General features: G+C 58.0%; 54 protein-coding genes (2 of these 54 cut by a window edge). 33 read left to right on the forward strand and 21 right to left on the reverse strand.

The annotated features are described in order from the left end of the window. Both NIZ92_RS06000 and NIZ92_RS06005 read left to right on the forward strand, forming a co-directional pair. A protein-coding gene (locus tag NIZ92_RS06000; RefSeq protein ID WP_254002849.1) for a cation-translocating P-type ATPase crosses the window boundary here: on the forward strand, positions 1–1,264 show its 3' portion. It extends 1,058 nt beyond the left edge of the window; only the last 1,264 of its 2,322 coding nucleotides appear in the window; the start codon falls outside the window, past its left edge; it ends in the stop codon at positions 1,262–1,264. Between the two features lie 355 nt (positions 1,265–1,619). Then, positions 1,620–3,320, forward strand: coding sequence for a SulP family inorganic anion transporter (locus tag NIZ92_RS06005; protein ID WP_203144962.1), 1,701 nt, complete (start codon positions 1,620–1,622; stop codon positions 3,318–3,320). A gap of 117 nt (positions 3,321–3,437) precedes the next feature. Here NIZ92_RS06005 and NIZ92_RS06010 read toward each other — a convergent pair whose 3' ends face one another. The 4 genes from NIZ92_RS06010 to glpK form a co-directional block, all read right to left on the reverse strand. Next, the gene (locus NIZ92_RS06010) at positions 3,438–4,547 is read right to left on the reverse strand and encodes a formylglycine-generating enzyme family protein (protein ID WP_254002850.1); all 1,110 of its coding nucleotides are present in this window, start codon (positions 4,545–4,547) and stop codon (positions 3,438–3,440) included. Continuing rightward, positions 4,534–6,255, reverse strand: a complete 1,722-nt coding sequence (locus NIZ92_RS06015; protein WP_254002851.1) for an arylsulfatase — start codon at positions 6,253–6,255, stop codon at positions 4,534–4,536. The genes NIZ92_RS06010 and NIZ92_RS06015 overlap by 14 nt, the downstream gene beginning before the upstream one ends. 393 nt (positions 6,256–6,648) lie before the next feature. Continuing rightward, entirely contained in the window at positions 6,649–7,101 is a 453-nt protein-coding gene (locus NIZ92_RS06020; protein WP_035269009.1) for a TM2 domain-containing protein, read from the reverse strand. A gap of 27 nt (positions 7,102–7,128) precedes the next feature. Beyond that, entirely contained in the window at positions 7,129–8,622 is a 1,494-nt protein-coding gene (glpK, locus tag NIZ92_RS06025; RefSeq protein WP_254002852.1) for a glycerol kinase GlpK, read from the reverse strand. 200 nt (positions 8,623–8,822) lie between these two features. Here glpK and NIZ92_RS06030 point away from each other — a divergent pair, with 200 nt between their 5' ends. Continuing rightward, positions 8,823–10,421: a glycerol-3-phosphate dehydrogenase/oxidase gene (locus NIZ92_RS06030; RefSeq protein ID WP_203144958.1), complete on the forward strand. Its 1,599-nt coding sequence runs from the start codon at positions 8,823–8,825 to the stop codon at positions 10,419–10,421. A gap of 124 nt (positions 10,422–10,545) precedes the next feature. On the opposite strand, the gene NIZ92_RS06035 is transcribed toward NIZ92_RS06030, so the two are convergent. After that, positions 10,546–11,043, reverse strand: a complete 498-nt coding sequence (locus NIZ92_RS06035) for a C40 family peptidase (protein ID WP_009455189.1) — start codon at positions 11,041–11,043, stop codon at positions 10,546–10,548. Between the two features lie 437 nt (positions 11,044–11,480). On the opposite strand from NIZ92_RS06035, the gene flhD reads away from it, so the two are divergent. The 14 genes from flhD to flhF all read left to right on the forward strand — a co-directional run bounded on the left by flhD (position 11,481) and on the right by flhF (position 27,959). After that, the gene (gene flhD, locus NIZ92_RS06040; protein ID WP_009455187.1) at positions 11,481–11,807 is read left to right on the forward strand and encodes a flagellar transcriptional regulator FlhD; all 327 of its coding nucleotides are present in this window, start codon (positions 11,481–11,483) and stop codon (positions 11,805–11,807) included. Positions 11,808–11,837: 30 nt separating this feature from the next. After that, complete coding sequence (gene flhC / locus NIZ92_RS06045) at positions 11,838–12,488, forward strand: flagellar transcriptional regulator FlhC (protein WP_254002853.1); 651 nt, start codon at positions 11,838–11,840, stop codon at positions 12,486–12,488. 191 nt (positions 12,489–12,679) lie between these two features. Next, positions 12,680–13,555, forward strand: coding sequence for a flagellar motor stator protein MotA (gene motA, locus NIZ92_RS06050; protein ID WP_026484570.1), 876 nt, complete (start codon positions 12,680–12,682; stop codon positions 13,553–13,555). A gap of 12 nt (positions 13,556–13,567) precedes the next feature. Then, positions 13,568–14,506, forward strand: coding sequence for a flagellar motor protein MotB (gene motB / locus NIZ92_RS06055; RefSeq protein ID WP_009455181.1), 939 nt, complete (start codon positions 13,568–13,570; stop codon positions 14,504–14,506). 86 nt (positions 14,507–14,592) lie between these two features. Further along, complete coding sequence (gene cheA, locus NIZ92_RS06060) at positions 14,593–16,692, forward strand: chemotaxis protein CheA (RefSeq protein WP_254002854.1); 2,100 nt, start codon at positions 14,593–14,595, stop codon at positions 16,690–16,692. A 16-nt stretch (positions 16,693–16,708) separates the two neighbouring features. Next, positions 16,709–17,209, forward strand: a complete 501-nt coding sequence (locus NIZ92_RS06065; protein WP_009455177.1) for a chemotaxis protein CheW — start codon at positions 16,709–16,711, stop codon at positions 17,207–17,209. 127 nt (positions 17,210–17,336) lie between these two features. Next, the gene (locus NIZ92_RS06070; RefSeq protein ID WP_254002855.1) at positions 17,337–19,073 is read left to right on the forward strand and encodes a methyl-accepting chemotaxis protein; all 1,737 of its coding nucleotides are present in this window, start codon (positions 17,337–17,339) and stop codon (positions 19,071–19,073) included. 4 nt (positions 19,074–19,077) lie between these two features. Then, positions 19,078–19,920, forward strand: a complete 843-nt coding sequence (locus tag NIZ92_RS06075) for a CheR family methyltransferase (protein WP_026484567.1) — start codon at positions 19,078–19,080, stop codon at positions 19,918–19,920. Between the two features lie 62 nt (positions 19,921–19,982). Continuing rightward, complete coding sequence (locus NIZ92_RS06080) at positions 19,983–21,041, forward strand: chemotaxis response regulator protein-glutamate methylesterase (RefSeq protein ID WP_021446831.1); 1,059 nt, start codon at positions 19,983–19,985, stop codon at positions 21,039–21,041. A gap of 44 nt (positions 21,042–21,085) precedes the next feature. Next, the gene (cheY, locus tag NIZ92_RS06085) at positions 21,086–21,475 is read left to right on the forward strand and encodes a chemotaxis response regulator CheY (protein ID WP_009458133.1); all 390 of its coding nucleotides are present in this window, start codon (positions 21,086–21,088) and stop codon (positions 21,473–21,475) included. A gap of 13 nt (positions 21,476–21,488) precedes the next feature. Further along, a complete protein-coding gene (gene cheZ, locus NIZ92_RS06090; RefSeq protein ID WP_021446830.1) occupies positions 21,489–22,130 on the forward strand; it encodes a protein phosphatase CheZ in 642 nt (213 codons plus the stop codon). A 215-nt stretch (positions 22,131–22,345) separates the two neighbouring features. Next, positions 22,346–23,497: a flagellar biosynthesis protein FlhB gene (gene flhB / locus NIZ92_RS06095; protein WP_021446829.1), complete on the forward strand. Its 1,152-nt coding sequence runs from the start codon at positions 22,346–22,348 to the stop codon at positions 23,495–23,497. 5 nt (positions 23,498–23,502) lie between these two features. Next, positions 23,503–25,614 (forward strand): flagellar biosynthesis protein FlhA, encoded by a 2,112-nt coding sequence (gene flhA, locus NIZ92_RS06100; protein WP_254002856.1) that lies wholly within the window; start codon positions 23,503–23,505, stop codon positions 25,612–25,614. Then, on the forward strand, positions 25,611–27,959 hold the full coding sequence (gene flhF, locus NIZ92_RS06105; protein WP_254002857.1) for a flagellar biosynthesis protein FlhF: 2,349 nt from the start codon (positions 25,611–25,613) through the stop codon (positions 27,957–27,959). Before flhA ends, flhF begins: the two co-directional genes overlap by 4 nt. Before the next feature lie 74 nt (positions 27,960–28,033). Here flhF and flgN read toward each other — a convergent pair whose 3' ends face one another. From flgN to flgA, 3 genes are all read right to left on the reverse strand, one after another. Further along, complete coding sequence (gene flgN / locus NIZ92_RS06110) at positions 28,034–28,483, reverse strand: flagellar export chaperone FlgN (RefSeq protein WP_254002858.1); 450 nt, start codon at positions 28,481–28,483, stop codon at positions 28,034–28,036. Positions 28,484–28,499: 16 nt separating this feature from the next. Further along, complete coding sequence (flgM, locus tag NIZ92_RS06115; protein WP_254002859.1) at positions 28,500–28,793, reverse strand: flagellar biosynthesis anti-sigma factor FlgM; 294 nt, start codon at positions 28,791–28,793, stop codon at positions 28,500–28,502. Positions 28,794–28,877: 84 nt separating this feature from the next. After that, positions 28,878–29,582 (reverse strand): flagellar basal body P-ring formation chaperone FlgA, encoded by a 705-nt coding sequence (gene flgA / locus NIZ92_RS06120; RefSeq protein ID WP_247965763.1) that lies wholly within the window; start codon positions 29,580–29,582, stop codon positions 28,878–28,880. Positions 29,583–29,757: 175 nt separating this feature from the next. On the opposite strand from flgA, the gene flgB reads away from it, so the two are divergent. From flgB to NIZ92_RS06200, 16 genes are all read left to right on the forward strand, one after another. Next, positions 29,758–30,174: a flagellar basal body rod protein FlgB gene (flgB, locus tag NIZ92_RS06125; protein ID WP_115634908.1), complete on the forward strand. Its 417-nt coding sequence runs from the start codon at positions 29,758–29,760 to the stop codon at positions 30,172–30,174. 12 nt (positions 30,175–30,186) lie between these two features. Next, complete coding sequence (gene flgC, locus NIZ92_RS06130; protein WP_009458120.1) at positions 30,187–30,591, forward strand: flagellar basal body rod protein FlgC; 405 nt, start codon at positions 30,187–30,189, stop codon at positions 30,589–30,591. 22 nt (positions 30,592–30,613) lie between these two features. Further along, entirely contained in the window at positions 30,614–31,306 is a 693-nt protein-coding gene (locus tag NIZ92_RS06135; RefSeq protein WP_035269042.1) for a flagellar hook capping FlgD N-terminal domain-containing protein, read from the forward strand. 54 nt (positions 31,307–31,360) lie between these two features. Then, a complete protein-coding gene (locus NIZ92_RS06140; protein WP_009458116.1) occupies positions 31,361–32,749 on the forward strand; it encodes a flagellar hook protein FlgE in 1,389 nt (462 codons plus the stop codon). Between the two features lie 8 nt (positions 32,750–32,757). Beyond that, on the forward strand, positions 32,758–33,507 hold the full coding sequence (flgF, locus tag NIZ92_RS06145; protein WP_035269047.1) for a flagellar basal-body rod protein FlgF: 750 nt from the start codon (positions 32,758–32,760) through the stop codon (positions 33,505–33,507). A gap of 44 nt (positions 33,508–33,551) precedes the next feature. Next, complete coding sequence (gene flgG, locus NIZ92_RS06150; protein WP_035269048.1) at positions 33,552–34,337, forward strand: flagellar basal-body rod protein FlgG; 786 nt, start codon at positions 33,552–33,554, stop codon at positions 34,335–34,337. A 19-nt stretch (positions 34,338–34,356) separates the two neighbouring features. Then, positions 34,357–35,043: a flagellar basal body L-ring protein FlgH gene (locus NIZ92_RS06155; protein ID WP_254002860.1), complete on the forward strand. Its 687-nt coding sequence runs from the start codon at positions 34,357–34,359 to the stop codon at positions 35,041–35,043. Between the two features lie 74 nt (positions 35,044–35,117). Beyond that, positions 35,118–36,200 carry a flagellar basal body P-ring protein FlgI gene (locus NIZ92_RS06160; RefSeq protein ID WP_161808935.1) on the forward strand — a complete coding sequence of 361 codons (1,083 nt, stop codon included), beginning with the start codon at positions 35,118–35,120 and terminating at the stop codon, positions 36,198–36,200. Further along, positions 36,200–37,165: a flagellar assembly peptidoglycan hydrolase FlgJ gene (gene flgJ / locus NIZ92_RS06165; protein ID WP_254002861.1), complete on the forward strand. Its 966-nt coding sequence runs from the start codon at positions 36,200–36,202 to the stop codon at positions 37,163–37,165. Before NIZ92_RS06160 ends, flgJ begins: the two co-directional genes overlap by 1 nt. A 105-nt stretch (positions 37,166–37,270) precedes the next feature. Further along, a complete protein-coding gene (gene flgK / locus NIZ92_RS06170; protein WP_009458104.1) occupies positions 37,271–38,986 on the forward strand; it encodes a flagellar hook-associated protein FlgK in 1,716 nt (571 codons plus the stop codon). Between the two features lie 35 nt (positions 38,987–39,021). Further along, positions 39,022–40,239 carry a flagellar hook-associated protein FlgL gene (gene flgL, locus NIZ92_RS06175; protein ID WP_083053885.1) on the forward strand — a complete coding sequence of 406 codons (1,218 nt, stop codon included), beginning with the start codon at positions 39,022–39,024 and terminating at the stop codon, positions 40,237–40,239. Between the two features lie 68 nt (positions 40,240–40,307). Next, complete coding sequence (locus NIZ92_RS06180) at positions 40,308–41,732, forward strand: methyl-accepting chemotaxis protein (protein WP_274382993.1); 1,425 nt, start codon at positions 40,308–40,310, stop codon at positions 41,730–41,732. Further along, positions 41,732–42,169 carry a hypothetical protein gene (locus NIZ92_RS06185; protein ID WP_035269056.1) on the forward strand — a complete coding sequence of 146 codons (438 nt, stop codon included), beginning with the start codon at positions 41,732–41,734 and terminating at the stop codon, positions 42,167–42,169. Before NIZ92_RS06180 ends, NIZ92_RS06185 begins: the two co-directional genes overlap by 1 nt. Before the next feature lie 21 nt (positions 42,170–42,190). Continuing rightward, positions 42,191–43,897, forward strand: a complete 1,707-nt coding sequence (locus tag NIZ92_RS06190; RefSeq protein WP_083053884.1) for a methyl-accepting chemotaxis protein — start codon at positions 42,191–42,193, stop codon at positions 43,895–43,897. A gap of 119 nt (positions 43,898–44,016) precedes the next feature. Beyond that, on the forward strand, positions 44,017–45,927 hold the full coding sequence (locus NIZ92_RS06195) for a DUF294 nucleotidyltransferase-like domain-containing protein (RefSeq protein WP_254002862.1): 1,911 nt from the start codon (positions 44,017–44,019) through the stop codon (positions 45,925–45,927). Then, on the forward strand, positions 45,924–46,613 hold the full coding sequence (locus tag NIZ92_RS06200; RefSeq protein ID WP_115634924.1) for a PolC-type DNA polymerase III: 690 nt from the start codon (positions 45,924–45,926) through the stop codon (positions 46,611–46,613). Before NIZ92_RS06195 ends, NIZ92_RS06200 begins: the two co-directional genes overlap by 4 nt. On the opposite strand, the gene fliR is transcribed toward NIZ92_RS06200, so the two are convergent. The 13 genes from fliR to fliF form a co-directional block, all read right to left on the reverse strand. Next, positions 46,610–47,395 carry a flagellar biosynthetic protein FliR gene (gene fliR / locus NIZ92_RS06205; protein ID WP_254002863.1) on the reverse strand — a complete coding sequence of 262 codons (786 nt, stop codon included), beginning with the start codon at positions 47,393–47,395 and terminating at the stop codon, positions 46,610–46,612. The two genes, NIZ92_RS06200 and fliR, sit on opposite strands and share 4 nt — an antisense overlap. Positions 47,396–47,490: 95 nt before the next feature. Continuing rightward, positions 47,491–47,760: a flagellar biosynthesis protein FliQ gene (gene fliQ, locus NIZ92_RS06210; protein WP_003804652.1), complete on the reverse strand. Its 270-nt coding sequence runs from the start codon at positions 47,758–47,760 to the stop codon at positions 47,491–47,493. A 9-nt stretch (positions 47,761–47,769) separates the two neighbouring features. Continuing rightward, entirely contained in the window at positions 47,770–48,498 is a 729-nt protein-coding gene (fliP, locus tag NIZ92_RS06215; RefSeq protein ID WP_226349341.1) for a flagellar type III secretion system pore protein FliP, read from the reverse strand. 46 nt (positions 48,499–48,544) lie between these two features. Then, positions 48,545–48,847: a flagellar biosynthetic protein FliO gene (gene fliO, locus NIZ92_RS06220; RefSeq protein ID WP_226349335.1), complete on the reverse strand. Its 303-nt coding sequence runs from the start codon at positions 48,845–48,847 to the stop codon at positions 48,545–48,547. A gap of 3 nt (positions 48,848–48,850) precedes the next feature. Next, positions 48,851–49,354 (reverse strand): flagellar motor switch protein FliN, encoded by a 504-nt coding sequence (fliN, locus tag NIZ92_RS06225; protein ID WP_009458083.1) that lies wholly within the window; start codon positions 49,352–49,354, stop codon positions 48,851–48,853. After that, the gene (gene fliM, locus NIZ92_RS06230) at positions 49,351–50,358 is read right to left on the reverse strand and encodes a flagellar motor switch protein FliM (RefSeq protein WP_009458081.1); all 1,008 of its coding nucleotides are present in this window, start codon (positions 50,356–50,358) and stop codon (positions 49,351–49,353) included. The genes fliN and fliM overlap by 4 nt, the downstream gene beginning before the upstream one ends. After that, positions 50,359–50,844, reverse strand: coding sequence for a flagellar basal body-associated FliL family protein (locus tag NIZ92_RS06235; protein ID WP_226349333.1), 486 nt, complete (start codon positions 50,842–50,844; stop codon positions 50,359–50,361). Between the two features lie 212 nt (positions 50,845–51,056). Next, on the reverse strand, positions 51,057–52,403 hold the full coding sequence (locus tag NIZ92_RS06240) for a flagellar hook-length control protein FliK (protein WP_254002864.1): 1,347 nt from the start codon (positions 52,401–52,403) through the stop codon (positions 51,057–51,059). A 12-nt stretch (positions 52,404–52,415) separates the two neighbouring features. Continuing rightward, positions 52,416–52,865, reverse strand: coding sequence for a flagellar export protein FliJ (fliJ, locus tag NIZ92_RS06245; protein ID WP_254002865.1), 450 nt, complete (start codon positions 52,863–52,865; stop codon positions 52,416–52,418). 2 nt (positions 52,866–52,867) lie between these two features. Then, a complete protein-coding gene (gene fliI, locus NIZ92_RS06250) occupies positions 52,868–54,262 on the reverse strand; it encodes a flagellar protein export ATPase FliI (protein ID WP_254003204.1) in 1,395 nt (464 codons plus the stop codon). A 47-nt stretch (positions 54,263–54,309) separates the two neighbouring features. Further along, positions 54,310–55,050 (reverse strand): flagellar assembly protein FliH, encoded by a 741-nt coding sequence (gene fliH, locus NIZ92_RS06255; RefSeq protein ID WP_021446819.1) that lies wholly within the window; start codon positions 55,048–55,050, stop codon positions 54,310–54,312. 85 nt (positions 55,051–55,135) lie between these two features. Further along, a complete protein-coding gene (fliG, locus tag NIZ92_RS06260; RefSeq protein ID WP_026484542.1) occupies positions 55,136–56,146 on the reverse strand; it encodes a flagellar motor switch protein FliG in 1,011 nt (336 codons plus the stop codon). Next, positions 56,133–57,316, reverse strand: the 3' portion of a protein-coding gene (fliF, locus tag NIZ92_RS06265) for a flagellar basal-body MS-ring/collar protein FliF (RefSeq protein WP_254002866.1). It continues 550 nt past the right edge of the window; 1,184 of the gene's 1,734 nt are visible here — the last part of the coding sequence; its start codon lies beyond the right edge, outside the window — the gene reads right to left on this strand; the stop codon is at positions 56,133–56,135. The genes fliG and fliF overlap by 14 nt, the downstream gene beginning before the upstream one ends.

The following is a 57,316-nucleotide window of genomic DNA, read 5'->3' on the forward strand; positions in this document are numbered from 1 at the left end:
GGCCGCGCATGATGAAACCTTGCTGGCCCGTATCACACGTTCGGTTCAGGAGGCCCAAGCCAACAAGGCTCCGATTCAGCGCTTTGTCGACCAGTTCTCCCGCATCTACACCCCGCTGGTTGTGGTGGCAGCGGCCTTGATGGCTGTGGCCTTGCCCTTGATCTGGGGGGTGAGCTGGTCGGAGTCCGTGTACCGTGCTCTGGTTCTGCTGGTGATTGCTTGCCCTTGCGCCCTGGTGATTTCCACGCCTGTGGCCGTAGTCAGTGCCCTGGCCAGTGCCGCACGTGCCGGTATTTTGATTAAAGGTGGCGTGTATCTGGAGCGGGCTCGTCAGTTGCGGTACTTGGCCGTGGACAAGACCGGCACCCTGACCTTGGGCGAGCCTTCCTTGAGCGAATATGGCAGCCTGCGCCCAAGCCTGTCGGATAGCGAAGTGCTGGACATGGCCGTTGCTCTGGCCGAGCGTTCGGATCATCCTGCCTCGCAAGCGATTGCCCGTGGCCGTGTGGCATCGGGTCTGGTGCGCCTGGATCAATTCGAAGCTTTGGCGGGTAATGGTGTGCAAGCACAAGGCACGACTGGTCAATTGCGTCTGGGCAAGCGTAGCTGGGTGCTGGGGCAGAACAAGGCTGAGTCCAGCCAGGCCGAGCAGCAAGCGGTAGAGAGCGCTGCCACCATGGTGTATCTGGGTGACGAGCACGGTCTGCTGGCCTGGTTCGCCATGATGGATACGCTGCGTCCCACCACCAGCCAGGCGATTCGCGATCTGCAAGCGCAGGGTGTTCAGGTGGAAGTGCTTTCGGGCGACCACGAGCAAGCCGTGCGTCATGTCGCCCAGCAAGCCGGAATCAAGGATTTCCGAGGTGGTTTGCTGCCACAGGACAAGCTGGACCGTATCGAGGAAAAACTGGGTAACGGTTTGGTGGCGATGGTGGGTGATGGCATCAATGATGCACCCGCCCTGGCTCGTGCCGATGTGGGTATCGCGATGGGAGCTTTGGGTTCGGACATTGCGATCGAGACCGCTGACGTGGCCTTGATGGACGATGATCTGGGCAAGATTGCCTTGCTGATGCGTCAGTCTCGAGCCTTGCATGCCGTGTTGTGGCAGAACATCAGCCTGGCTTTGGGTATCAAGGCCGTGTTCCTAGTGATGGCCCTGACTGGCCAGGCCACCATGTGGATGGCCGTGTTTGCCGACGTGGGTGCAAGCTTGCTGGTGGTGCTGAACAGTTTGCGTTTGCTGCGCGCCCGCAACCCTTGAACTCCGTGTTCGTTGTCACTGAGCCCCACCTCTTTGAGGTGGGGCTTTTTTTATCGCTGGGCCGTCCCAAGGCTCGGCGCCCCCGGTAAAAAGCGCCCCCTCGGGGATGAGCCTGGACACACAGTAGTCCATTGCGGCCTGCTGTGTGCCAGGCGAATCCGAGCGGCATGCAGGCCGCGAGGTGGAGCGCAAGCCGCAGGCGCAGCGTGGGGGCCTTTTTATGCCGCGTCAAATAAGCCCATCACTAACGTGAAGTTTTTTTGACACGCAGTAGTATCATTAAGGCTTCATTTGGGTTGAGGCCCTGCTTGTTTCTCATCTGTGTCGAGCAGGCTGGGCATGACAAGGACGCGCGATGATTGCACTGCTGGAAGCGGGTCGAGCCGGACTCCTGGGGCGAAAACACTGGCTAAATAACCTGTTGGCTGGTTTGGTGGTGGGGGTGGTGGCCTTGCCGTTGGCCATGGCCTTCGCCATTGCCTCCGGGGTCAAGCCCGAGCAGGGTTTGTATACCGCCATTATTGCTGGTTTGGCGGTGTCTTTATTTGGCGGCAGCCGGGTGCAGATTGCCGGGCCGACGGGGGCCTTCATTGTCATCCTGTCCGGGGTGGTGGCCCAACATGGGGTGGCGGGCCTGCAAATTGCCACGCTGATGGCCGGGGTGATCTTGCTGCTGCTGGGCCTGCTGCGCCTGGGAGCCGTGATCCGCTTTATTCCCGATCCGGTCATCGTGGGTTTTACCGCCGGTATCGGGGTGATCATCTGGGTGGGCCAATGGCGGGACTTTTTTGGCCTTCCCGTCGTCGAGGGCCAGCACTTTCACGAGAAACTCTGGTTCTTGCTGCAGAACCTGCCGTCCCTGGATTGGGCAACCACACTGCTGGGGCTTTTGTCTCTGGCGATTCTGATTGTCGTGCCCAAGATCCCAAGTCTGGCGCGTTTGCCCGGACCGCTGGTGGCCCTGGTGGTCATTACGCTTATCCAGGCGATTTTCCGTTTTGAGTCGGTGGCCACTATCGGCTCCAGCTTCGGTGCCTTGCCCAGTGGTTTGCCGTCGTTTCAATGGCCGGAAATTACGCTGACTCGCGTGGTGGAGCTGATCGGGCCTGCGTTTGCAATTGCCATGTTGGGTGCGATTGAGTCCTTGCTGTCCGCTGTCGTGGCCGACTCCATGACAGGGACCCGCCACGACTCCAATCAGGAATTGGTGGGCCAAGGGATTGCCAACGTGCTCTCGCCCTTGTTTGGCGGAATTGCGGCTACCGGGGCCATTGCCCGTACCGCTACCAATATCCGTAATGGCGGTGACAGCCCCATTGCCGGCGTGGTGCATGTCATTTTCCTGGTACTGGTTCTGCTGTTGCTGGCCCCGCTGGCGGCTTATATCCCGCTGACGGTGTTGGCGGCCATTCTGTTCATGGTGGCCTGGAATATGAGTCAGGCCAAGCTGGTCCTTCGCCTGCAGCGCCGTATGCCTACCGCTGACTTGTTCATTCTGTGGGTGACGTTCGCCCTGACGGTATTTGCGGATCTGGTGGTAGCCGTCAATATTGGGGTGATTCTGGCCATGTTGTATGTGCTCAAACGCACCTCGGATGGGGTGCAAGTGCGGGCCTTGGAAGGCCGCCGTTTACAGCGGGCACTGGATTTGTCCTTCAGCCAGGAGTTGCGCCAGGATATTTCGGTGCTGACTCTGGAAGGACCGTACTTCTTTGCCAGTGTGGAAGCGGTGAATCGTTCCTTGCTGACGGTGCCGGAGCAGGTTCGGGCCGTGGTCTTGCGCCTGAATTACGTGCCTTTTGTGGATGCGACGGCCATGCAGGCTTTGGAGACTGCCTTGGCGGAGCTGGAACAGCGCAATGTCATGGTGGCGCTGTGCGAGGCGAATGAAAAAGTGGGTCGCAAGCTGATTCGCATGGGTCTGTTCAAGCAGATTCACGCGCATCGCGTTTTTGATAGCTTGCAGAATGCGTGGGAAAGCGTCAGCGAGACCCTGGACCATCAGGCCGTCAAGCAAAAAGAAACGGCCACGCCGGAAACGGGAGCGGCAACGTAGGCCTTGATGCCTTGCTTGTCTGCCCTGAAAGAACTTGATAGTGAACAATCCCCTCGTGAAAAGCGGGGGATTGTTGTTTGGTGCCGGGCTTGGCAAGGGTGAGCCCGGCTTTTGAGCTTAGTTTTTTATTTCATTAAGCACCGTACGAAAGCCCACATGCTGGGTAGACATGGTGGTTTCCTGGGGTTGCCGTGAAGCTGGGCGATAGCGTACGCAGAAGTTCGCCGCACACAGAAACGAGCCGCCCTTGATGACGCCTGTTGCCGGATTTCCTTTGGCATCCTTTATTGCCGCGAGAAGGGGTTTGGGCACCAGGGGGCGATGCTGGGGCTGCCATGCACTGCGTGTCCATTCCCAGACATTGCCGACCGAATCCCACAGGCCATAGTTATTGGCCGGGAAGCAGCCTACGGGGGCGGTGCCTTCGTAGCCATCGCGCAGCAGGTTCTGGGCGGGGAAATTACCTTGCCAGGTGTTGGCCATCAAGCGGCCGCGCACTTCAGGCGTATTGCCCCAAGGGTAGGTAGCGCCTTCCAGTCCGCCGCGCGCTGCAAACTCCCATTGCTCTTCGGTGGGCAGATCGCGTCCCAACCAGCGGGCGTAAGCCAGCGCATCCTCGTAGGCGATATGGACGACGGGATGATTGTCACGGCCGTTCAGATTGGTATCGGGACCACCGGGATGCCGCCAGTTGGCACCCGGCACCCATACCCACCAGTTGTAATTGCTGGGAGGGGCATGTTGATCGTGCCCATCGTGGTGATCGTGATCATGCGTTGCTGCCGGTGGCGTGAAGACGGCGGATCCGGGCTGACGATACTGCTCGGGAACCTGAACATGCGGCGGAAATTCCGGCACCCGTTCCGCCTGGGTGACATAGCCTGTGGCCGCCACAAATTGTGCGAATTGGGCATTGGTGACTTCGTGCTGGTCTATCTGAAAAGCCTGGACCTCCACGGGATGTACCGGCTTTTCTTCCGGATAGCCTTCGTCGGACCCCATCAGAAAGCGCCCCCCCGGAATGGTGACCAAACCAGCCTGATTGGCGGCTCCTTGCCTGGCCGGGCCGAAGCCTGTTGGTATGCCGTTATAGGCTTGGCAATCGTGGGCCGGAACCGGAGGAGGGAGGGTATCGGAGCCGTCTGCCGTTGCAGGCAGCGGGGCTGCTGTCAGCAGCCCGCATACCGTCAGCAGTGCCTTGGCTCGGGAGAGCTTAAAGGACTTCATCCAGATCCTTGTAGTAGTTCAGGCTGTTGCTGTAGCCAGGGCGCGAAGCCAGACCTTCAAAATCCTCCACCCCGTTGCGCTTGGCATATTGCTCGTACTCGGCAATCAGTTCTTTCAGCTTTTCAGGATGTTTTTCGGACAGGTCATTCAGCTCGGAGCGGTCTTCGACCACATTGAACAGTTCCCAGCGGTCTTTGCCCCACGGTGCATTGGCGTACACGATTTTCCAGTCACCCACGCGCATGGCGCGGCGGCCATTCAGCTCCCAGCCTTGGCGGAAGGTTTCATGGACCTGATCGCTGCGACCGATCAGCACATCCACCATGGAGTTGCCTTGCATGGGGATGACCTGGCGGCCACGGTACTCGCCCTTGGGCTGTTCGATCTGGGCCAAGGCCAGAATGGTGGGGGCGATGTCGGTTACGTGGGCCGGAGCGCGCACAAATTCGCCCTGACGCTTGCCACCGGGTACGCGCATGATGCTGGGCACCGAGATACCGCCTTCATACATGAAGGCTTTGTACAGATTGAAGGGCGTTGAGCCAACTTGCGCCCAGCCTGGGCCGTATTCCACAAAGGAGCCGGGACGGCCCGTGTTTTCATAGCTGTTATCACGATGTTTGTGGGCCCAGGCGCGGGTTTCACCTTCATCGAGCACGGTATTGCCGTCGGCACCGTTATCGGACATGAAGATGACGACGGTGTTGTCGTACTGGCCGGTTTGTTTCAGGTGCTCGATGACACGGCCAATCTGTGCATCCATGGCTTCCACCATCGCGGCGTAGACCGCCATACGTTTGCTTTCAACACGTTGCTGTTCAGGGCTTAACTCTTTCCAGCGTGGCCAGGCCGGATTGCCCACATAGCCTTGCATATCCTGGGGCACCAGACCCAGCTTCTTCATGCGTTCCAGACGTTCCTCACGCAGCACGTCATAGCCTGCGTCATAGCGGCCTTCATATTTACGTATGTATTCCTCGGGCGCGTGCAAGGGCCAATGGGGAGCCGTAAAGGCCAGGTAGGCGAAGAAAGGCTGGTCCTTGCGCTTGTCCGCATCGATATAAGACATCAGGCGCGAGGCAAAAAACTCGCTGGAGTAGAAGTCTTTGGGCAGTTGCACTTCCTTGCCGTTCTCGCGGTACAGGGCAACCGGTGCTTTATTGGCATCAAAGGTGATGATGCCGCTTTGGTCAAAGTGGCTGGCGCCGCCGTGCATCAAGGCGTAGGACTGGTCAAAGCCGCGATTGGGTGGGGCGACTTCCTCTTTCACGCCCAGATGCCACTTGCCCGCCATATAGGTGCGGTAGCCATTGTCTTGCAGGACCAGGGGGAAGGGCAGGGCCTGGTCGCTTAGAAAGCCTTCGTAGCCGGGCAGGGCGCGCTGCTGGGGCGTCATCAGTTCGGCCATGCCACCAAAGCCAACCTGGTGGTTGTCCGCGCCGGACATCAGCATGGCGCGGGTCGGGGAACAGAAAGGGGAAGCGTAAAAGTCAGTCAGGGCTACGCCGTCTTTGACCAGGGCATCCAGGTTAGGGGTGGAAATTTCCCCGCCAAACGCGCCAATGTCTGAGTATCCCAGATCATCGGCCACGATCAGCAAAATATTGGGGCGTTGTGCCTCTGTGGCTGCGTGACTGCTTAGCGTACAGGCGGCCAAAGCCAGGCCCAGCAAGTTGCGCAGTAAATAGCTAGTTTTAGTGCGTCGCATTTTCTTGTGTCTCAATCTAGTTATGTTTATAGGTAGAACGGATGTGTAGACAGAGCCAGCAACAATGGCCTCACACTTTTGATCTGAGCCGCCGCTGCCAGTCTTTTAGAGGCTGGCGTGTCTCCCCCAATTCGATTGAACACGAAGCCGCTTGGGGATTTCCAAGACTAAAAAGGTTTGCTTGCATACCTGGAAGGTATGGTGGCTAATATAAGCATTGGAAATCAAGGAACTAGGCTTGCAAGCGGCATGGGCTGTGGTTTTCCCTGATAAGTCCACAAAACGCCCTGAGTGGAGCCTGTTTATTTGACGTAGCCAGGCTTCTGGCATGCGTGAAGGGGGCAGCCATAAAAAAAGCCCCAGCAAGTGGGGCTTGGGTGAGCAGTCGGGAAATCAACGGGCCAGCTTGAACTCGTCGTCGCCCATGAAGGCGTAACGCAAGGCGTCGATCAAGGCCAGGAAATAGGCCAGCGGTGACCAGATGGCAAACAGCACCAGGAATAACAAGCCCATGCCGATCTGGCCCAGGTAAAAGCGGTGCACGCCCAGCCAGCCCAGGAATATCGCCAGCACAATCGCGATCTTGCGGTGGCTGTTGGGCTTGGACATTTCGTCTTTCTTGTTCTTGGAAATCCAGATCACCAGCGGGATGGTAATGATCAAGGCGATCAGTGCCTTGCCCCAATGCACGGTCAGGTAGCGCTGAACTTGCTGCATCAATTCGATGAAGTCATGGAACAGGAATCCCAGGTACGAGGAAATGTAGTGGAAAATGGCCTCGCCAAAGGTCAGGCCCAACATCACGATCAGGAAGATGGCAATGCCCAGAATGATTTTTTGCAGCATGGTGTTTCCGTCAAAAAAACAGCAAGTTCAATAAGTGCGTGCCTGACGCACGGCTTGTTCCCAACTGAGCATCAGGTTTTGGGCTTCATCGCGCGACATGATGGGCTCGAAAACCCGGTCGCATTGCCATAGCGCCGCAATCTCAGGCAGACCTGAATACAGACCGCTGCCCAAGCCCGCCAGATAGGCGGCGCCCAGCGCGGTCGTCTCAATAGTAACGGGACGCACGACAGGCAGGCCCAACAAGTCTGCTTGAAATTGCATCAGAAGATTATTGGCGCAGGCCCCACCGTCCACACGCAGCTCGTGCAAGGCCGGGCCGCCGTTGGCCTGTACATCCCGATTCATGGCTTGCAGCACGGCGGCGCTTTGGTAGGCAATGCTGTCCAGAGCAGCGCGGGCGATGTGGGCCATGGTGGAGGCGCGTGTCAGGCCAGTAATGGTGCCGCGGGCTTGGGCATCCCAATAGGGGGCGCCCAGGCCGGTGAAGGCAGGGACCAGTCGTACGCCTTGTGCATCCGGCACGCTGCGAGCCAGCTCTTCGACTTGCGCGCTATGCTCCAGTGCGCCCAGACCATCGCGCAACCATTGGACCACCGCCCCCCCAATAAAGACGCTGCCTTCCAGCGCATAGGCGGGAGCATCGCCGTGATGGGCGGCGCTGGTTGCGATCAGGCCGTTATGGGATTGGGGGACTTGCGAGCCACAGTGCATCAACAGGAAGCAGCCTGTGCCATAGGTATTCTTGGCCATGCCGGGTGTTGTGCAAGCCTGGCCGAACAGGGCGCTTTGTTGGTCGCCCGCCACACCACAAATGGGAATGGGGCTACCCAGAATTTCGGGGTTGCAATGGCCAAACTCGGAGGCGGAGCTCTGTACCTGGGGCAAGACGCTGGCCGGGATGTTGAACAGGGCCAGCAATTCATCGTCCCATTGCTGGCTATGAATGTTGTAGAGCAGGGTGCGTGAGGCATTGCTGACATCGGTGGCGTGAACTTTGCCGCCACTTAAATGCCAGATCAGCCAGCTATCAATGGTGCCGAAAGCCAGTTCACCACGCGCTGCACGTTCACGGGCGCCGGGTACGGAGTCCAGCAGCCAACGCAGCTTGGAGGCCGAAAAATAGGCATCAATAGGCAGGCCGGTCTTGCCGGTAATGGTGGCTTCGTGCCCTTGTTCGCGCAACTGGGCGCAGAAGTCCTCGGCGCGTCTGTCTTGCCAGACGATGGCCTTGTGCAGAGCCTGCCCGGTTTGCCGATCCCATAGCACTGTGGTTTCACGCTGATTGGTAATGCCAATGGCGTGTATGTCCTGAGGGCGTAGCCCTGCCTGCTCAATCGCTTGCCGGGCGGTCCGGAACTGGGTGTCCAGGATTTCCTGGGGATCATGCTCCACCCAGTCTGTACGCGGGTAGTATTGCTGAGTTTCCTGCTGCGCCTTGGCCAGAATGCGGCCGTCTGCCGCTACCACAAGGCTGCGCGAGCTGGAGGTTCCCTGATCAAGAGCAAGTATGAATGTCATGCGAATGAGGCAGTAAAAGCGGAGCAGACCACAGTGTACTGGCTCTGTGTGGTCTGTGTCCGGTCGCAGAAGGGGACTTGATACGCGAGCAAACAAGTTTCACTGGACGGTAAAAGTTCAGGGGCTAAAATCAGGGTAAATCCCGAGCCAGTCAGTGTTTTTTTCGGGTGTCTGCTAATTTCAGGTCCAAAGCTCATCTTATGACTACATTAAGTTCCCCCTTATTGACCGACAGAGCCCAGATGCTGGGCGCCTTGGCGCGCACCACGCAGGTGGATATGGTCGTGGTGGGTGGTGGCGCTACCGGCTTGGGCGTGGCTCTGGACGCGGCCTTGCGGGGCTTGAGTGTGGTTGTGCTGGAAGCCTGGGACTTTGCCAAAGGCACGTCCTCGCGGGCGACCAAGCTGGTACACGGCGGGGTGCGATACCTGGCCCAGGGTAATGTCAGTCTGGTGCGTGAAGCCTTGCGCGAGCGTATGCATTTGCTCAGCAATGCGCCCCATCTGGCGCAGCGCCTGCCTTTTGTCATGCCCAGCTACAAGTGCTGGGAGACTCCGTTTTACGGGGTGGGCCTGATGGCCTATGACGGTTTGGCGGGGCGCGAGGGGTTGGGTCATACCCAATTTTTGAGTGCTTCCAAGATCCGGCAGCTTCTGCCCGGTGCGCGGCAAAGTGGCCTGAAAGGTGGTGTGAAATATTGGGACGGCCAGTTTGATGATGCCCGCCTGGCCTTGGCCCTGGCCCGTACGGCGGCTCTGAATGGGGCCTTGCTCATCAATTACTGTCCGGTTGTGGATGTGATGCACAGCGAGGGCAAGGTCTGCGGCGTGCGCTGCCAGGACAAGGAAAGCGGTCAGACCTACGAGATCCAGAGCACATGCGTGGTCAATGCCACGGGCGTGTGGGTGGATCAGGTGCGACAACTGGATGCGCAGGAAGCCGGGCGTGAGCTGCGCCCTATGGTTTCGCCCAGCCAGGGTGTGCACTTGGTGGTTGATCAGGAATTCCTGCCCGGTGAACACGCTTTGCTTGTGCCACGGACCAAGGATGGCCGGGTCTTGTTTGCCGTGCCTTGGTTGGGCAAGCTGATTTTGGGCACGACGGATACTCCCCGAGACGATATTCCGCTGGAGCCGCGCCCCTTGGCCCAGGAAGTAGATTTCATTCTGAAAGAGTCCGCGAATTATCTGCAAAAAGCGCCCACGGTGCAGGATGTGCGCAGTATCTGGGTGGGGCTGCGACCGTTGGTGCGCCCTGCAGCCGAGTCTGCCGCGGGGCAGACACAATCCATCAGCCGGGAACATAGCATTACGGTTAGTGCGAATGGTTTGCTGACAGTTACTGGCGGCAAATGGACGACGTATCGTGCCATGGCCGAAGATGTGCTGGAACGCTGCCAGCAGTCCGGCTTGCTGGGGCCTTTGCCAGCCTGTCGGACTCAGGAGCAACGTTTGGTCGGTGCTTCTTATGTAGGTGACCGGCGTTCTCTGGGGCGTACAGCTGGCCTGGATGCGTATGGCAGCGAGGCCGACTGGGTGCAGACCTTGCCGGGAGCGGATCAGGAATTGGCGCCGGGCTTGAGTGTGGCCATGGTGCGCTTTGCTTGCCGCTTTGAATATGCCCGTACCGTTGAAGACATGCTGGCCCGTCGTTCGCGCCTTTTGTTCCTTGATGCGCGTCTGGCGCAATCGCTTGCCCCAGCGGTGGCGGCAATTATGGAAGAAGAAACCGGGCGCTCGCCCGAGCTGGAGGCCTTTCTGGAACTGGCCGAGCAATACGCCACCGTGCCTACGCGTTAAACGTATGGCAATAAGAAAGGGCCCGTTCATTACGGGCCCTTTTGCTTTCTGCGCCCAATGAAATTGGGCCTGGTGAAAGATCAGGCCTGCTTTCTTTCAATGCCCGCGCTGGCTTGCCGATGAGTCAATCAAAGAAAGTGCGAGCTGTTTCAAAGCGTTTGGCGAAATAGGGATTGTCCAGTGAATCAATCCGCACGCGTCCACCACTGGAGGGAGCGTTGATGAATTGTTGCTTGCCTATATAGATGCCTACATGCGAGTTCGGGGTACCCAGCGTATTGAAAAACACCAGATCACCCGGGCGCAGCTGTGAACGACTGACACGCCGGGCCGCGCTGGCCTGGTCGCCGGTGCGGCGTGGAATGGGGGAACTGGATTCCTGGCTGAATACATAGTGCACCAGGCCGCTGCAATCAAAGCCGGTAGACGGTTCGCGTCCGCCGTAGCGGTAAGGCGTATCCAGCAAGGTCAGGGCAGACAGGACTACGGCTGAACGGCGTTGTTCATCCACACCAATGGGTTTGCCGGCGGGTAGGCGGGACGAGGGCGTGTGCGCACAAGCCGCCAGGATCAGTGTCAGGCACAAGGCAAACAGACGTTGCGTAAAAGCAGCAGGAACCATGGGCTGTTACAAAACGGATGTGGGGGCGGCGGGGAAAGCTGTCACCAGAAGATTATCCGATATTTCGACGCTTTTTAGGCAGCGCGTGAGATGGATCGTCGAAATATGCATTAATTAATGGCTAATGTATGCAACAAGACATAATTTTGATACAGACGCTTTGATCTTTGTCATGTTACATCTCGTTTATAACTACAACATTAAGTGAGCATCTGATAATATTCTGCTGTGTCTTGATACGTTTATTGCATATATTTGATGTTTTCCATGTTTTTAGGGCATTAAAAGAGGGTGTGTGTCGGAAACATCGAGAATGTAAAAATTATATTCATGCAATAGATTGCAAGGCATGATACATATTTATGTAACTTTATATATTTTAAATGTGTTTTGTTACAAGAAACTGGCTGATTAACAGATTTACAAGGATGGCTGACATGCCCGTATCGGAAAATTCGCTGCTGAATGATATTCAGGAAGTCAATTTGTCGTACTTGTTACTCGCGCAGCGCCTGCTGCGGGAGAATTTTTCGGCAGGTATGTTCCGTTTGGGCTTCGATACCGATGTGGCAGAGACCTTGTTGCGTCTGTCGCCGGCCCAATTGGTCAAGCTGGCCAGCTCCAGCTCGTTGATTTGCGGCTTTCGCTTCAATGACTACGACCTGCTCACCACCTTGACGCAGGATGTGCTGGGAGGGGTATTGCAGCAGGCCCACTCCACCATTCTTCTGTCACAGCGCGCGACGGCAGAACAAGCCGGTTAAACCGGCTGCGAACTTATTACATCAAGAACTATGGCTATAAAAAGCGTCGCCAAAGAAGCCCAGGAAATTGGGCTTGCTTCCGACATGATTGAGCTGGGGGCGCGTTTGCAGGTCCTGCAAGCAGAAACATCATTAAGCTACGACCGGCTGGCCCGTTTGTACCGTGAAGTCAAAGGCTGCTCGCCACCCAAAGGGATGCTGCCTTTTTCTGTCGACTGGTTCATGACCTGGCTGCCCAATATTCATTCCAGCCTGTTCTACAGCATTTACCAGTTCATGGCCGTGCATACGCCGTGCGATAAAAGCCGTGCACTGGTCGAGGCTTATCGCCTTTACCTGGAGCAATCGTCGGCCGGGCGTCTGGACGTGGGGCCGGATGAAGAGCCCGTGCTGAGTTTTACTCGTGCCTGGATGCTGCTGCGCTTTTTTGATAGCGGTTTGTTGCAGCTGTCCCAGTGCGAGCGCTGCAAGGGGGGCTTTGTGGCCCATGCGCACGATCCTGAATCAGGCTTTATTTGTGCCATTTGCCGTCCGCCACCACGGGCTGGCAAGACCCGTGCCAGCAAGGCACGCAGTACACCTAAATCTCCGGGCGGCAAAAGTCGAAAATCAGAGCCGGTCAAGGAGCCGCAAGCCGGGGTCACGGGGCACGTCAACGCACAGGTAGACGTGCCCATCTAGCAATAGCTTTTGTCGTCAGTGTGCAGCAAAGCCGGATAGATGCTGGTTTTTGATGTGGATCTGATAAGAATCTGAAAGTGTCAAGGCAACTGGAAGCGTCGATCTAGGCTGGAAAAAGGCCATTAACGCGTCGTTTTAGCCCGGTTGCTTGCCGCCATCATTAGCAGCGTGTATTTGAAGAAGGCGTATCCGTGCTTATTATCCTTGGATATATCATTGTTTTCGTCTCCGTTTTCGGGAGCTTTGTGGGGCTGGGCGGGCACTTGGGTGCGCTATACCAGCCTTTTGAATTACTGCTGATTGGTGGCGCGGCCCTGGGGGCCTATTTTGCGTCCAACAGCGGCAAGTCCATCAAGCTGCTGGCCAAAGCGTTGCCGATTGCATTTCGCAGCAGTCCCTACAACAAGCAGTTGTACATGCAGTTGATGGGCATGTTGTCTGTGCTGCTGAACAAGGCTCGACGCGATGGCATGATGTCCATCGAAGCGGATATCGAAAACCCCGAACAAAGTCCCATCTTTGCTGATTACCCCAATGTGGTGAAAGATCCGGCTTTGATGAACTTTGTGTCCGACTACCTGCGTTTGATGATCAGCGGCAATATGAGCTCGTTTGAAATCGAAACGCTGATGGACCAGGATATCGAGACCCACCAGCACGAACGCAACGTGCCGGCACGCGCCTTGCGTGAAGTGGCTGACGCCTTGCCCGCTTTCGGGATTGTGGCGGCGGTGCTGGGTGTGGTGAAAGCGCTGGCCTCTGTAGACCAGCCGCCAGCCGTGCTGGCAGACCTGATTTCCAAGGCCATGGTTGGTACCTTCCTGGGTATCTTGCTGGCCTACGGCTTTGTCGCTCCCTTGGCTGCTACCATCGAACGCCGTACCTCGGATTCAGTCAAGGTGCTGGAGTGCATCAAGGTCACTTTGCTGGCCAATCTGAATGGTTACCCGCCCCAGCTTGCCGTGGAATTTGGCCGTAAAGTGCTGTTTTCCTCCGATCGCCCTTCGTTCCAGGAGCTGGAAGAGCATGTACGTCAGGCCCGCTCGGGTGCTGGTCGCAAAGCCTAAGCGGATGCGTTCATGAGCAATCATAAAGATCGCGTGGTCATCCGTCGCAAGAAGACGGCCCATGCCGAGCATCATGGTGGTAGCTGGAAAATTGCCTACGCTGACTTCATGACGGCGATGATGGCTTTTTTCCTGGTGATGTGGATTCTTTCCCTGGTTCCCAAGCAGGACTTGAAGGAAATTGCCGATTACTTCCGCATGCCCTTGATGGACGCCGTTTCGGGCGGCTATCAGGCCGACTATTCGCGCAGCGTCATCCCTGGTGGCCAGCCCAGCCTGGTTCCCAATCCCCATCCCGGCACGAACAGCAGCCAGGCGGCCGATGATCGTCAGGATGTGGAGCGTCTGGAAGATTTGAAATCGGCTCTGGAAGAACTGATCCGCATCGATCCCGTGCTGAAAGAATTCCGTCCGCAACTACTGCTGGACATGACTCAGGACGGTTTGCGCATCCAGATTATCGACCGTCAAAGCCGCCCCATGTTCTCGACGGGCAGCGCACAGGTGCAGATTTACATGCGGGCCATTTTGCGCTCGCTAAGCGCCCCCTTGAACGAGATGCCTAACCGGATTCTGATTTCCGGCCACACCGACTCGCTGCAGTACGCCAGTGGCGAGCGTTTGTACAGTAACTGGGAGCTGTCGGCCGATCGTGCCAATGCGGCTCGACAGGAGCTGGTGGCTGGTGGTCTGGCCGAGGCCAAGGTCAAGCAGGTCGTGGGTTTGGCCGATAGTGTCAGCCTGGTTAAAGATAACCCCGCCGCAGCCGTAAATCGACGTATCAGCCTGCTCGTGCTCAATAGCCGGGCCGAACGACGCATGGACGAGCAAGCCGCAAGCGGTTCGGAAGAGTTTGATTTGCGCGAAGCCATGCAGGAGACCGAGGGGCCAATCAGTATTCATATTCCCGGTCTGCCTGAAATGCCTTCTGCCTTGCCAGTGGTGCCCTAGGGCTTGTTAACAGGCCCAACGGCCCAGGTGTTTGGGCTGTGCTTTTTGTTTTGTTGTTCTAAGCCATAACCAGGAAGGAAGTGTTCATGAGCTCCGGCGTAGATCTGAGTCAGTTTTACGAAACCTTTTTCGATGAAGCCGATGAGTTGCTGGCGGACATGGAGCGCTTGCTGCTGGAGCTGGATCTGGACGAGCCTGATCGCGATCAGCTCAATGCCATCTTCCGGGCCGCGCACTCGATCAAGGGCGGTGCAGGCACGTTTGGTTGCTTCGGTCAGCTGGCTGAAACTACCCACTTACTCGAAAATCTGCTCGATCTGGTCCGTAATGGCGAGATGCAATTGCGCAAGGACATGATTGACCTCTTTCTGGAAACCAAGGACGTGCTAACCGGACAAGTCAATGCCTACCGCGAGGAACAGGAGCCTGACGAGGAAGCCTATACCCGTATCTGCGCGCAATTGAGGCAACTGGCCCTGGAGCAAAAGGGCATTCTGGCAACGGACGCCAAAGGAACCGAAGCGATTCTGCAAGCCGAAGCGGAACCCGAGCCGGAACCGGCCGCCAATACGGATGGCTTGCCACTGTGGGTGTCCATGGGACCGGTATCGGATAAAGATGCTGAGGCGCTGCAACAAGAAATGGAGTTGATGGGCACCATCGTCCATCAAACCCGTGAAGGCGATCGCCTGGATATCTGGGTGGAAACCACAGGTTCAGCGGACGACATCCTGGCCGTTTGCTGCTTTATTCTGAATGCCGATCAGGTGTCGGTAAAACCGGCCGCAGCCCCAGGACAAGCGGCGGCTCCAGCCGCTGCCGCAGCAGCCTCGGCCTCAGTTCCCGCCGCAGTGGCTGCCGAGCCTGCAGCCCCCGTCGCTGCACCGGCTGCTCCGGCTCCCGCAACGGCCCCTGTTGCCGCTGAACTAGAAAAAACCGAAACGCCTGCTCCTGCTGCTGCCCCTAAAGCTGCCGACAAACCCGCCAAGGCCGCGGCTCCCAAAGAGTCCGGCACGATCCGTGTGGGCGTGGAAAAAGTTGACCAGATCATCAACCTGGTGGGCGAGCTGGTGATTACACAAGCCATGCTGGTGCAAACTGCCTCGACGCTGGACCCGGTCGTGCATGATCGCCTGTTAAATGGCATCGAACAGTTGGAGCGCAATGCGCGCGACCTGCAAGAGTCCGTGATGTCCATTCGCATGATGCCGATGGATTACGTGTTCAGCCGCTTTCCGCGTGTGGTGCGTGAAAGCGCCGCCCGCATGAACAAGAAGATTCGTCTGGTCACTAAAGGGCAGGCCACCGAGCTGGACAAGAGCCTGATCGAACGCATTATTGATCCGCTCACTCACCTGGTACGCAACAGTATCGACCACGGCATTGAAATGCCCGAGGATCGTCTGGCAGCGGGCAAGGAAGAAGAGGGCGTGCTGACCTTGTCGGCCCAGCACCAGGGCGGCCATATCATCATTGAAGTGGTGGACGATGGCGCTGGTCTGAACCGCGAACGTATTTTGAAGAAAGCCATGTCTTCGGGCCTGCCGGTCACCGAGACCATGCCGGACGACGAAGTGTGGCAACTGATTTTTGCCCCCGGCTTTTCCACCGCCGACAAAGTCACGGAAATTTCCGGACGTGGTGTGGGCATGGACGTGGTGCGACGCAATATCCAAAGCATGGGCGGCCATGTGCAGCTGTACTCGCGCGCAGGCAAGGGAACGACCACCCGTATTGTTTTGCCGCTGACGCTGGCGATTCTGGACGGCATGTCGGTCCAGGTGGGCAATGAGGTGTTCATCCTGCCGCTGGCTCACGTAACCGAATCCATGCAGCCCACTGAAGAACAGTTGCGCAGCGTCACCGATACCGATCACGTCATGTTTGTACGTGGCGAGTATCTGCCCCTGATTTCCCTGCGTGACATCTTCTCGGTTGAAGGGGCCGAGACCGATGTGACTCGTGCGATTGCCGTTATCTTGCAGGCCGAAGACATGCGCTTTGCCTTGCTGGTCGATCACCTGATTGGTCAGCATCAAGTCGTGGTCAAGAACCTGGAAGCCAACTATAGAAAAATTCCGGGTATTTCCGCTGCCACCATTTTGGGCGATGGCAGCGTAGCCCTGATTGTTGATGTTTTTGCCTTGCAACGTCTGGCGCGTGACCCCGCCTCGACGTGGGCCTGATTATTCGGAGATCTTTATGTCCAACGACTTTACTTCCCACTCCGAAGCTGCCGAGGCTGGCGGCAAGGAGTATCTGGTATTTACTCTGGGCGACCAGGAATACGGCATCGATATTCTGAAAGTTCAGGAGATCCGGGGCTACGACTCCCAGACCGTCACTCGTATCGCCAACGTGCCCAATTTCATCAAGGGCGTTACCAATCTGCGTGGCGTAATTGTTCCTATCGCAGACTTGCGGGTGCGTTTCAATATGGAACGGGTGGAGTACGACCACCAGACCGTCGTGGTGATTCTGAACTTGCACGACCGCGTAGTGGGTGTGGTGGTGGATGGTGTCTCGGATGTACTGGTGCTGCAATCGTCCCAGATCAGCGCTGCCCCCAGCTTCGGCACCGCCTTCTCGACCGAGTACCTGACCGGTATCGGTACGCTGGGCGAACGTATGCTGATTTTGGTGGATATTGAAAAACTGATGACCAGTGAAGAGATGGCTCTGGTTGACAGCGCAGTGGCCTGATCGCCCGAGTCTGCAAAGACTTGCCAGGCGGGGACTTGTTTAACGGGTCCTTCAAGGAATGTTCGGGCCGGGGGAGGCGTCACAAGCGCCTCTGATGTTCGGATCTACTCTAGACAAGGTGCTTGCAATGCTGGATGGATTACGTTTAGCCAATCTGAAGGTGCGGACCAGTCTGATTCTGGTACTGGTGTTTTTTTTAGCAATGCTGGTGGCAGGCGCCGCTCTGGGGATTTTGTCCTTGCGCGCCAATAACGGTGCGCTGCAAAGCATCGTGGTCAATCAGCGTGTAGGCTCGGCCATGTATCAGGCCATCGAGCGCTACAAAGAGACTCAAACCCTGATTGGACGAGCGGCCATCAGCTATGTGGTCAGCAATGATCTGCAAAACCAGGACTTGATGGCCGAGTGGAGCGATGTGGCTCCCAAAACCTCGGCGATCAGCTCGGCAACCCGGGATGCTCTGGATGCCACGCGCAAGCAGTTTGAACTGGCCCAGGAAGCCTTCTTTGAATACCAGGGTGTTGCCACCCAACTGGAAGGCACCAACGATTACTACCAGCGTGTCGATGCGGCGTTCATGTCCCTGATGCAAGGTGGCGTGCTGCCCTTGATCGCCTATCTGGAGCAAGGTGATATTGCGGGTTTCCGCAGCTATGTGGCGACTACCACCAAGTTCCTGGAAGAGGATCTGTACAGCGCCTTGAACACCTTGCAGGAAGCTCAGCAGCGTTCTATCGACTCGCAATACCAGAAAGAAAACGACCAGTACAACATGGTGATCCGCCTGGTGGGTCTGGCCATGGTGCTTTGTCTGTTTATCTCCTTGGCCGTGTATGTGTTCTTGAATCGCATGGTGTTGCGCCCCTTGCGTCAGGCCGGTGCGCACTTTGATCGCATCGCCAGCGGGGATCTGACCCAGCGCGTGGAAGTGAAGTCCACCAATGAAATTGGTGTGCTGTATGACGCCGTGCGTCGCATGCAGGGCAGCTTGCAGTCCATGGTGCAGACCGTGCGCCAGGGCGTGGAAGAGATCACTTTTGGCTCGCATGAAATCTATGTGGGCAATACGGACTTGAGCAGTCGCACGGAAGAGCAGGCCGCCTCCTTGCAGCAAACTGCGGCCAGCATGGAGCAGTTGGCCAGCACGGTTCGTCAGAACTCGGACAATGCCCAGCAAGCGGATCAGGTTGCCAAGAATGCTTCCGAAGTGGCTCTGCGCGGTGGCCAGGCGGTCTCTACCGTGGTGCAAACCATGGAAGACTTGTCGGCCAGTTCGGGACAGATTGCCCAGATCGTGAACGTGATCGACGGCATTGCCTTCCAGACTAATATTCTGGCCTTGAACGCCGCGGTGGAAGCCGCCCGTGCAGGCGAGCAGGGCAAGGGTTTTGCGGTGGTGGCCGGTGAAGTACGCAGTCTGGCCCAGCGCAGTGCGCAAGCGGCGCGCGAGATCAAGGGCTTGATCGAGCAGTCGCTGGCCAAAGTGAAAGAAGGGACTCGGCAGGTGGATGAGGCGGGCAAGGTAGTCATGGAAGTGGTCAGCTCGGTACAGAGCGTAACGACCATCATGGCGGAAATCTCCTCGGCTTCAAACGAGCAGTCCGAAGGAATTGAGCAGGTGAACCGGGCGGTTGCGCAAATGGATGTGGTTGTGCAGCAGAACGCGGCCCTGGTCGAGCAGGCTACCGCTGCGGCGGGCTCCTTGCAGGATCAGGCAACCCGTTTGTCCGATGCGGTGTCGGCGTTCAAAGTCAGTGCGCAAGACATTATTGATGATCCGTTTGAAGCGCCCGAGCCGGAACGATTACGTTCTACCGAGCGTCTGTCGGCGGGGTCTTTTAGCGGGACCTTGGCCAGCCTGTAGTTATATGAGCACATCTGTGGAACCTTTTGTTTATACATTGCCCTCGATCCCGCAAGCCTCGAGGGCCGACTGTGAGCGAGCCGCGCGCTTGCTCAAGTCGTATGCGGGCATCATCTTAGGTACCCACAAAGAAGATATGGTGGCCCGCACGCTGGGTATGCGCAGTCAGAACGCGGGCATGCGCGAGGTACGCCAGTACCTGGATATTCTGGAACAGGACACGCATAGCCAGGAGTGGCAGGACTTCGTCAACGCCTTCACCATCAATCACACCGCGTTTTTTCGGGAGCAGCATCACTTCGATATTCTGGGCAAGTTTGTCAGTACACGCGGCAAACCCCTGGATATCTGGTGCAGCGCCGCCTCTACGGGCGAGGAGGCGTATTCCATTGCCATGACGGTGCGCGAACACTGCCCTTCACCGGATGTGAACGTATCCATTCTGGCTAGCGATATTGACTCGGCAGCTTTGGACAAGGCCCGTCAGGGCGTGTATACCCTGGAGCGCATTCAGCCCGTGCCCGATTTGTGGCTGCCGCGTTACTTTCAGCGTGGCGTGGGCGCTCGCAAGGGGCTGGCACGCGTCAAGCCCGTGTTGCGCAATATGGTGGAGTTCGAGGAGTTCAATCTGGTGGGGCCCGCCTGGCCGTCTTCCAGCCGTTTTGATGTGATCTTCTGTAGAAACACCATGATTTATTTTGATCGTGATGATCAGACACGCATTCTGGAGCGCTTTGCCGCCGTCACCAAGCCTGGCGGACTGCTGTTTGTGGGGCATTCCGAGAACTTCTCCTATCTGACCAAGGCCTTTCGTCTGCTGGGTCAGACGGTGTATGTCCGGAACTAGGGCCCATTAGTTTCACCCCGCCCCAAGCTCTGTTGGCGTTTGAAATCGGGATTATGAGTAGCATGAAGAAAATTCGAGTTTTGTGTGTAGACGATTCTGCCCTGGTGCGCAGCCTGATGGTGGAAATTATCAACAGTCATGCGGATATGGAAGTGGTGGCTGTGGCCCCCGATCCGCTGGTGGCGCGCGAGCTGATCAAAGAACACAATCCGGATGTGCTGACGCTGGACGTCGAGATGCCGCGTATGGACGGGCTGGACTTTCTGGAGCGACTGATGCGCTTGCGTCCCATGCCCGTGGTGATGGTGTCCTCGCTGACCGAGCGCAATTCGGACGTGACCTTGCGTGCCCTGGAGCTGGGCGCGGTGGACTTTGTGACCAAACCCAAGCTGGGCCTGCGGGATGGCTTGCTGGATTACTCGGACCTGATTGCCGACAAGATCCGCGCCGCTTCCATTGCCCGTCCACGTCGTGCGACCCCGGCCCCGGCAGGGTCCGCCCCGGCTCGTCGCCTGACGCACAACTTTTCGACCACTGAAAAACTGATCATGATCGGTGCATCCACTGGCGGCACCGAGGCCATTCGTCAGGTGCTGGAGCCTTTGCCGGCCAATTGTCCGGCCATCATGATTACCCAACATATGCCAGCCGGTTTCACGCGCTCGTTCGTGAACCGTCTGGATGGTCTGTGTTCCATGCAGGTGCACGAGGCCGAAGATGGTCAGCGCGTGTTGCCCGGCCATGTGTATTTGGCTCCCGGTGGCGTGGCGCACATGAAGCTGGCCCGCTCGGGTGCCAACTATGTGGTCAAGCTGGTGGACAGTGAACCTGTCAACCGCCACCGGCCCTCGGTTGATGTGCTGTTTCACTCTGCCGCCGAGCTGGCCGGACGCAATGCCGTGGGTGTCATTCTGACCGGCATGGGCAAGGACGGCGCGCAAGGTTTGCTGGCCATGAAACAGGCCGGTGCCATGACTTTTGCCCAGGACGAAGCCACCAGCGTGGTCTTTGGCATGCCGCGTGAAGCCCTGCAAATTGGCGCGGCGGACATCGCCTTGCCCCTGGGGCAGATCAGCGAACGAATTCTGGCCAGTGTGGGGGCCTTTGGGCACCGTGTATAAACGGTCCTGAACGCACTGGCATGCTACTCATTTGGAGAATGTAAATGGTACAAAAAAATATAAAAATTCTCGTCGTCGATGACTTTCCCACCATGCGCCGGATCATCAAGAACCTGCTCAAGGATCTGGGATACGAGAATGTAGACGAAGCAGAAGATGGTCAGATGGGCCTGGAAAAACTGCGCAACGGCAATTTCGAGTTTGTGGTCTCTGACTGGAATATGCCGAATCTGGATGGGCTGGAAATGCTCAAGCAGATTCGTGCCGATGCCAACCTGTCCTCTTTGCCGGTGCTGATGGTGACCGCCGAAGCCAAGAAAGAGAACATTATTGCCGCCGCCCAGGCGGGCGCCAATGGCTACGTCGTCAAACCCTTTACCGCCGCAACTCTGGAAGAGAAGCTGAACAAGATCTTCGAGAAAATGGCCGGTTAATACGGAGTACGTCATGGATCCACAGCAAACCCCGAATCATCCCGACCCCCAAAGCGTACCGGTTGATCTGGTCTACCGCATCGCCAATCTGACCCGCCTGCTGCGGGAAAGCATGCGCGAACTGGGTCTGGATCAGGCCATTAAAGATGCCGCGCACGCGATTCCGGATGCCCGTGATCGTCTGCACTATGTGGCTCGCATGACTGAGCAGGCCGCCAACCGGGTACTGAACGCAGCCGAGCAGGTGCGTCCTTTGCAGGAGTCCTTGCAAGAGGACGCCCAGGCCCTGGATGCCGAATGGGAACAGTGGTTTGAACAGCCTCTGGACCAGGACCAGGCCCGCGAACTGGTCAAGCGTACCCGCGGCTTCTTGCGCGATGTGCCCGTCAAGGCCCAGCAGACGCAGGACAATCTGCTGGAAATCATCATGGCCCAGGACTTTCAGGATCTGACCGGGCAGGTGATCACGCGCATGCTGGGTGTGGTTGGCACCATCGAGACCGAACTGGTCCAGGTGCTGGTCGATAATGTCCCCACAGAAAAACGCGAAGAAACTCAAAGCCTTATCAACGGCCCGGTGGTCTCGCCGGTAGCCTCGGAAGTGGTCACCAGCCAGGACCAGGTGGACGACTTGCTGGCGAATCTGGGCTTTTAATCCTCGCCCAAATTCGATCATCGCGTTCGCTTCAGAAAGGCGCTGCACCTTGCAGCGCCTTTTTGCTTGTGGGGAACAGCCTGCTTTTATCGGGCTTTCTCCGCGCTATCAGAGCCGCGGTGCTCTTTTAGAATGACCCCGCGGCCTGCAGTGCGAACGCGACATTCGTGCTGGGCGCGTGATTCATTCTTTCAATTCCTGCGTCTTGGCAGTCCATGGCAGAAGACAGCGATCTCGAAAAAACAGAACCGGCCTCACCCCGGCGCCTGGAAAAGGCGCGGGAAGAAGGGCAGGTGGCGCGTTCCAGAGAGCTGACGACATTCCTGATGCTGCTGGCCGGGATAGGCGGAATCTGGGCCGGTGCCAGCTATTTGTACGAGACTTTTGGCGGCATTGTGCGTCGCAGCGTCTGGTTTGATCCGCGCGTAGCGCACGATCCCAGCGCCATGGTGGTACAGGCGGCCGGTCTGGCAGGCGAAGCATTAAAAGGTCTGGCACCGCTGTTCCTGCTGCTGGTTGTGGTCGCGATCTTTGCCTCGATCGCGCTGGGCGGCATGAGCTTTAGCGGCAAGGCCTTGCAGCCCAAGTTCGAACGCATGAATCCGGCCAAGGGCATCAAGCGCATGTTTTCCATGCAGACCGTGATCGAGCTGATCAAGACCCTGGCCAAAGCCGGTCTGGTGGGTTCGGTGGCGGTGTATGTGATCTGGACCGAGCGCGAGCAGATGACGGCCCTGATGTATGTGCATCCCACGGCGGCCATTGCCACGGGAATGACACTGATCATCAAGTGTTGTGCCCTGATCGCCGCCAGCTTGCTGGTGATTGTCTTGATTGATGCGCCCTGGCAGTTGTGGAGCTTTTACAAAAAGCTGCGCATGTCGCGCCAGGATGTGAAAGAAGAACATAAGGAAAGCGAGGGTGACCCGCATGTGAAAGGGCGCATTCGGCAGCAGCAACGGTCCATGGCCCGTTCGCGCATGATGTCCCAGGTGCCGGGGGCCGATGTGGTGGTTACCAACCCTACGCATTATGCGGTGGCCTTGAAGTATCAGGACGGCAAGGGCGGTGCCCCCCGTGTGGTTGCCAAAGGCACGGGGCTGATTGCTGCCAAGATTCGCGGGCTGGCCGCCGAGCACAAGGTGGCCATGCTGGAGGCGCCAGCGCTGGCACGGGCCTTGTACTTCAACGTGGAGCTGGAGCGCGAGATTCCTGTGGACTTGTACTCGGCCGTGGCCGAAGTGCTGGCCTGGGTTTATCAGCTTCGTAACTGGAACAAGGGGCAGGGCGAGCGCCCGATCATGCCCACCCGATTGAAAGTGCCGACAGGCATGGATGAAGGTCCACTGCGTTCGCGCAAACATTAAAAGCAATGAACAATTTTTTTGCCTTACTGAAACAAAACGGTGGTCAACACGCCCGGCTTTTAGCTGGTCCGGTGCTGATCCTCATGGTCATGGCCATGATGATTCTGCCCTTGCCACCGTTTCTGCTGGACCTGCTGTTTACCTTTAACATCGCCCTGGCCGTCATGATCCTGCTGGTGGCCATGTTCACCAAAAAGCCGCTGGACTTTGCTGCTTTCCCGGCAGTGCTGCTGTTTGCCACCTTGTTGCGCCTGGCTTTGAACGTGGCCTCTACGCGAGTGGTACTGATGAACGGCCACAAAGGCCCGGATGCTGCCGGTCAGGTGATTGAGGCTTTTGGTCACTTTCTGGTGGGCGGTAACTTTGCCGTTGGTCTGATCGTGTTCGTGATTCTGGTCATCATCAACTTTGTGGTGATTACCAAGGGTGCGGGTCGTATTGCGGAAGTGGGGGCACGCTTTACCCTGGACGCCTTGCCGGGCAAGCAGATGGCGATTGACGCCGACTTGAACGCCGGCCTGATTGGCGAAGACGATGCCCGTCGTCGCCGTACCGAGGTTTCGCAGGAAGCCGAGTTCTACGGCTCCATGGACGGTGCCAGCAAGTTCGTGCGCGGGGACGCGGTGGCGGGCTTGTTGATCATGGTCATCAACGTGATTGGTGGTCTGATTATTGGTGTCCTGCAGCATGACTTGTCTTTCTCGGAAGCCGGTCGCGTTTACACCTTGTTGACCATTGGTGACGGCCTGGTCGCCCAGATTCCAGCCCTGATCATTTCTACTGCCGCCGGTGTGGTGGTGTCGCGTGTGGCGACGGATGAAGACGTGGGCCAGCAAATGGTCAGCCAGCTTTTCCGTAATCCCATGGTGCTGTATATCACCGCCGGGATTCTGGGTTTGATGGGTTTGATTCCCGGCATGCCCAATCTGGTGTTCCTGCTGCTGGCCGCGATATTGGGTGCTGGAGCCTGGATGATGCAAAAGCATCAGCTCGAACAGCAGCAGCAAGCCAGCGAACCTAATGATGAAGTCCTGGCCGCAGCCGATTCTGCCGCCAGTGAAGCCAGCTGGAATGATGTGTCCATGGTGGACCCGCTGGGTCTGGAAGTGGGTTATCGCCTGATCTCTTTGGTGGACCATGCGCAAAACGGCGAGCTGCTGCATCGTATCCGCAGCTTGCGTAAAAAGTTCGCACAGGAAGTGGGCTTTTTGCCGCCTGTGGTTCATATTCGGGACAATCTGGAGCTCAAGCCCAACGACTATCGCATCCTGTTGGCCGGGGTGGAAATTGGCCGGGGTACCGCCACGCCAGGGCAGTGGCTGGCCATTGATCCCGGTGGCGTCACCATGAAGCTGCCCGGCACACCTACTACGGACCCAGCCTTTGGCCTGCCCGCCGTCTGGGTGGATGTCAGCATGCGCGAGCAGGCCCAGATTGCGGGCTACACCGTGGTGGATGCCAGCACGGTAATTGCCACGCATATCAACCACTTGCTGCATCGCCAGGGGGCCGATTTGCTGGGCCGTCAGGAAGTGCAGCAATTGCTGGATCACGTGGGCCGCGAAGCGCCCAAGCTGGTCGAAGATTTCGTACCGCAAACCTTGTCCCTCAGCCTCTTGCTCAAGGTCTTGCGTGGTCTGTTGGCTGAAGATGTGCCGATTCGCGATATGCGCAGCATTGTGGAAACGCTGGCTGAACATGCGCCGCGCATTCTGGCTCCCGGTGCGGTTCAGCCCGGCCAGGAGGCAGGCGAATTGCTTGCGGTTCTGCGCGTGGCCTTGGGGCGCGCTATTGTGCAGCAGTGGTTCCCTGGCGAGGGCGAGTTGCGTGTGATTGGTCTGGATGCCCGTCTGGAGCGGGTCATGACGCAGGCGCTGACCAGCAGTGGTGCACTGGAACCAGGTCTGGCCGAGTCGGTACTGACTGATGCCATGCGTGCGGCCCAGTTCCAGGAGGAACATGGGGATCCGCCCGTGCTGGTTGTGCCGCCTGTTTTGCGGGCCACCTTGTCGCGTTTCTTGCGTCACCACATCCCACAACTGGGTGTCTTGTCCAACGCTGAAATTCCTGAAGAACGCATCCTTCGGGTCACCACCATTATTGGTCAGTCTGAATGAATATAAGTCGCTTTTTTGGTAGTACCAGCCGGGAGGCCATGCGTCAGGTGCGCATCGCTTTGGGCCCCGATGCCTTGATTGTGTCCAACCGCCGTGTCAATGGCGGCGTTGAGATTCTGGCTACCGACTCCAGCTCGGTACCGGGTGGCGCTACCGAACGTGCACCCATGCCCAGCAGCACACCGCATCAGGCCGCTGGCATACGTCAGCAGGAGATGGCCCCGCCACCGGCCGCCGACAATGTGATGGGTGCGATTGGGGCATTGCGTGGTGCCCTGGAAGGCCGCATGGACGATCTGGTCTGGAGTCACCAGATGCGGCGCTCGCCTGTAGCGGTAAATCTATTTCAGAGTCTTTTATCGCAAGGCTTCAGTACTGCCTTGTTGCGTGCCATGCTCAAGCGCCTGCCTGAGGAGCTGGGCGCGCGGGCGGCCTTGCAATGGGTGCGGACCGAGCTGGAAACCCATTTGCCGGTACTGCGTTCCGAGGACTCCTTGTGGCAGCCCGGCTTGGCCTTGGCTCTGGTGGGCCCTACGGGTGTGGGCAAGACCACCACGCTGGCCAAACTGGCTGCGCGTGCTGTGCGCCGTTTTGGTCCCGATAAGGTCGTTTTGCTGACGACTGACACCTATCGGATCGGTGCGCACGAGCAACTGAAAATTTATGGCGACCTGATGCGGGTAGCCGTGCATATTGTTCAGGACGTGGCGCAACTGCGTAGCGTGATGCTGGGTGTGCGGCCCGATCAGGTGATCCTGATCGACAATATGGGCATCAGTCAGCGCGACCGTTATGTGCGAGAACAGGCTGCATTGCTGGCCAGTGCCGGACGCCGGGTGCAACGCTTGCTGGTCCTGAACGCCGCCAGCCAGGGCGATACCTTGGATGAGGTCGCCCGCAGCTACACGCAAGATGGTGGCACTCCGCTAAGTGGCTGCATCATCTCCAAAGTGGACGAGGCGATCAAGCTGGGTGGGCCGCTGGATACGGCCATTCGCTTCAAGCTGCCTATTCATTATGTGTCCAACGGCCAGAAAGTGCCCGAGGATTTGCGTTTCATGAGTGCCGCCGAACTGGTCGACTCTGCCTTGCAGGTGCGCGAGAACCAGCGCCCCTTGTACGCGCCCAGTTCCGGCGATCTGGCTGCCTTGCTGGAAAGCGGTGGACAGTCCGCCCAGGAGCAACAGGCTGAAGAAGAACGCCGTGCGCGTGTCTTGCCGCGTTTGTTGTCGGCTGCCTCTGCGGGTGGCCCTATCGCCCTGGAGCAGGCCCGTCGTGCAGCCGCCGATCTGGATGAACGTCTGGCCTGCGCGGAAGCCTACGATTTCTGGCGCGATCTGCATGCTCACAATGCCCCTGTTCAGGATGGGGCGGCGGCACAGCGTGCCGAAGGCCTGATGCGTGCCGCGTGTCAGGAAGTCAGTGAGGGCAATGTGTCCCGCTTGCTGGTGATCCATGCCGATCATCAGCTTGCCGGTAGCCAGGAGCAATGCTCGTTCAGTTTCCTGTTCAGTCCCAAGGGGCAGGCCTTGAGCGTGCCGTATTATCAACGCCAAACGCCCTCCCAATGGTCGGATGTACGGGGCGTGCGCAGCATGGAACGGCCGGGTCCGACACAGGCACTGAACCAGGCCATGCAGGTCTTGAATGCCCAGGCCCAACCGGTAAACTTGCTGCATATTTTTGAAGGTGGTTCGCCCACCATGTGGCGTCAATGGGCTGATATGGAAGCCGACTGGCTGGCCCTGATTCCGGGTGCGACTTCCTTGTGGCACAAGGACGGCAAGACCACGCCTAATGCCCTTGGCAAACAGCTGGCCTTCCACGCGATTCCCGATCTGGCAGCACGCTTGCATCTGGAAACGTTGGGCCGCGCCAAGCAGGGTGAAATCGCCCTGTGGTACGCCGTCGAGCCGGTGCAGTTGCGACAACGCAATGCCGAGCCTGTGCATCTGGACCTGATCATCCTGCGCACCGTGCGTCGTCACGACGGCAAAGTGTTGAAAACCCGTTTTGCCTTGATGCACCAACGCGCAGGCTCCGAGGCCATCGCCCCGGCCAGTCTGGCCTGCTACATGATGCTGCGTAGCGAAGTGCAGGAAATGGCGCGCTTGCTAAGCACTGTGCGTGGCATTTTGCCTACCAGCAATTCCGAGTTTGAAGAAGAACTCAACTTGCTGGCCGCCGCCCAATTGACGCTGGCCGCCTGGGATTTGCTGCAGGCACCGGACAATCTGGCTGTGCGACAACTCAGCGCACGCTTGCTGGGCAAACCGGGGCTGAAGTCCAGCCACGCGGTTGATGCGCTGGTGAAGATGCTGGTGTTGAAGGAAGCGATGAGCTAAATTCAGCAAGATTGAAAAAGCCTGCCGTGTGGCAGGCTTTTTTATGTCTGTCAGAGCGCAGCTTTGGCTTGGCCCTAAACCTTCAAGCTCAAGGAAGACTGCGTATTCTGCGTTTTGCCGGACGCGTCGTAAAAGGTATTTCGGCCAGTGAAGGCTTCCAGGGCGTCCAGGTTTTGCTGGGTGTCGGCCAAAAAGGTATCCACCAAAATGCGGTTGTTGTCGCTGGCGTTGCGTACTTTCTCGCTCAGTTCGATCAGTTGGTCCAGCTCGTGTTCCAGTTCGTCTTCTTCGGCGGCATAGCGCAGGCCCTGGATGTTGTTTTCCAGCTCGCGCTCTTGCAGGAGCTGGGCGCGAGCCTGGTCCTGTTGCTCGATACGTTCAACCAGCTGATATTTGCGCAGGGTGATCTGGGCCAGTTCTTGTGGCTCGAAGCTGCGCAGCAGCAGGGTGTTTTCTTCTGCCAGTAGCTGCTCGAAGTCCAGCAGGGTTTGGCGTTGATCGGCAAGACAGGTTTGCAAAGACATGGCCGTTTCAGGTGAGTTACTTGAGAAGATCGCGCACAGAGGCAATCAGGGAGTCGGCGATCCGACTGGTGTCAATTTTGAGCTCGCCAGCTGCAATGGCCTCGCGCAAGGCCTCGACTTTTTTCATGTCGACATCGGCACTGCTGTCTTGCAGGGAATTGAGCTGGCGGGCTGCAGCGCTGAAGTCCACTTCGTTGGTGCTGCTGCTGTTGTTGTTGTACGCGTGGCGCGCACGAGGGGATGCCGTGCTGCGTTCTGCGGCAGACGTTTCAGCAAGGGGTGTCTTGAGGGGGGAGGGGCTGATCTTCACGTGTTTCTCCGTGCGGCCTGTTCTTTGCGTTGATCTTGTAACGGCGCTCTGGACGCAAACTTTAGCATGCTCATCCGATTTAGTTTAGAGAACGACCTGAACCGTGGATGCATCCAGTACCGTGGCGGAAATCACTTGCCCCGAACTGGCCTTGATCTGAATCTGGGTGCCTGGTGAGCCGCTTTGCAGCGCCTGGCCCTCGCCGGTCGCTACAAAACCCATACCGCGCGCAATGGTGCGCACCATCTGGCCGCGTGTTACCGACTGCGGGTCGCGCAGAGCCGAAGCCCGTATCGCATTGCCCAAAGGAATACGCTGGCTGGCGACATACCCGATGATCTGGTTGGGATCAATGACCACGCCATTGGCCAGAGCCAGCAAATCCCCCTCGCGCTCGAGCAGATCGTCCTGATGAATGGTCTCGCCCGGATTGATGCGGCGGTTGGTGACGTAATAGTGTCCCTGAATAGACAAGGTGGCGCTGATGGAGGTGCTCCAGCTTTGTGGGCTCAGGCAGCGCACGCCAATACTCATGCGCGATCGCAGGCGTTGACCGCTGGGCAGAAATATCTGGTTCTGGGTGCAGGCAGGCATGGCGTTCAGGCGCGCGCTGTCCAGGGTGATCGTGGCGATACCGGGATACATCTGCGCCAGCTTGAGCAGATAGTCCTGCGCCTGGTCCTGCATGGCTTGCACGCTCAGCGCCTGAACGCTCTCTTGAGCGCGCACGTTCGCTGTTGCACCCAGGGCGAACAGGCATACGCAGATCAGGAGTCTATATAAGGTCATGACTGAATTTTACGGACTCAGTCGTCAGGTCAAGAGCTGAACTGGCCGATAAATTGCGTTTTGTTCCCTGATTTGTGAAGCAGTGCCTCTGGCTACCATTCTGTTATGGCGGTGAAAAGGCGTGCGCGCGTTCACCTGGATCTCAAACTTGAACACAGAATATTGGCTTGACTCCATGATTGATCGCATCGGTGAGCACCTGAAGTTTTACCAGACGGCCCTGGCTGTGCGCCAGGAGCGCCAGGAGGTGCTGGCCTCCAATATTGCCAATGCCGACACGCCTAACTACAAGGCCAGGGATATGGACTTTACGGCCACCTTGAAGGCCGCTTTAGGGGGGCAGGGCCAGATGGCATTGCCCAATACCAGTTTGTCCTTGACCTCGACCCGTCATATTCCCGCCCAGGCAACCCGTCCGCCCAGCACGGACGAGTTGCTCTATCGCGTTCCTGTACAACCTTCTCTGGACGGCAACACGGTCGAGATGGATGTGGAGCGCATGCAATTTGCCGATAACACCTTGCACTATCAAAGCACGATCAACCTGGCTTCCCAGCGCTTGAAAGGCTTGATGGCGGCCTTGCAACAGTAATAGCGAGTCTTCATGTCCAGTTTCAGTATTTTCCAGATTGCCGGTTCTGCTCTGACGGCACAATCGCAGCGCTTGAACGTGTCGGCCAGCAACCTGGCTAACGCCGATAGCGTGGTTGGACCCGATGGCCAGCCCTACAAGGCCCGCCAAGTGGTGTTTCAAATGACTCCTCAGGGCAACAGCCCCGTGGGTGGCGTGCAAGTGGTGGGTGTGCAGGAAAGTGATGCGCCCGGCCGTTTGCAATATGACCCCGGCAATCCCTACGCCGACGAACAAGGCTATGTGACTCTGCCCAATGTGGATGTGGTGGCCGAGACCGTCAATATGCTGGCTGCGTCGCGCTCCTATCAGGCCAATGTGGAAGTGGTGAACACCTCCAAGAACCTGATGTTGCGCACCTTGACCATTGGTCAGTAAGCCGGTTTACGGAAGATAGAACATGAGCACAGTCAATAATGATCGCACCGCCCTGGACCCCACTGCAGGGACCATGGCTGGTGTGGATGCCCGCAACAAAAGCGCCATGGCGGAAACGGAAGACCGCTTTCTGACCATGCTGATTACGCAGCTGCGTAATCAGGACCCGCTCAACCCCATGGATAACGCCCAGGTCACGACCCAGATGGCGCAAATGTCCACGGTGGCGGGGATTCAGCAATTGAATAACACCTTGCTGGCTGTGGCCGGGCAAATGGACGTCAGTCAGTCCATGCAGGCCGCCAATCTGATTGGCAAGCAAGTGCTGGTGCCGGGCTCGAAAGTGTCCCTGGGGACCAGCCAGGATGGCGAAAAAGTGGCCATGCCCTACGGCATTGATCTGGTCAGCGGAGCGACTTCGACCGTGGTTCAGATCAAGGACAGCAGCGGCAAAGTGGTTCGTGAATACGATCTGGGCGCCAAAGACGCGGGCGTGTACTCGCTGGAGTGGGACGGCCTGGATAACGATGGTTCACCGCTGGCCGACGGTTCGTACACCGTCAGTGTCTTGGCCAGTAATGACGGCACGGCCGTCACAGCCAGCCCATTGACGCATGGCAAGGTCGATAGCGTGGCTTACACCTCCAGCGGTTTGATGCTGGACCTTGGCCTGGCGGGTTCGTTCTCCCTGCTGGATATACGCAAAATCATGTAAGCGCCGCTTGCCCCAACAGCGGGCTGGGCCAACACGACATTAAAAGGAAAGTTCATGAGCTTCGGACAAGGATTGAGTGGCTTGAACGCCGCCTCCCAAAACCTGGATTCTATTGGTAATAACATCGCCAACTCGGGCACGGTGGGCTACAAGGCCTCGACCGTGCAGTTTGCGGACGTGTATGCCAACTCGCGCATCGGTCTGGGTGTGCAGGTGTCGCGGGTCAGCCAGCGTTTCTCGGTAGGTAACGTCAGCAACTCGGGTAACCAGTTCGATATGGCGATTGACGGTGCAAACGGTTTGTTCCGCCTGGAGCAAAGTAACGGCGCTGTCCTGTTCTCGCGCAATGGCCAGTTCTATCCGGACAAGGCGGGCTATCTGGTTAATGCCCAAGGTCATTACCTGACCGGTTACGGCCCAGGTGGTAGCCAGCTGGAGCGCTTGCAAGTGCCTTCGGCCAACGTGCCTCCCAAAGCCACGACAGCCCTGGATTTCAAGCCCAACCTGCCCGGCGGTGCCGAAGCAATTCCAACGACCAAAACACAGCAAAAAGTGGATGCCAACGGTGATCTGGTATTCAAGCCCAAACTGGATGCCAACGGTAATCCTGAAATGACTCCCAAGCTGGACGGTAATGGTGATCCCGTTCTGGATGGCAGCGGTAACCCCGTCATGGAGCCCGTGATGGAACCAGACATGGAAACCGTTGCGGTCAATGTGTTTGATCCCAAAGACCCCACGACTTACAGCAACGCATTCAGCTACTCTGTCTACGATTCGCTGGGTAACAGCCACGAGGTTTCCCAATACTTCGTCAAGCGCCCCGCCAATGCGGCCGGTGAGAGTGTGTGGGACGTGTATTACATGGAAGGCAGCACGCCCTTGTCGCCTGCCAGCGCGACCTTGACCTTTAACGGTGCAGGTGTGATGACCAGCCCCAATCCGGCTACCGTCAATCTGACCCTGGCCAATCCGGGCGGCAATGCGTCGCCAGCGGATGATCTGGTGTTTGATGTGCGTTACACCGGCACCACCCAGTTCGGTGGCGAGTTTGCCAAGGGCAAGCCTTACCAGGATGGTTACGCCACGGGTGAGTACGCTGGCATGAGCATCGACAAGGACGGCACCATGATTGCCTCCTACACCAACGGTGTAACGCAGCGTCTGGGTTCCCTTGTTCTGGCTGACTTCAGCAACCTGCAAGGTCTGAGCCCTGTAGGCGGTAACGCCTGGGCTGAAACCGGCGCATCGGGCCAGCCTATCCTGGGTCGTCCCGGCGAGAACGGCTTGGCCACGATCAAGGGTCAGGCGGTGGAAGATTCCAACGTGGATATGGGTCAGGAACTGGTCAATATGATTATTGCCCAGCGTACCTACCAGGCGAATGCCCAGACCATCAAGACGCAGGATCAGGTTCTGCAAACCCTGGTCAACCTGCGTTAAGAGCTGTCATGGATCGCCTGATTTACACCGCCATGAATGGCGCCCAGCGCACGCTGGAGCAACAAGACGTCATTACCAACAACCTGGCCAACGTGAACACGTCCGGTTTTCGCCAGCAGCTGGCGTATTACCGTTCCGTGCCCGTCACAAGCGATGTGGGTTCGCAAACCCGCGTAGGCACGGCCACAGTGACGCCAGGCAGCCGTTTTCAACCTGGCGCCATGGCCGAGACCGGCAATGCGCTGGATGTGGCCATTGCGGGCGAGGGCTGGTTTGCCGTTCGTGCGCTGGATGGTCAGGAAGCCTATACGCGGGCAGGCGATCTGGTGGTCAATGCCCAGAATCAGCTGGTGACACAAGGTGGCTTGCCCGTGCTCAGCGCCGATGGGCAGGTCATTGAAATCCCGGATCGCGGATCGATCACGTTCTCCAGCGACGGTCAGTTGACCGCGCTGGGTGCGGGTGACAACCCACGCGATATCCAGGTGATGGGGCAATTGAAAATGGTCAATCCCCCTTCTGCTGATTTGTTGCGGGGGCAGGATGGTTTGTTTCGCATGAGCAATGGCGCGCCGGCCCCGGTTGATCCGTCGGTACGCATGGTTTCGGGCTTTATCGAGAAAAGCAATGTGAACCCGGCTGAAGCGATGGTGGCCATGATTGCCAATGCGCGCCGCTTTGAAACCCAGATGAAGGTCATCCAGGACGCCAGCGCACGCGAAGATCGGGCCAACTCCCTACTTTCTTTTAATGGCTAAGCCGCGCTGATTGCGCAGGCGCTAGCTGCAAGGATTACACACACATGATTCGCTCTCTGTGGATTGCCAAGACCGGTCTGGAAGCCCAGCAGACCAATATGGACGTTATCTCCAATAACTTGGCCAACGTGAATACCACCGGCTTCAAACGTACACGCGCTATGTTTGAAGACTTGATGTACCAAACCATTCGTCAGCCTGGCGCTCAGGTGGGGGCTGCCAACCAACTGCCCACTGGCCTGCAGGTAGGGACCGGTGTGCGTACTGTGGCAACCGCGCGTATCCATACCCAAGGTGATATGAAACACACTGGCCACAACATGGATATAGCTATTCGGGGCAGCGGTTTCCTGCAAGTGGAAATGCCCGATGGCACCTTTGCCTATACGCGTGATGGTAGTTTGCAACGCGACCAGAATGGGCAGTTAACGACCGCTGGTGGTTACCCTATTCAGCCACCTATCAATATCCCGGATAACGCGTTGGAGTTGACGATTGCCCCGGATGGTACGGTGTCGGTGACTCAGCCTGGGGCTGCTGGCACTAGCGTAGAGGTGGGACAGCTGCAACTGAGCACCTTTGTTAATCCGGCTGGTTTGCAAAGCATGGGTGAGAACTTGTACATCGAAACCGATGCCTCGGGTGCCGCCAATTTCCTGCAGCCTGGCATGGACGGTGCTGGTCTGGTCATGCACAAGTACAACGAAACCTCCAACGTCAACGTGGCCGAGGAGCTGGTCAATATGATCACTGCTCAGCGTGCTTACGAAATCAACAGCAAGGCCGTTTCCACGGCTGACCAGATGCTGGCTCGCCTGACACAGCTGTAAATCTAAAGAGATCGTGACAATGTTCCAAGCTCTGAAGAGCCGTCTTGCCTTGTGTGCGCTTGTAGCCCTGTCCGGTTGTGCGCTGGTGCCCCCTGAAGATGTGGTAACCGGCCCCCTGACGGCGGCCCCGCCACCGGCGGTGCCTGCCGCCGTGGTGGCCAATGGCTCTATCTACCAGCCCTCGGCTTACGGTAACTATCCGCTGTTTGAAGACAGACGACCACGTAATGTGGGCGACATTGTCACGATCATGATCCAGGAGCGGACCAACGCGGCCAAGAATGTCTCGACCAATACGGATCGGACCGGAAGCGGTGGTCTGGACTTTACCGGCGTTCCAGCTTTCCTGCCTAACGAAGTGGGTAGCAAGCAGAACTTTGAAGTCAGTGGCTCGAACAAGGCTCAGGGCAAGGGTTCCAGCCGTGCCGACAATACTTTTAGCGGCACCTTGACGACCACCGTGGTCGGCGTTTTGCCTAACGGCAATTTGCAGGTGGCCGGTGAGAAGCAGATCGCCATTAACCGTGGCAGCGAGCACATCCGCTTTTCTGGTGTGGTGGACCCACGCTCCATTACTGGCAGCAATACGGTGTCTTCCACCCAGGTGGCCGATGCCCGTATCGAGTTTCGTAGCAAAGGGGTTATGGACGAAGTCCAGACCATGGGTTGGCTACAGCGTTTTTTCCTGAATATTTCTCCGTTCTGAGCCTTTTGCTTGCTATGGCGTTTTCCATGAGTCGTACTCGTTTTTCTTCTTATCGCCAAGTGCTACAAGCCGCCATGTTGGCGGCGGGCCTGTTGCTGGCTCCGGTCAGCCAGGCCGAGCGTATCAAGGATCTGGCATCCATTCAGGGCGTGCGAGACAACCCGCTGATCGGCTACGGTCTGGTCGTGGGTCTGGATGGCAGCGGTGACCAGGTGCGTCAGGCTCCTTTCACCCAGCAAAGCTTGACCAATATGCTGTCCCAGTTGGGGGTGACCATTCCCCAGGGCAGCAATATGCAGCTCAAGAACGTGGCGGCTGTCATGGTGACGGCCCGTTTACCCGCCTTTGCCCGTCCTGGTCAGGCCGTGGATGTGGTCGTGTCCTCCATGGGTAATGCCAAGAGTTTGCGTGGCGGGACCTTGTTGATGACGCCCTTGAAAGGTGCGAACGGTCAGGTCTATGCCATTGCCCAAGGCAACTTGCTGGTGGGTGGGGCAGGGGCCGAAGCAGGTGGTTCCAGCGTACAGGTCAACCAGCTCAATGGCGGCACCATTCCAGGCGGCGCAACGGTCGAGCAAAGCGTACCCACGACTTACGCTCGGGATGGCGTGATCAATCTGGAAATGAATTCCTCGGATTTCGGTACAGCCCAGAACGTGGTGGCGGCCCTGAACAAGCAGTTCGGCCCTTCAACTGCAACAGCGCTGGATGGTCGCTTGATTCAGGTGCGCGGTCCCTTGGACCCCCAGGCTCAAACCGCCTTTATTTCGCATGTTGAAAACCTGCAAGTGAATCTGCCACCGGCACGTGCTCGCGTGGTGATCAATGCTCGTACCGGCTCGGTGGTCATGAACCGCACGGTCACGATTGATGAAGCCGCCATTGCCTACGGCAATCTGTCCGTGGTCATCAGCCGTCAACCGCAGGTCAGCCAGCCGGATACTCCTTTTGGTGGTGGTCAGACCGTAGTGGCTGACAGCACCCAGATTGAAATGCGCAGTGATAGCGGCTCCCTGCAACGCGTAAAGACCAGTGCCAATCTGGCCGATGTGGTGCGCGCTTTGAACGCTTTGGGTGCCACCCCTCAAGACTTGTTGTCCATCTTGCAGAACCTGAAAAGCGCGGGCGCTTTGCGGGCCGATTTGGAGATCATCTAATGACGGTGCAGTACTTCCCACGTCCGGGCACGGGAACGCAGGTTTCGATGTTTGACCCCCAGCAGCTGGCCCAACTGCGTCGGCAAGCCGGGCAGGACGGTCAGAATCAGGCCACCCAGCTGCAAGTGGCGCGTCAGTTCGAGTCCCTGTTCATTCAAAATATTTTGAAGCAGGCACGGGCTGCCAATCCCGAAGGCGGCTTGTTTGATACGCAGTCGGTGCGCATGGCGCAAAGTCTGGGTGATGAGCAACTGGCCATGCAGTTGGCTGACCCCGGCATTGGTTTGGCCAAAGCCTTGCAGGCCCAGATGAGCGGGCAGAACAGCGAGCCATTTGGTGTCGCGTCCCATGATCCGGAGGCGGCCCCTTCGCGTCGGGCGGATTTGCGTTCGCGCATGCCTAATGACCGTTCCATTGATGCAGCATCGATTGCCGAGCTGATCGACAAGCTCAGCAATAACAGTACGGTGCAGCGTGTGTACTCGTCGATTCAGGGCGCGCCCAATCATATTCGCCAGTTTGTGGACCGCATGAACACGGCCGCCAAAGTGGCTGCCGAGGACAGTGGCGTCCCGGCCCAACTGATCTTGAGCCAGGCGGCGCTGGAGTCGGGCTGGGGCAAGCGTGAAATCATGCACGCAGATGGCTCCACCAGCCATAACCTGTTTGGTATCAAGGCTACGCCGTCCTGGAAGGGCAAAACGGTGGACGTCATGACGACGGAGTATCAGAACGGCGTGGCGCGCAAAATGACGCAGACCTTCCGTGCGTATGACTCCTATGCCGAGTCGTTTGCGGACTACGCGCGCCTGATCGGTAATAACAAACGCTATGAAAGCGTAAAACAAGCGGCTTCGCCTCAAGAAGCGGCGCAACGCATTCAGGAAGCGGGCTACGCCACCGACCCCTCCTACGCCAAAAAGCTGATCTCCATCATGGCCTACTTTGATGGCGGCAAGTCTTAATTATTGATACAGGTCTAAATATTGCACCAAGGTGGTCGTTAAAAAGCAGCATGTTCATTTTTCGCCTTGGACACTACGGGCCGGGCAGGACAGAAAGGATTTGATATGAATCTCGCCAACCTTGGTATTACCGGCTTGTTTGCCGCTCAAAAGCGCATGCAGGTGACGGGCCACAATATTAATAATATCGATACCGCTGGCTATAACCGCCAATCGGTCCTGGTTGAGACGGCTGGCTCGGTAGGAAGCGGCAATGGCTATTACGGCCGTGGCGTGCAGGTGGTTACCGTTCAGCGCTCCTACGACAACTTTCTGTATCAGCAGTTGGTGCGCTCGCAAACTACCGGTGCGGCTCTGGTTAGCTACGGTACGGAAATTGCCCAGCTGGACAATCTGTTTTCGGACCGCACGGTCGGCGTCAGCCCCGCCTTGCAAAACTTTTTCAATGGTCTGGAAGCCGTGGCATCGCAACCTGCGGATCCTTCGGCTCGCCAGGAACTGCTGGGCCGTGCAGAAAGCCTGGCTACCCAGATTCGTGACGCGACATCCTACATGAACCGCGTCAACGAGAACATCAATACCCAGGTCGGTACCACCGTTACCCAGATCAACAGCTATCTGGAACGGATTGATAACGTCAACAAACAGATCGTTGCTGCCAAAGGCACCACGCCCGGTCACGAACCCAATGACTTGCTGGACCAGCGCGAACAGCTGGTGTCCGAGCTGGGGCAACTGATTGATGTGCGTACCGTCGAGCAGGATGGACGGATGAGCATCACCACCGCTGGCGGCCAGATGCTGCTGGGTGGCGAGAGTATTTACCCCTTGCACGCCGTGCGTTCGGCTGAAAACCCCGAGCGTATGGTGGTCGGCTTTACCTCCGCACTGAATGTGGACGGCAAGATGGTGGTGTCCGAGTTCCGCGAGGGCACCATTAAAGGCGGCACCTTGGGGGGCTTGTTGCAGTTCCGTCAGGAAAGCCTGGAGCCGGCTATCAATGCGCTGGGGCGTTTGGCTGTGGGTCTGGCTCACACGGTGAACGATATTCACCGTCAAGGTGTGGACCTGAAGGGTGAGGCGGGCAAAGACATGTTCAGCGTCAGCGGCCCGAAAGTGATTGCCAATGGCAATAACCCGGTCAGCAGCGGTGTGCCTGGTGTGTCTTTCTACAAAGACCCTGTTGATCCGGCTGATCCCAGCAAGGGCTACACCCAGCCAGTCGACAAGCTGACGGGCGACAACTACCGCATCGAGCGCGTGGATGGTCGTTTCCAGCTGCGTAACTTAAGCAGCAACGACGTTACCCCCTTGAACGGTCCGGACAAGAACGGTGGCATTACCCGGGTGGATGGTCTGGAAATTGATGTCTCCGGCTTGAAGACCCAATCTCAGGATGGCGACTCCTGGTTGCTGCAGCCCACCGTCAATGCAGGCAGCAGCTTGCAGGTGGAGATCAAGCGTCCACAGGATATTGCTGCAGCCGACAAAGACACCGGCTCGGCTAACGGTGCCATCGCCCAGAAACTGGCGGACTTGCGCAATAGCAAGGTGCTGGCCGACGGCTCTTTGAGCCTGAACGATTCTTTTGGTCAGATCGTGAACCGTATTGCGGTGCAAACGCAGCAAAACGGCACGGCGGCCAAAGCCCAGTTAAAGCTGATCGAGCAAAACTATGCCGCTCAGCAAACCTTGTCCGGCGTGAACAAGGACGAGGAATACATCATGCTCCAGCGTTATCAGGAGCAGTATCAGGCCGCTGCCCGTCTGATTGACGTCAGCTCCCAGATGTTTGACACCCTTTTAGGCCTGCGTAGTTGAGTACGGCTCTTTAGTCTTGAAATTGGAACCTTGCTATGCGTATCAGTTCTTCTCTTTTCTTTCAGACGGGCCTGACTTCGATCAACAAGCAGCAGTCCGATCTGATGCGGGTTTTTCAGCAAATGGGCTCGCAAAAGCGCATGATCACCCCATCGGATGATCCGCTGGCCTCGGCCCAGACCATTAATCTGGCCCAGTCCCAGGCCATGGACAAGCGTTACGGTGAAAACCGTGAAGTGGCCATGCGTGCCCTGGGGGAGGAAGAAAACCTGCTCAATGCCGTCAACCTGCAGTTGCAAGGCGTGCAGACCCGTCTGGTGGAAGCCTCTACCGGCACCATGTCCGACGCGGATCGCAGCACCTTGGCCACGGTGGTGGAAAGTGCGCTGGATACTCTGTTTGGCTTTGCCAATACCAAGGATGGTTCGGGGCAATACCTGTTCTCCGGTGCCAAGGGCACGACACAGGCCTTCGAGCGTACGGGCAATACCTTCAGCTACACGGGCGACACCAACAGCCGCAATATTCAGGTTGAGCAAACTCGTCAAATGGATTCGGCAGATCATGGCCGCACCATTTTCGAGCGCGCCAATCCCGGCTCGACCGCCTATTTCACCCAGGCCAATGCCAATACGGGCTCGGCTGTAGTCAGTGCTCCGAATGGCAATTCCTCGCTGGCTGGTGCCGAAGCCCATTACACCATTCGCTTTACTTCGGAAACCGAGTACGACATCGAAGTGAATGGCGCGGTTGTCAGCCAGGGCGTACTGGACGAAAACGAGCGTCAACGCATTAATTTGCCCGGTGGAGTCAGCGTCCAGATCGAAGGCAAGCCTGCCGTCGGTGACAGTTTCGAGGTCAGCTCGGTAGACAGCACCAGCTCGGCAGACATGAACATGTTCAACACCTTGCAATCGGTGGTTGAGGCCCTGCGTAAACCTGTCAGTGGCGATCCCGCTGGGCAGGCAGAGTTCCGCAACGCGATGAACTCGGCCATGCAACGTATCGGGGAAAACTTCGATAACGTGCAGACCGTGATTTCCTCGGTGGGTACGCGCATGAACGAGATTGATGCCTTGAGCGCCAACGGCGCGGCTCGTGCTTTGAACTACACCAATGAACTCTCGCGTCTGGAGGATCTGAATATTTTTCAGGCTTCCACCGATCTGGAGTTGCGCAAGGCTGCGCTGGAAATGTCGGCCATGGCGTTCCAGACGATTCAGAGCATGAGCTTGTTCAATATGAATCGCTAAGCCTGCGTTCCTTTTTTGGGTGGTTTTTCCTTAAACCGGCAGTCAAGCACCACGTGCGGGAATCTTCTATGCTTTTTAAGAATTTGAGTCTAAAGGTCGGCATGACCTTTTGTATTGCTGCTCTGATGGCATTGACAGTGGCCATGGCAGGTTGGGCGCTGTATTACTTTCATGGCCTGCTGGCCCTGGGTTCGGGCGACAAAGTCTTGCGCACCCTGCAAGAGCAGCAGAGCACGTTCAATATCGTCCTGACCGTTGTGCTGGTGCTGGCCGTGCTGCTGGGCCTGGCCGCGATCAGCTACTTCTTCCGTCGTGTGGTGCGTCCCTTGGGCGACTTTGCTGCGTACTTTGATGCAATTGCCAAAGGCGATCTGACTCAACGTATTCGCGTGCTGACCGCCAATGAAATCGGTGATCTGTTCGAGTCGCTGGGTCGCATGCAGGAATCCCTGGTCAAGACCACCACGACGGTACGTCTGGGCCTGGAAGAGATCCATGCCGGTGCGCAGGAAATTGCCCAGGGCAATACCAATATCAGCAGCCGTACCGAAGAGCAGGCCGCTTCCTTGCAGCAGACCGCTGCCAGCATGGAGCAGTTGGCCGGCACTGTTCGTCAGAACGCAGACAACGCCCAGCAAGCCAACCAGTTGGCCGCCACGGCATCGGATGTGGCTCATCGTGGTGGTAGTGCCGTCAATGAAGTGGTTGCAACCATGCAAGGCATTTCGGCCAGCTCCAACAAGATTTCCGACATTGTGGGCGTGATCGACAGCATTGCGTTCCAGACCAATATTCTGGCTTTGAACGCGGCTGTGGAAGCCGCTCGCGCAGGGGAACAGGGCAAGGGTTTTGCGGTGGTGGCCGCTGAGGTGCGAGCCCTGGCTCAGCGCAGTGCCCAGGCCGCGCGTGAAATTACCGCCTTGATCGAAGACTCGGTGCGCAAAGTGACGGAAGGTTCCTCGCAAGTGGAACGTGCCGGCGCCACCATGCAGGAAATTGTGGATTCCGTGCGTCGCGTGACCGACATCATGGGTGAGATTACCGCTGCCACGATTGAACAGTCCTCCGGGATTGATCAGGTGAATCGCGCAGTCTCGCAAATGGATGAAACAACGCAGTACAACGCCCGTCTGGTGGAGCAGGCCGCTCTGGCATCCTCTGGCCTGAGCGAGCAGGTGACCAAGGTCAACCAGGCCATCGCGTTCTTCCGTTCGCCCGGTACGGAAGTCATTGACGTCAGCGCGCGCCGTGTGGCCAACCGCCGCAGTGTGGCCGCTGCCTCCTCTGAAACAGAACACCGTCGCAGCCCCGCCTTGAACGGCAGTGCCGCGGCCACCAAAGCGAGCCCCGCCACCAAAGGCTTGTCGGCGCCTGCCAAGGCTGCACCGGCCGCCAAGGCTACCGCTGCCCAGGATGATAGCCAGCGCCTGCTGCGCCCGGACCTGAGCAAAAGCAGCAGCGCTGCTTCGGATGATGATTGGGAGGAGTTTTAATGTCTCGCACCCGACTGAGTACCTGGGTCGGGCTGGGACGTAAGACGCTGATAGGCTTGTGCTTGCTTACCCTGGCTGCGTGTGCCACCCAGGGTTCCTCCTTCAAGGCCTCGGGGTTGAATGATCTGATCCTGGGCCAAAGTACTCGTGCCGATGCCGAGCTGTCCTTGCAAGGTCGTCCTCATCAGGTCTACCGACAGCTCGATGGCAGTGAAATGGCCGTGTGGTTCCAGGGCACAACCCTGGCAACGGATGCGGTCTATTTTCGACAGGAACTGTGGCTTCAATTTGATGCCCAGGGGCGTTTCCAGCAAGTGGTCAAACGCAGTCATATTCCTTCCATGTATCGCGAGCAAGCGCGTAGTACCACGACAGGCTCGGTCACGATTGAGCACCCTGGCACGGACATGATCACCATCTTGCCGGTCAGCCACTAGAGTTTTCTTTGGATTTAGCAAATGCTGGGTATTGAAAGCAGTCTTCCGTCCGCGTCCCGCGCTTCTAAACGTCGTTCCTCAAAATCATTTCGCCCCAGTCTGAAGTCCGCTTCGGGCCTGAAGATCAGCACCATGCTGATGATCTGCATGGGCTTGTTCATGGTCCTGATTGTGGCCGTGGGCGGCCTGGCGGCTTACTACCTGCAGCAAAGCGGCGATGCGCTGCGTACCATCAATCGTCAGGCAGATCGTTCCGTACAGATTCTGCAGCTCAATAACAATATGATGGAAGCGCGCCTTAGCTTGATGAGCGCAGCGCGCTTTTATCAGGAAGCTGGCATCGATAACGACGCCAATATGCTGCAAAGTGCAGACAATCTGGTGATTATGGCCAACCAGAAGCTGGATGAGGTACGCAAGGCCTTTGCGGATATCCGTGCCAATATGCCTACCGAACCGGAGCTGCGCCGACTGGCCATGGGCTTGGTGGCTTCCTACCAGGCGTATCTGGACGATGGCATTGAGCCTATGGTTCAGGCCCTGGAGACACGCGATTACAGCACTTTTTACTTCGTCAGCGAAGGTTTTGGTGTGCTGCGTGCGGCCACTTTCCAGTTCCGTATTGAAGAGTTGAGCAAGTTCTACAACGATCAGACGGATTTGCTGCTGGAACAAGCTCAATTGCAAACCCGCGTTGCCAATAGCGCGATTGGTTTGGGCTTGCTGATTGGCTTGGCCATTATTGTGGCGCTGCGCCTGGTGCTGGGTCGTACCGCTTTGGCTCCCCTGCGTGAAGCCGGTGTGCATTTTGACCATATTGCCAATGGCGATCTGACCAAGAAGATTACCTATCGTTCGGCCAATGAAGTCGGTGTTTTGTATGATGCCATGCGCCGCATGCAGCAAAGCTTGCAAGGCATTGTGCTGACCGTTCGCCAAGGTGTGGACGAAATTGCTTCAGGTTCCTCGCAGATTTTTGCAGGCAATACCGACTTGAGTTCCCGTACCGAACAACAAGCCGCCGCCTTGCAGGAAACGGCGGCCAGTCTGGAAGAATTGGCCAGCACGGTGCGCCAGAACGCAGACAATGCTCATCAGGCAGACCAGCTGGCTCATAACGCCGCCAAGGTTGCTCGCCAGGGTGGGGAGTCGGTCGGTGCCGTGGTCAATACCATGAACCAGATCTCTGCGCGTTCCGGCCAAGTGGCAGACATCGTTAACGTGATTGACGGTATTGCTTTCCAAACCAATATTCTGGCTTTGAACGCCGCCGTGGAAGCCGCCCGTGCCGGTGAGCAGGGCAAGGGCTTTGCGGTGGTAGCGGGCGAAGTACGCAGCCTGGCGCAGCGCAGCGCGCAAGCGGCCAAGGAAATCAAGGGCCTGATTGAAGCCTCGCAAAATGAAGTCCAGACCGGCACACAGCAAGTGGCCAGCGCGGGCGACATTATTCAGGAAGTGGTGCGCGCGGTAAATAGCGTGACCACCTTGATGAGCGAGATTTCCTCGGCCTCTCAAGAGCAAACGGCGGGTATCGAACAGATCAATACTGCCGTGGCACAAATGGATGCTGTGGTGCAGCAAAATGCCTCGCTGGTGGAAGAGGCGGCTGCAGCAGCAGGCTCTTTGCAGTCTCAATCCGAGACCCTGGCCGAGGCGGTCTCCCAATTCAAGGTCCAGGAAGGCGATGTCATCGATATGGCCGAGCGCGACTACGATCGTTTGCGTTAAGCGCTTTGAGGGGAAAAAAAGGCGCATGCCTATAGTTGAAATCCCCTAGAAAAACAGGGTCCGCGAGGGCCATGCTGCATGGCACAATAATTCTTTGCCTATAGCCAGCAGAGACGCCCATGTCCTTCGCGATTCCCGGTGAATCCGTGGCCAAGACGGCGGTGCGCCAAAAGGCGCCCGGCATCTTGGCCTGGTTGATTGCTTACCCGCCTTTCGATCAGATGCAGGCGCAGCATTGCGATTACCTGATCGAGCATAGCGAGCTACGGTTTTTTTCAGCCGGACAGGTGCTGTTGGAAGAAGGCGCACGTGTTGACCAGCTCTGCCTTGTTCGCCAAGGTCAGATCTCCAGCCAGGAACACGGTGAAACTCACGAGTATGTGGAAGGGGATCTTCTGCCCGTGCGTGAACTGGTCTCGGGTCAGGCTCTGGACAGTGATTACCTGGTGCAGGAAGACTGCTTTACCTTGTGCGTGGCTGGTGAAGCCGTTGCCCATCTGCTGACCATCAGCGAGCCTTTTCGGGATTACTGCTTGCGTGGTGCCAGCAGCCTGCTGGCCTCGGTCTGGCGCAGTGCCCAGAAAAGTGCCAGCGCCGACCTGGGTGCCAGCTACACGCTGGACATGAGTCTGCAAGCCCTGACAGAACGCGGTTTGCTCAGCTGTTTGCCGGATTGTCCGGTCGAGCAGGCGGTCAAGGATATGCACGAGCGTCAGGTCAGCAGCATGGTGGTGGTCAATCCGGACCAGCATTTGTTGGGCATCTTCACCTTGCGAGACTTGCGCCGTTTGGTAGCTGGTGGTCAATACGATCCGACCCAGGCCATGTCTCAAGTCATGACACCGGACCCGGTCTGGCTGGCTCCCCAATCCTCGGCCTTTGATGCGGCTTTGCTGATGGTAGAGCATCAGATCGGCCATATCTGCCTGGTTCAAGACCATAAAGTCGTGGGCATGGTGTCCGAGCGTGATGTGTTCTCCTTGCAGCGCGTGGATCTGGTGCATTTGTCGCGTGCCTTGCGCTGTGCCCAGGACGTGTCCGTGCTGGTACGTCTGCAGTCCGATATTGGTCGGCTGGTGGATGCCATGCTGGCTCACGGTGCGCGTTCTGAACAGCTGACTGCGGTGATTACGCGTTTGAATGATCACACGGTTCAGCGCACGATTGAATTAAGCTTGCCCGGCTCCGGGCTGGATGGCATCGAGTTCTGCTGGCTGGCTTTTGGTAGTCAGGCCCGTGGCGAGCAAACCCGTCATACCGATCAGGACAACGGCATTTTGTTTGCCGCCCATTCGCCCGAACAGGCCCAAGCCCATCGCGCCTTGCTCCTGCCTTTTGCGCGTCGGGTGAACGAGGCCCTGGACCGTTGCGGGATGGCCTGGTGCACTGGCAATATCATGGCCAGCAATCCTGACCTCTGCCTGTCTGAAGCCGAATGGCTGCATCGTTTCCAGATCATGATTGAACGGCCTGCGCCCGAGCAATTGCTGGAGTCCACGATTTACTTTGACTGCCGCGCCATCTGGGGCCAGAGCAGTATGCTGCAACGCATGCAGCGCCGGGTACTGGGCATGGTGAACGATAACCCTGTGTTCCAGCGCATGCTGGCTCAAAGTACCTGTCAGACCCGTATTCCCAGCGGTAAAAAGCGCAGTCGTCTGGAAGCGCTGATGGGGCAGGGCGATGACAAGCTGGACATCAAGAAACAGGCCTTGGCACCGATGGTGGATGTGCTGCGGGTGCTGGCCCTGGCGCATGGTTGCGAACTGGCCTCGTCCATGGACAGGCTGGCCGTGCTGACTCAGCGCGGTGTCTTCACAGACGAGGAGTCGGAGGGCCTGTGCGAGGCCTACCGCTATTTGCAATTGCTGCGCTTGCAACATCACCAAACCCAGTTGCAGCAGGGGCAGGAGCCCAACAATCTGGTGCGTTTGAGTACTTTAGGTGCACTGGATGCACGTGTCTTGCGTGAAGCCTTGTCGCAAGTGCGCCGTGCCCAACGTATTCTGGCTTTCCGGTATCGCTTATGAAACTGCTTTCCTGGCTACCTTGGCGTAAATCTTCTTTTGCCGCACGCAGTCCGTCCTTGTCCTGGAGTGGGGTGGACGAACTGGCTTTGGACGAAGCGGCCTTTACGGTGCTGGATCTGGAAACCAGTGGTCTGGAGCCCAAGCGCCACCATATCGTTCAGATGGGTGCGGTCCGCCTGGAAAACGGTTCGATTGCCTTGGGCAATATCTGGTCCGGTCTGGTTCGCACTCAGGGCGAGCGCAGCCCTGATAGCTTATTGATTCATGAGATCAGCCCGCAACAACAGGAAGAAGGCGAGCCACTACCCCAGCTGATGCGGGACTTTGCCCGCTATTCCGAAAATACGGTATGGGTCGCCTGGGATGCCGACTTTGATCTGGCGTTTCTGGACCGTGCCTGGCCGAAGGCGGGCCTGGAACAGGCCCGGCCTTTGGCTTTGGATTTGGCTGAACTGGCTGCGTGTGTATTGCCCGACTGGCGTGGTCGTCGTCTGGGCCTGGACGATTGCCTGAAATATTGTGGCCTGCCGGTAAGTGACCGCCATGATGCGTTGGGAGATGCCCTGGTCAGTGCACAGTTGATGCAATTACTGATTGGGCGCGCCAAGCAAAAAGGCATCCTGACCATAGGCCAGGCTCGGCGCTTGATGCAATCGCACAAGCAGCGGCAGGCGCACGCGTTTTAAGAGCCTGCCAGCCCCAGCGCGACCCGCATCATGGCTTCGTAGCCGGAGTTGAATAGCTGGGTCAGGAAGGGCGTGGTTTGAGGGACGACCACGGTCAGCAAGGTCAGGCCGATTGTCAGCGTAATTGGGAAACCCACAGCAAAAATCGTCAATTGCTGGGCGGTACGGTTCAAGATCCCGAAGGCCAGGTTAATGGTCAGCAGCACAATAATCAGTGGCAGGGCCAGCAACATGCCTGACACCCACAATTCGCTGCTCCAATCGAGCAAGGCACCCCAGCCATTGATGTTCAGGTCCGCGCCGATGGGCAGCACATGGAAGGTGCGCACCAGCACACCCAGCAAGAGCAGGTGGCCGTTCAGGGCCAGAAAGGTCAGCACCGCAATCACGTTCAACAGCCGCGACAGCACGGCCGTATTCGCGCCGGTAGCGGGGTCAAAGAATGAGGCAAAAGACAGGCCCATTTGCAGGCCGATAAACTCGCCCGCTGTCTGTACCGCTGCAAACACGATGCGCATGGTCAAACCCAGCGCGACACCGATGAACACTTGCTGCGCGGCAATCAACAGAGCCTCGTAAGAGGCTGTGGGCAGATCGGGTAGAGGCGGTAGCGAGGGCGCGACAATCAGGGTCAGGATAAAGCCCAGGCCTATTTTGGCCCGCTTGGGGATGGCGGATTCGCTAAAAAAGGGAACGGTAGCCAGGGTGGCCAGAATACGGATGAAGGGCCACAGAAAGGCGTTGAGCCAAGCATAGAGCTGGGCGGAGTTCAGGTCGAGCACGGCACGCCTAGGGCCTGTTCAGTGGGCAAGGCATGGCACTTTGCCCGTCACGGATTTGCGTACTCACGGAAGGCTCCTTGTCGCGCTGGCCGGTCTTAGTTGACCAGCCCGGGAATGCCACGCAACAGGCCCTGCATGTAGTCGACCATATTGTTGATCAACCAGGGGCCCAGCAGCACCACCGTAATGCCCATGGCCAGCAGCTTGGGGATGAAAGACAGCGTCATCTCGTTGATCTGGGTGGCTGCCTGGAAAATACTGATGCCCAGACCCACCACCAGCACCACGATCAACATGGGACCGGCCATGGACAAGGCCAGTTTCAAGGCGGTGTAGGTCATGGACATGACGGTTTCGGGAGTCATCACAGTCCTTTATTGGTAGAAGCTGCGGGCCAGGGAACCCAGCAGCAGATGCCAGCCATCGGCCAGCACAAACAGCATGAGCTTGAAGGGCAGCGAGATGGTCACGGGTGGGACCATCATCATCCCCAGGGACATCAGGACGCTGGCAATCACCAGGTCAATGATCAGAAAGGGGATAAAAATCGTAAAGCCGATCTGGAAGGCGGTTTTCAGCTCGCTGGTTACAAAAGCCGGCACCAGTACGCGCAAGGGGACATCTTCCGGGGATTCCAGTTCTGCCACGCCCGCCATATCGCCAAACAGCTTCAAGTCCGCTTCGCGGGTCTGGTGCAGCATGAAGGTTTTCAGGGGCTGGGCGCCTTGCTCCAGTGCAGTTTCAAAGCTGATCTTGTTTTCTGACAAGGGCTTGTAGGCGTCCTGATACACCTGATCAAACACCGGTGACATCACAAAGAAAGTCAGAAACAGGGCCAGGCCCACCAGCACGGTGTTGGGCGGCGCTGTACCGGTACCCATGGCATTGCGCAGCAGCCCCAGCACGATGATGACGCGGGTAAAGCCGGTCATCATCAGCAAGGCCGCTGGCAGGAAGGACATCATGGTCAGCATGGCCAGCGTCTGGATGCTGAGTGACCAGGTTTGCGAGCCGTTCGGGCCTGCTGTGCTGGTAATGGCCGGAACAGCCTGGGCCCAGGCCTCGGAAGGCAGGAGCAGGCTGATCAGGGCCAGAAGCAGCATCAGGCCGATTCGCTGGGCGGGAGAGAGGAGTGCGGTCATGATGCTGTCAGCGGGGCGCACGGTGCTGGTCCAGATGGGCCTGGAAGTCCGGCTCGGAGCCAGCGGGCGTTGTGGTGTGCAGCAGGCTGATCTGCTGAGGGGTGATGCCAATCAGAATTTCGCGGTCATCAATCTGGACCAAGGCCACGCTGCTGCGCGGCCCCAGGCGTTGATTGTCCAGAATCTTGATGCGTTGCTGGTTTTTGTTTTTCAGCAGCCCGCCTCGGCGGGCAACCCAGGCTGCCGCCAGAATCAGGCCTACAACCAGCAGCAGGCTGAGCATGATTCTGACGAGCTGGGCTTGTTCCATGTTCTAGCGGCGGCCGTTCAGGCGTTGGATACGATCCGATGGAGTCACGATGTCGGTGACGCGAATACCGTATTTATCGTCCACCACGACCACTTCGCCTTGGGCGATCAGGTAGCCGTTCACGTAAATATCCAGCGGTTCGCCCGCCAGACCGTCCAGCTCCACCACGGAGCCCTGGCCCAGTTGTAGAATGTTCTTGATGGTCAGACGTGTGCGACCCAGCTCCACCGACAGCTGGACCGGGATGTCCATAATCATGTCGATATCGGTGGTGGCGTTCGCTTCGGCGTGCTCCATGGGCGGGAACAGATTGCTGGCCGGGCTGGGTTCGTGCACAGGCGTGGCTGCGCTTTGCTCGGCCAGTGCCGAGGCCCAGTCATCCTCCAGGGGCTGTTCCAGTCCTTGGGCTTGGGTGCTGCTTTGGCTGCCAGCCTGTTGCTCAGCCATCGCGGCTGCCCAGTCGTCCTCGGGCGCAGACCGGTCGTTAGGGTTGTGAGGGTCGCTCATAGGGACTTACCTTTAGTCAAATCGCTGTCGTTGGTGGCCAAGATGTTTTCTACCCGCAAGGAGTAGCGGCCACCGGAGGTGCCGTAGCGGCATTCCAGAACCGGCACGCCATCCACGTGGGCTTCAATAAGAGTGGGGATTTCAATCGGCAAGACATCATTGGCCTTTAACTGGGTCAGCTCGGCAATGGTCATGTCTATATTGACGAAGTTGGCAATTAGTTCAACTTCGGCGCTGCGCACTTGTCGTGACAATTGCTGGGTCCAGCGCTGGTCAATATCGTTGGTGCCTTTGTCCTGCAAGGGGCGGGTCAGCAGATCGCGCAGCGGCTCGATCATGGAGTAGGGCAGGCAGATATTCAGATTGCCACCCTGGGCACCAAATTCAATATTGAAAGAGGTCACCACCACGATGTCATTGCTGCTGCTGATGCTGGCAAACTTGGTATGCATCTCCGAGCGCATGTACTCCGCTTCCAGCGGGTAGATGGACTCCCAGGCACCGCAGTAGCTCTCCAGCGTCAGGGTCAGCAAACGCTGGATGATGCGCTGCTCGGTCGTGGTGAAATCCCGGCCCTCGACGCGGGTGTTGTAGCGGCCATGGCCACCAAACAGGCTGTCGATAATCAGAAAGACCAGGTTCGGGTCGAAGGTAAACAGCGACACGCCCCGCAAGGGCTTTAAGGCAACCATGTTCAGGTTGCTGGGCACGGGCAGGTTGCGCTCGAAATCCGAGTACTTCTGAATACGAATGGAACCGACGGTGATGTCTGCGTTGCGGCGCATGAAGCTGAGCATGGTCGAGCGCAAACGACGGGCAAAGCGCTCGTTGATCAGCTCCAGGGTCTGCATGCGGTGACGCACTACCCGGTCTGGCGAGGTCAGGTCATAGGCCCGTACGCCAGTCAGGTTTTCGTTCAAGGGCTTGGTGTCAGCGCCTTCGCCGGTAACACCGGCCAGCAGTGCATCGACTTCGTCTTGGGATAGGAAGCTCTGATACGACATTTATTGGATGACAAAGGCGGTGAACAGGACATCATTGATGTTCGGTACAGCGGTGTTGGGCGCGTAGGGCTCTTTCAGGCCGGCGCTCAGCTGTGCAACCAGGGCTTGACGCCCTTCGGAGGTCTGGATGTAGGTGGGGCGCTGTTCAGCCAGAATCTTGAGCACGCGATCACGCACCATGGGCATGTACTCCACCAGCATGGAGCGCGAACCATCGTCCTGGACACGCAAGGTGATGCCTACGTACAAGATGCGCGAGCGGCCATTCTCGTTCAGGGTGACGGTAAAGGGGTCCAGCGGCGCAAAAATGGGTTTGGCATTGACCTTGACCACCGGCGGTTCGTCCGGGGCAGGGGCCGCTTCAACTGATTGGCCTTTTTCTGCCCAGGCCAACCAGGCAGGCGTGCTGCTTTGTTGCAGGGAGTAGTACAGCGTTGCGCCCACGCTAGCGGCGATAATAAACAGAACCAGCAGACCGGTTTTCATCAGGCGTGCAAGTTTGGTGGGTGCTTTTCGGGCCATGTGATGTGAGCGATGTATTTTCTAGCGTATTACAAACAGACAAACGCATGTCGGGCCTGAGCCTGACTGCATGCCTGAGCTATTGTGCCGGAGGTCAGACAGGACAGGCCCGGCGAATAGACGCTGCTTTTCGAGCTTAATCATGCTTTTTGCCGGGCTGTCTGTGGGACTGTGAATCAGGCGAAGGTATCAACCAGCGCGTCGGGGTTCAGCGAGCGTGTGGCGCTGCTGTTCACCAAGGGGCTGCTTTCGTCAGCGGAAGCCACGCCGTTCAGGCTGAAGGCGGGTTGATCGCCTTGATTGCCCTTGGCGGCCAGTTGCTCGTGAAAGGCCTGGTGCGAGGCGTGCTGGTCACCTACGTCAGCCTGTCCCAAGGTCAGCCCGTTTTCTGCAAACTGCTGTTGCAGCTGCTGCAAGGATTGTTCCAGGGCGTGGCGGACTTGAGCATGGGGCGAGGTGATCATGGCGTGGGCCATCCCATCCTGCATTTGCAAGGTAATGCGCAAGGGGCCCAGTTCGGGTGGGTCCAGACGAATGTCGGCGCTTTGAACGCCGCCTTGAGCCTGTTGGGCCAAGGTAATCATTTGACGACCCATGGCCGCCCCCCATTCGGGGGACTGGACCGGCGTGGCAATGGCCAGCGTCAGGGGGCTGGGCAAGGCGGCCGGGCTGTTGGCCTGGACTGCGCTGGGTGCGGCGCCAAGTTGCGCTAGCAGGGAAGCATCCAGAGCGGGCAGGTTCAGATTCACGCCGGCACGGGCATCGTCAGCAATTTGTCGGCCAAAGCTAGCCAAGGAAGCCGACGCTTCATCCATCAAACGTGTCTGGGATGAGGGCACATTAGCGGCGATGCCAGTGCCTGGCGGGTTGTTGTTCAGCACTTGTGCTGTGTTCACCGCTGGTTTGCGAGCAGTGGTGGCAGCCAGCGGATTGCTGGTTTCAACGGCTTTAGGCAAGACCAGTTCGGCGCTCAGATCAAGCTCGGCTTCTGCTTCAACAGCGTTCAATGGCGCGGTCTGAGCTTGACGGCTACTTGGCTCGGCGGCCAGATTCTGGCGTGTGTTGAGAGCGCTCAGTGGCAGTTTGCTATCGGTTTGGGCACTTTTGGGGTCGACCTTGCTGCTCTTGATGGCCTGTACTTGCGAAAGAATCGACAAGGCCATGGCAGGCAGGCCGCTATCGGCCGGGGCATCAGTGTCAAGTTCCAGATCGCTCTGATCGGCAATCAGCAGGGCCGGGTCTTTGATCAAGGGGTCCAGCTCGCTGGCACCAGCCTGTTCGGCCACGGCGTCAGCCAGCTTGGGGCTATCGGCGGGAACCTGGGTTTTGGTGCTGTCCTGCTTGGCGGCTGCCGGTGTCCTGCCAGCCCCTTTGTGTTGCACCTGCTGTTGTTGGGTTTGCAGATGCTGGGCAAAGCCTTCGTCTTTGGGCGCATGCGCAGCCGCAGGCCCGGCCGTGTTGGTAACGGGGGCCGAGGGTGCGGCAGGGGCCGCAGGTAAAACCGAAAGAGTGGGCGAAGTCATGGCGGCGCTTGTTTAATAGGCGGTCTGGCTACGGGTAAAGAGACGAGCAGCGATTTCATCGCTGTTACGTTGTTCCATTCTTTGTTGCTGGACTTGCTGGGTCTGGAGACGGCGGTCGATCAAGGTTTCATACGCTTTCAGGCGCTGCTGATGGCCATACCAGACCTGGCGTCCCTGTTCCATTTTCTGTTCCAGCGTTTGGATGACACTATTTTGCTGGGAAATGGCCTGGTCCAATGTCACGATAAAGCGCCGGAAATTGTGGTAGTTCGCCATGGTTACCCCAGTTTGGCCCACATCCAGCAGGCGCTGGGCGTAGTCCTGGCGATAGGTCTGCAACATTTCCAGCTGCGACTGGGCCGCATCGCGTTCTGTTCGCAGCTCCTGCAGATGGCGGGCCGCGTCGTCCACATTGTTCTGACTGAGATCGACCAGCGTATGTAAAGAGGCGTTGGCTTTCATGGCTATTGCTCGCTATTGAGAACGGCGTTCAATTCATCGAAGGCGCGTGGCACGTCCACACGTTGCTGCATGCCCTGGCGCAGATAGGCCTCCAGCCAGGGGAAACGATCAATGGCCTGATCAATGGCAGGATCATTGCCACGGGTATAGGCGCCCACGGCAATCAGGTCGCGGTTGCGTTGATAGCTGGAGAGCAGGCCCTTGAAGCGGTGCACCATCTTGATCTGTTCTGGCTCCACAATGCTGGGCATGACCCGTGAGATGGACGCTTCGATATCAATGGCCGGGTAATGGCCGGTTTCCGCCAGACTGCGCGACAGCACAATGTGACCGTCCAGAATCGCGCGCGCCGAGTCGGCAATCGGGTCTTGCTGGTCGTCGCCCTCGGTCAGCACGGTGTAGAACGCGGTGATCGAGCCGCAACGGCCTTGTGCATTGGGTTCGCCATTGCCGGCGCGCTCCACCAGGGCCGGTAGCTTGGCAAAAACGGAAGGAGGGTAGCCCTTGGTGGCAGGCGGCTCGCCAATTGCCAAGGCGATTTCGCGCTGAGCCATGGCATAACGCGTCAGCGAATCCATGATCAGCAAGACGTTCTTGCCTTCATCACGGAAAAACTCGGCCAGTCGGGTGGCGTACACCGCGCCTTGTAAACGCAGCAAGGGCGAGACATCAGCCGGAGCAGCGACAACAACCGAGCGTTGCAGGCCCTCTTCGCCCAGGTTGTGCTCAATAAATTCTTTAACTTCTCGGCCCCGTTCACCGATCAGGCCCACGACAATGATGTCGGCCTGGGTGTAGCGGGCCATCATGCCCAGCAGCACACTTTTACCCACACCGGAACCGGCAAACAGGCCCATGCGCTGACCACGGCCTACGGTCAGCAAACCGTTGATGGCACGTACTCCTACGTCCAGAACCGTGTCGATGGGACTGCGCTTCAGTGGGTTGAGTGTGGTGTGGCTGAGCGAGACGCACGCTTGCGCGTCGATCGGGCCCAAACCGTCCAGCGGATTGCCGCTGCCATCGACCACGCGACCCAGCAGGCCGGGGCCGACCGGAACATGGCGCGAACGCGCCTGGGCAGGCAGGCTGTCCGGTTGATCGGAGTCGGGCAGCGGAACCGGCGGCTGCAATTGAGCTTCAACCGGTACAACACGTGCACCGGGAGGCAGGCCGGAAATTTCGCTCAAGGGCATCAAATACAAGGATCTGCCTTCAAAACCTACAACCTCGGCTTCGGCCCAGATGTTTTGCGCGGCAGACAGCTCCACTTTGCAAGCGGCCCCTACCGCCAGCTTCAAGCCTGTAGCTTCCAGCACCAAACCCGTGGCGCGGACAACGCGGCCACTGCGCAAGCTGGGCTCAATGGCCTGGACCCGTTGCTGTGCCGACAGCATCTGGGCGCGCCAGCGTTCGGGGGAGGAGGCCAAAAGGGGAGTTGCCATCAGGGCTCCGAAGAGACGGGCAAGCCCAGGCTGGCCAGGGCGCGTTTCCAGCGGGTGGCAAAGGTGGCGTCAATATCGCCGTAACTGGAGCGCACACGACATTCACCGCGTTGCAGCTGGGGGTCTTCTTGCAGACGCCAGGCGCGGGGCTCGCCTTGTTCAATCAGAAACTCACGCACCAGGCTGATGTCGTCCGGGTGCAAGCTCAGTTCCAGGGCGCTGGTATCGCCTGGATCACTACGCAGTACTTCGGCAACCAGATCGCGGATGCGGCTGGGTTCGGCCTTGATGGTGCTTTGCAATACATGCTCGGCAATACGTGTCGCCAGCTGAATCAGGGATTGGCCCATTTCCTGATCCATCAGTTCAATGGACTGGGCACAGTTCTGGTTCAAGGCGACAAATTCCTTGATGTACTGGTCAATCTGTTCTTGTGCCTTGGCCATTCCAGCCGCCATTCCGGCTTCATAGCCCTGGGCATGACCACTTTCCTGGCCTGCTGCCAGACCAGCAGCGTGGCCTTGGTTGTAACCGGCCTGATAGCCCTGGGTATGGCCTTCTTCCTGCGCCTGGCTGCGCTGGTTTTCCAGATCGCGCTGCAGTTCTTCCGGGGTAGGAGGGACGAACTCGGGCTCTTCCGGTTCCGGGGCGACGACAGGATCATCCAGCCCCTGCATTTGCCAGCGGCTCCAGCTTTCCTGAAGTTCCGAGTAGGCCGAGGCTTTACGGTGGCTGGACATTTACAGGCTCCTGCGCAGGCGGTTCGTGCCTGGGCACAAGCGAATAACGGCTTGGACGGGCAGGAGCTGCCCAAACGAGGCCGTCTTAGACATATTCGTCCCCACTCAGGCCACCCAGCGTAATCTGACCGGCTTCGGCCAGGCGACGAGCCACCTGCACAATGGCTTTTTGTTCCTGTTCCACCTTGGACATGCGGATCGGGCCTTGGGCGTCGATGTCTTCGCGCAGCATTTCGGCAGCACGGTTGGACATATTGCGGAAGAACTTGTCGCGCAACTCTTCGGGCGCGCCTTTCAGGGCAATCGTCAATGCAGAGGTCTCGATTTCCTTGAGCAGCAGCTGAATGGCAATGTCTTCCACATCGGCCAGGTTCTCGAACACGAACATCTCGTCCACGATGCGCTGGGTCAGGTCGGCGTCCATGCCGCGCAGACTGGTCAGGACGGACTCTTCCAGGCTGGCGTTCATGTAGTTCAGCATCTCGGCTGCCGTGCGTGGACCACCCATCTTGCTGCGTTTGGCACCCTGGCCCGATAGCATGCCGTTCAACACTTCGGTCAGCTCGTTCAGGGCCGTGGGCTGCACGCCGCCAAAAGTAGCAATACGCAGGACCACATCATCGCGCAAACGATCCGGAATGTAGCCCAGAATGTCGGCAGCGCGATCACGCTCCAGATGCACCAGAATGGTGGCGATAATTTGGGGGTGTTCGTCGGCAATCAGCTCGGCCACGCTGGAGGCATCCAGCCAGTTCAGGGCATCAATACCGCTGCTGGAGCCTTCGCTGTTTTCCAGCAAGTCTTCGATCAGACCAGCGGCCCGGTCCGAGCCCAGCGCCTTGTTCAGTACGGAGCGGATATAGGCGTTGGAGTCCAGTGCCACCGCCATGAACTGGTCGGCCTCCTGGCGAAAGCTCTCCAGAGCCTCGTCCATATCGGCACGGGTCAGTTGCTTCAGGGACGCCATGGCGGTACTGAGCTGCTGCACCTCACGAGGCGAGAGGTGGCGAAACACCTCGGCGGCGGCATCTTCCCCCAAGGACATCATCAAAATCGCACTGCGTTCGATGGAATCGTCCGGTTTAGCCGTTTTCATTTTTTTCATCTTTGTTCAACCAGGAGCGCAACACCATAGCCACGGCACGTGGGTCATCGTGAGCCATCGTGCGGGCGGTGTTCAGATTCTCTTCGTAGCGGCTCATTTCGGCGGCACGTTGTTCAGCAGCCTGTTCGCGAGCAGATTCTTCTTTCTGGCGCTCGACGCGGGCGTCAGCCACCGCCTTGGCCTGGATTAGGCCCTGGATGATGGGGTTGATGACGATGCGCCATGCCATGAACAGAATGAATGCAAAGACCAGATACTTGACCAGTTCCATAGCGAGCTCGCGGTACTCCGGATTTTTCCAGAAGGGGGTATCAATATCGCCTTGCTCGTTGAACTGTCCGTTCACCACGCTCAGGCTATCGCCTCGATCAGCCGAGTAACCCACGGCTTGCTTGACCAGATCGCTGATCTTGTCCAGTTCTTCCTGCTCCAGCGGCTGTTGCTCCTTGTCCGTATTGCGGTAGTTCACCACCACGGCCACCGACAGGCGGCTTAGCTGACCCAAAGGACCTTTGACGTGGCTGATGGTGCGATCCACTTCGTAGTTCACGGTGGAGTCGTTACGCGCATTGCCGGTGTTTTGCAGCAAGCGGGCCTGTTCGGCCAGGGACACCAGTGAAGGGTCTGTACCGGCCGCTGCAGCGTTCGCAGCGCTGGCGGTTTGTGCGGCGGCATTGGCCGGCTCAGTTGCCGGAGCAGCCGGGGCTTGGGGCTGATTCGGTGCAGCAGGCGGGTTGACCAGATTGGCGGTGGCATTGTTGGGAGCCTGATTGCTCAAGGCACCGGGCACGCCCTGGGGCTGCTGCGGGTTGCGCTGCAAGGAAGAACTGGTCTGCTGGCTGCGTACTGCGGCCTGACCGGGTTGCTGATTGGGCTTGTAGACCTCGGACGTCTGCTCGCGGCGCGAGAAGTCCACCTCGGCCGTCACCTGGGCGCGGACGTTGCCAGCACCGACCAAGGGGTTCAGCAAGGTCAGGATGCGCTGCACGGCTCGGTATTCAATATCGTTTACAAAATTGCGCTGCTGATTATCAGCGCCCATCTCGCCAGTGGGCGCGGTCAGCAAGCGGCCATTCTGGTCAATGATGGACACCTTGTCGGCATGCAGATTGGGCACGCTGGAGGAGATCAGCCAGCTGATGGCGGAAACCTGGCCTTCGC

Origin of the sequence: Alcaligenes sp. 1735tsa3, from assembly GCF_024134565.1 — a bacterium.
GTDB lineage: Bacteria > Pseudomonadota > Gammaproteobacteria > Burkholderiales > Burkholderiaceae_B > Alcaligenes > Alcaligenes phenolicus.

Coding starts and splice junctions, on each gene's coding strand:
- NIZ92_RS06070 (WP_254002855.1), top strand. CDS start 17,337: ATGCTGGATGGATTACGTTTAGCCAATCTGAAGGTGCGGACCAGTCTG.
- flhB (WP_021446829.1), top strand. CDS start 22,346: ATGGCAGAAGACAGCGATCTCGAAAAAACAGAACCGGCCTCACCCCGG.
- flgK (WP_009458104.1), top strand. CDS start 37,271: ATGAATCTCGCCAACCTTGGTATTACCGGCTTGTTTGCCGCTCAAAAG.
- NIZ92_RS06240 (WP_254002864.1), bottom strand. CDS start 52,403: ATGACTTCGCCCACTCTTTCGGTTTTACCTGCGGCCCCTGCCGCACCC.
- NIZ92_RS06005 (WP_203144962.1), top strand. CDS start 1,620: ATGATTGCACTGCTGGAAGCGGGTCGAGCCGGACTCCTGGGGCGAAAA.
- NIZ92_RS06015 (WP_254002851.1), bottom strand. CDS start 6,255: ATGCGACGCACTAAAACTAGCTATTTACTGCGCAACTTGCTGGGCCTG.
- flgB (WP_115634908.1), top strand. CDS start 29,758: ATGATTGATCGCATCGGTGAGCACCTGAAGTTTTACCAGACGGCCCTG.
- fliN (WP_009458083.1), bottom strand. CDS start 49,354: ATGAGCGACCCTCACAACCCTAACGACCGGTCTGCGCCCGAGGACGAC.
- glpK (WP_254002852.1), bottom strand. CDS start 8,622: ATGACATTCATACTTGCTCTTGATCAGGGAACCTCCAGCTCGCGCAGC.
- flgJ (WP_254002861.1), top strand. CDS start 36,200: ATGACGGTGCAGTACTTCCCACGTCCGGGCACGGGAACGCAGGTTTCG.
- NIZ92_RS06080 (WP_021446831.1), top strand. CDS start 19,983: ATGAAGAAAATTCGAGTTTTGTGTGTAGACGATTCTGCCCTGGTGCGC.
- cheA (WP_254002854.1), top strand. CDS start 14,593: ATGAGCTCCGGCGTAGATCTGAGTCAGTTTTACGAAACCTTTTTCGAT.
- fliI (WP_254003204.1), bottom strand. CDS start 54,262: ATGCTGTCGGCACAGCAACGGGTCCAGGCCATTGAGCCCAGCTTGCGC.
- flhA (WP_254002856.1), top strand. CDS start 23,503: ATGAACAATTTTTTTGCCTTACTGAAACAAAACGGTGGTCAACACGCC.
- motB (WP_009455181.1), top strand. CDS start 13,568: ATGAGCAATCATAAAGATCGCGTGGTCATCCGTCGCAAGAAGACGGCC.
- NIZ92_RS06135 (WP_035269042.1), top strand. CDS start 30,614: ATGAGCACAGTCAATAATGATCGCACCGCCCTGGACCCCACTGCAGGG.
- NIZ92_RS06180 (WP_274382993.1), top strand. CDS start 40,308: ATGCTTTTTAAGAATTTGAGTCTAAAGGTCGGCATGACCTTTTGTATT.
- NIZ92_RS06140 (WP_009458116.1), top strand. CDS start 31,361: ATGAGCTTCGGACAAGGATTGAGTGGCTTGAACGCCGCCTCCCAAAAC.
- cheZ (WP_021446830.1), top strand. CDS start 21,489: ATGGATCCACAGCAAACCCCGAATCATCCCGACCCCCAAAGCGTACCG.
- NIZ92_RS06020 (WP_035269009.1), bottom strand. CDS start 7,101: ATGCTGCAAAAAATCATTCTGGGCATTGCCATCTTCCTGATCGTGATG.
- NIZ92_RS06185 (WP_035269056.1), top strand. CDS start 41,732: ATGTCTCGCACCCGACTGAGTACCTGGGTCGGGCTGGGACGTAAGACG.
- NIZ92_RS06200 (WP_115634924.1), top strand. CDS start 45,924: ATGAAACTGCTTTCCTGGCTACCTTGGCGTAAATCTTCTTTTGCCGCA.
- fliG (WP_026484542.1), bottom strand. CDS start 56,146: ATGAAAACGGCTAAACCGGACGATTCCATCGAACGCAGTGCGATTTTG.
- NIZ92_RS06195 (WP_254002862.1), top strand. CDS start 44,017: ATGTCCTTCGCGATTCCCGGTGAATCCGTGGCCAAGACGGCGGTGCGC.
- fliO (WP_226349335.1), bottom strand. CDS start 48,847: ATGGAACAAGCCCAGCTCGTCAGAATCATGCTCAGCCTGCTGCTGGTT.
- fliH (WP_021446819.1), bottom strand. CDS start 55,050: ATGTCCAGCCACCGTAAAGCCTCGGCCTACTCGGAACTTCAGGAAAGC.
- NIZ92_RS06030 (WP_203144958.1), top strand. CDS start 8,823: ATGACTACATTAAGTTCCCCCTTATTGACCGACAGAGCCCAGATGCTG.
- NIZ92_RS06065 (WP_009455177.1), top strand. CDS start 16,709: ATGTCCAACGACTTTACTTCCCACTCCGAAGCTGCCGAGGCTGGCGGC.
- flgF (WP_035269047.1), top strand. CDS start 32,758: ATGGATCGCCTGATTTACACCGCCATGAATGGCGCCCAGCGCACGCTG.
- NIZ92_RS06235 (WP_226349333.1), bottom strand. CDS start 50,844: ATGAAAACCGGTCTGCTGGTTCTGTTTATTATCGCCGCTAGCGTGGGC.
- flhF (WP_254002857.1), top strand. CDS start 25,611: ATGAATATAAGTCGCTTTTTTGGTAGTACCAGCCGGGAGGCCATGCGT.
- NIZ92_RS06010 (WP_254002850.1), bottom strand. CDS start 4,547: ATGAAGTCCTTTAAGCTCTCCCGAGCCAAGGCACTGCTGACGGTATGC.
- flgG (WP_035269048.1), top strand. CDS start 33,552: ATGATTCGCTCTCTGTGGATTGCCAAGACCGGTCTGGAAGCCCAGCAG.
- fliM (WP_009458081.1), bottom strand. CDS start 50,358: ATGTCGTATCAGAGCTTCCTATCCCAAGACGAAGTCGATGCACTGCTG.
- flhD (WP_009455187.1), top strand. CDS start 11,481: ATGCCCGTATCGGAAAATTCGCTGCTGAATGATATTCAGGAAGTCAAT.
- flgC (WP_009458120.1), top strand. CDS start 30,187: ATGTCCAGTTTCAGTATTTTCCAGATTGCCGGTTCTGCTCTGACGGCA.
- NIZ92_RS06160 (WP_161808935.1), top strand. CDS start 35,118: ATGTTGGCGGCGGGCCTGTTGCTGGCTCCGGTCAGCCAGGCCGAGCGT.
- flgA (WP_247965763.1), bottom strand. CDS start 29,582: ATGACCTTATATAGACTCCTGATCTGCGTATGCCTGTTCGCCCTGGGT.
- fliQ (WP_003804652.1), bottom strand. CDS start 47,760: ATGACTCCCGAAACCGTCATGTCCATGACCTACACCGCCTTGAAACTG.
- fliJ (WP_254002865.1), bottom strand. CDS start 52,865: ATGAAAGCCAACGCCTCTTTACATACGCTGGTCGATCTCAGTCAGAAC.
- flgN (WP_254002858.1), bottom strand. CDS start 28,483: ATGTCTTTGCAAACCTGTCTTGCCGATCAACGCCAAACCCTGCTGGAC.
- cheY (WP_009458133.1), top strand. CDS start 21,086: ATGGTACAAAAAAATATAAAAATTCTCGTCGTCGATGACTTTCCCACC.
- flgL (WP_083053885.1), top strand. CDS start 39,022: ATGCGTATCAGTTCTTCTCTTTTCTTTCAGACGGGCCTGACTTCGATC.
- NIZ92_RS06035 (WP_009455189.1), bottom strand. CDS start 11,043: ATGGTTCCTGCTGCTTTTACGCAACGTCTGTTTGCCTTGTGCCTGACA.
- flhC (WP_254002853.1), top strand. CDS start 11,838: ATGGCTATAAAAAGCGTCGCCAAAGAAGCCCAGGAAATTGGGCTTGCT.
- fliP (WP_226349341.1), bottom strand. CDS start 48,498: ATGCTGCTTCTGGCCCTGATCAGCCTGCTCCTGCCTTCCGAGGCCTGG.
- NIZ92_RS06075 (WP_026484567.1), top strand. CDS start 19,078: ATGAGCACATCTGTGGAACCTTTTGTTTATACATTGCCCTCGATCCCG.
- NIZ92_RS06190 (WP_083053884.1), top strand. CDS start 42,191: ATGCTGGGTATTGAAAGCAGTCTTCCGTCCGCGTCCCGCGCTTCTAAA.
- NIZ92_RS06155 (WP_254002860.1), top strand. CDS start 34,357: ATGTTCCAAGCTCTGAAGAGCCGTCTTGCCTTGTGTGCGCTTGTAGCC.